Raw genomic sequence first — 57,026 nt, forward strand, 5'->3', positions numbered from 1 at the left:
CGGTAGCCGGCGACGCGCCGCCCGATCAGCTCGGACGGCCGCCCCTGGAACGGTCCGGGCTCACTCATCGGGGGTCACCGGCGGTATCCGCCGCGTGGGTTCGTGGTCGGCGGGGCCGTACTCGTGCGGGGGCCGCGACACGGCGAAGGTGCTCAGGCCGGCCCCGTCGCAGTAGACCCACCGCTCATGGGCGGCGTCGAACAGCCACAGCGACTCGCCGTCCACGACGACCCCGACGCGCAGCCCCTTCGTACGGTCCCGGAAGGACTCCCCGTCGAGGCGTCCGGCGGCGAGGGCCTCGGTCTCGGTGCGGTAGCGGGTGAGGGTCTCCTCGGCACGGGCCAGGAGCGGGCGCGGGTCGGCGGTGCGGGCGGGGGCGGCGCCGGCGGCGGGCGGGTCCTGGGGTACGGCGACGAGGAGGCGGCCGTCGACCCACGCGGACCAGCCGTTGGAGCACAGGATCTGGCCCCAGTCGCCGCGCCGGTCGAGGAGCCGGACGGGCAGCAGGGCGTCGAGGGGAACGGTGGGGCGGGACGGGTCCGGGGTCTCCCAGGCGGGCATCCCACCGGGCGGGACCACATGGGTGGGGACGAAGCCGGATGTCGTCATGGTGGCTACTTCCGCATCACCGCGGGTTCGTGGCGGCGCAGCAGCCGGGCGACGAGCAGGCCGCAGAGCAGCGCCAGGACGATCAGCATCCCCATGCCCAGCAGCCAGACGCCCGCCGAGTGCGCGAACAGGGGGTCCGACTTGTCGGGGACGATCCGCTCCAGGTCGATGGTCCCTGCCATCGCCGCGAACGCCCAGCGCGACGGCACCAGCCACGCCAGTTGTTCGAGGACGGCCGTGCCCGTCACATCCAGCAGCGCCCCGCAGAACACGACCTGGACGATCGCGAGGAGGACCAGCAGCGGCATGGTCACCTCCTCCTTGCGGACGAGCGCGGAGACGACCAGGCCGAGCATCATCGCGGTGAAGGCGAGCAGCGCCACGGCGAGCGTGATCTCGACGAGTGGCGGCAGCAACACGCCTTGGCCGCCGGGGGCGTTGAGGTCGACGCCGAGGAGGGCGACCAGGGTGAGGACGACGGCCTGGAGGACGGTGATCGTGCCGAGGACGACGACCTTGGACATCAGATACGCGGATCTGGACAGTCCGACGGCGCGTTCGCGCCGGTGGATGACGCGTTCCTTGACGAGTTCGCGCACGGCGTTGGCGGCGCCGGTCAGGACGCCGCCGACGCACAGGATGAGCAGGGCGTTCATGGCGGTCTCACGGTCCAGTTCACCGCCCGCGAGGGCCCTCGTCATCGCTCCCATCACGAACGGCAGGGCGATCATGATGGCGAGGAAGGTCCGGTCGGCGCCGAGGGCGGCCGTGTAACGGCGGACGAGGGTGCCGAGTTGGGCGCCCCAGCTCTGCGGCTTGGGCGGCGGCGCCACGGCGACCGGTTCCGGTCCGGGCAGATACGGCCGGCTCATGGCGGCGGCGACGTAATGCCGGTGGAACGGCGAGTCGCGGTACTCCCCCGCCCAGTCCCGCTCCCGGTCCCGTTCGAAGGCCTCGAAGGCCTCGGGCCAGTGCTCGAAGCCGAAGAAGGCGAGGGTGTCGTCGGGCTGCCCGTAGTAGGCGACCTTGCCGCCGGGCGCCAGGACGAGGAGGCGGTCGCAGACGTCGAGGCTGAGGACGCTGTGGGTGACGACGATGACGGTGCGGCCGTCGTCGGCGAGGCCGCGCAGCATGTGCATCACCGAACGGTCCATACCGGGGTCGAGGCCGGAGGTCGGTTCGTCGAGGAAGAGCAGGGAGGGCTTGGTCAGCAGCTCCAGGGCCACGCTGACGCGTTTGCGCTGGCCGCCGGAGAGGCTGTGGATGGGCTGGTCGGCCCGTTGTTCCAGGCCCAGTTCGCGGATCACCTCGTCGACCCTGGCCTGTCGCTCGGCTTTCGCGGTGTCCTGGGGAAAGCGCAGTTCGGCGGCGTAGACCAGGGCTCTGCGGACGGTGAGCTGGGTGTGCAGGATGTCGTCCTGCGGGACCAGGCCGATGCGCTGACGCAGCTCGGCGTAGTCGTGGTAGAGGTCGCGGCCGTCGTAGAGGACGGTGCCGCTGTCGGCGGGGCGCTGGCCGGTGAGGGCGTTCAGGAGGGTCGACTTTCCCGAGCCGCTCGGGCCGACGACGGCGAGGAGGCATTTCTCGCCGACCGGAAAGGCCACCTTGTCGAGCAGAATCTTTCGCCCATGGTCGACGGCGACGGTCAGGTCCTGCACATCGAGCGAGATCTCGCCGGTGTCGACGTACTCCTGGAGCTCGTCGCCGACCAGACAGAACGCGGAGTGACCGATGCCGACGATGTCACCGGGAGCCACCGGGGCGCGGTCGACGGGGGCGCCGTTGAGGAAGGTGCCGTTGTGGCTGCCGAGGTCGACGATCTCGTAGGTGCCGTCCGGGCGGGCCCTCAGCTCGGCGTGCCGGCGGGAGACGACGAGGTCGTCGATGACCAGGTCGTTGTCGGCGGCGCGGCCGATGCGCACGGTCCGCTCGGGCAGCGGGCGGACGCTGGTCGGCTGCCGGTAGGTGCCGGTGGAGGCGGGGTGGAGGACGCCGGAGGGGCGCTCGGCGGCCAGACCGGTGAGGACGGCGCGGGGGCCGTCGGAGAGGCTGCCGAAGCGAATCTCGGTGCCGGGGCCCACGTCCCATTCCTTGACGCGGTGGCCGTCGGCGAAGGTGCCGTTGGTGCTGTTCTCGTCCTCGATCGTCCAGCGGTCGGCACCGGCCCTGAGGACCGCGTGGTGCCAGGAGACCCGGTCGTCGTCGAGGACGACGTCGCTGAGCGGATCGCGTCCCACGTGGTAGGCGTGGCCGGGGCTCATCACGGTGGAGCCCGACTCGGTTTCCAGCACGAGTTCGGGCGCAGTCGACGCGATCGACCGCTCCGCCATGCCGAGAATTCTACCGATGTGCCCCGTTGTGCGCCCCAGGGGCCGGCGTACGGTCTCCGCGGCCAGGCAGCGGGGGCCCGGTCAGGCGGCGGGGGCCGCGATCCGCTGGGCGATGCGCTGCATACGTACGGCGTCGACGGACTCGGCGAGCAGTTCGTACTCGGTGGTGTCGTCGTTGGTGGCGATCCGGACCAGGTTGCCGGCGGCCAACTCCTCGGCGACCAGCTCCTGTTGGCCGCTGTCGGCGGACCAGGCGCGCAGCAGGGCGGGCACGTCGGGCACGGTGTCGGCGACCGGAACGACCGCGTTCGGCGGATAGTTGGGGTTCTCCGGCCGTGGGTCGAGGCGCTCGGCGATCCATAACGCGCGGTCGCGCATCCACCACAGCGCCAGCGCGAGGGTGGGGGCTCTGTAGGTACCCAGCGGCACGCCGACGCGCCGGCCACCGCACACGCCGTACGCGGTGACATGGCACAGGAATTCGTCGTGCACGCTTCACTCCCCCGTTCGCAGCGTCGAACGCCGTCCGGACCGCCCGCCGAACGGACTCACTCTCGTCTCGCGGATGTGCTGGTCGTACACACGAGCCGATGGAATGTCACACAAAGTGACGACGTGAACGCAGGTAGGGACGCCCTTGGTTCACGACTCAATCGCCCTGTCAGTCGAGTATCGACACTCCTGACACTCTGTCACCACGTGAATTCGGCCAGTCTCCTGGCATATGCGTGACGGCGATTGGCTGAAACGCTACGCACACCCCTCCGACCGGGGGCTTCGCCGGGGGCCGCCTACCCCCGGCTCGCCGTCTCATACGGATGCCGTCGCCGGAATGTTCAGCGACGGCACCCACGATCATGAGGAGCCTCGCCGCTCCCGGCGGTCGTACCCGAAAGACGTGTCAGCCCTTGCCCTCGATGATCGCGTCGATGCGGGCCAGTTCGTCCGCCTCGAAGTCGAGGTTGTCCATGGCTCCGGCGCAGTCCTCGACCTGGCGGGCGCTGCTGGCGCCGATGAGGGCGGAGGTGACCCGGCCGCCGCGCAGCACCCAGGCCAGGGCCAGCTGGGCGAGGGTCTGGCCACGGGACCCCGCGACCTCGTCCAGGGCGCGGAGCCGGCCGACCAGGTCCTCGGTGACGGCGTCGGAGTTCAGGAAGGGGCTGTCGCTCGCGGCGCGGGAGCCCTCCGGGATGCCGTCGAGGTAACGGCCGGTCAGCAGGCCCTGCTCCAGCGGGGAGAAGACGATGGAGCCGACCTGGAGTTCGTCGAGGGCGTCGAGCAGGCCCTCGGTCTCGGGACGCCGGTCGAGCATGGAGTAGCGGGGCTGGTGGATGAGGAGCGGGGTGCCCAGCTCGCCCAGGATGCGGGCGGCCTCACGGGTCTGCTCCGCCGAGTAGTTGGAGACTCCGACGTAGAGCGCCTTGCCCTGCTGCACCGCCGAGTGCAGGGCGCCCATCGTCTCCTCCAGCGGAGTGTCCGGGTCGGGGCGGTGCGAGTAGAAGATGTCGACGTAGTCGAGGCCCATCCGGGCGAGGCTCTGGTCGAGAGAGGAGAGCAGATACTTGCGGGAGCCCCACTCGCCGTACGGGCCGGGCCACATCAGATAGCCCGCCTTGGTGGAGATGACCAGTTCGTCGCGGTACGCGGCGAAGTCGGCCTTGAGGGCCTCGCCGAGCGCGGACTCGGCGGAGCCGGGCGGCGGGCCGTAGTTGTTGGCGAGGTCGAAGTGGTTGACGCCGAGATCGAAGGCGCGGCGCAGGATCGCGCGCTGGGTCTCGACGGGCCGGTCGGGGCCGAAGTTGTGCCACAGGCCGAGGGACAGCGCCGGCAGCTTCAGCCCGCTGCGTCCGGTGCGCCGATAGGGCAGGTCCGCGTAACGGTCGGGGTGTGCGGTGTACAACGCGACTCCAGTCGGGGTTGGCACAGTGGGAAGCGGTTCCCACTCTTTCGCGACCTGGGGGCATTGGTCCAACAGAAGAATCCGATGGGATTCAGCGTCTACGCTTCTCAGTCATGGAACTGCGCCATCTCCAGCACTTCGTCGCGGTCGCCGAGGACCAGCACTTCACCCGGGCGGCGGAGCGACTGCTGGTCTCGCAGTCGGGTCTGTCGGCCTCGATCCGGTCGCTGGAGCGGGAGTTGCAGACGCCGTTGTTCGTGCGGACGACCCGGCGGGTGACGCTCACCCCGGCCGGGCGGGCGCTGCTGGCCGAGGCGGAGCGGATTCTGGCGCAGGTGCGGTCGGCCCATGAGGCGGTGGCGGCGGTCCAGGGCGTGCTGCGGGGCATGCTCGCGGTCGGTTCCGAGCAGTGCGTCAAGGGGGTGCATGTGGCGGGGCTGCTCGCCGGTTTCCGGCGGACGCACCCCGATGTGGAGATCTGCCTGCGCCAGGCGGGCTCGGCCGCGCTCGCGGAGGAGGTCGCGTCCGGGCGCCTGGACCTGGCGTTCGCCGTGCGCAGCAGCCAGGAGGACACCGACCAGCTGCGCGTCGTACCGCTGACCGCCGAGCCGATGACGGTGCTCTGTCACCCCAGCCACCGGCTCACCGTCTCCGAGACCGTCGCCGTGACGCCGGACGACCTGGGCGGGGAGGTCTTCGTGGACTTCCACCCCGACTGGGGCACGCGCCGCACCACGGACGCCGTCTTCGCCGCCGCGGGAGTCCGCCGGACCGTCGCCATGGAGGTCAACGACGTCCACAACCTCCTCGAACTCGTCGACGAGAACCTCGGCATCGCCGTCGTCCCCCGCCACTTCCGCCACAAGCGGGCCTCGCTGAAGGCCCTGCCAGTCGAGGGCACGGGCGAGACCGTGTACGAGACGGTCGCCCTGCTACCGCCGCCCGAGGCCACCAGCCCGGCGGCCCGAGCCCTGATGACCCAACTCGACTCACGGGCCGACTGACCCTTCGGCATCCGCGCGGCCGGGCGGTGCGGCCATCGGCCGGTGACGCGAAACAGCTGACGCGTACGGTGCGGGCGCGGCCCCCGTGCTCGATGGTGAACGTATGGATGTGAAGGACGTTCTCATCGACGCGTACGGACGGGTCAGGGACGAGGTCCACGCGGCCGTGGGCGGGCTGTCCTCCGAGGAGCTCGCCGCCCGGCCCTCCCCCGACTCCAACTCCGTCGCCTGGCTGGTCTGGCATCTCACCCGAATCCAGGACGACCATGTCGCCGATGTCGCGGGGCGCGAGCAGGTCTGGCTGGCCGACGGCTGGGAGAAGCGTTTCGGCCTGGGACTGGGCGAGCGGGACACCGGCTACGGGCACAGCGCACGCCAGGTCGCCCGGGTCCGGGTGGACTCGGGCGACCTGCTGCTCGGCTACTACGACGCCGTGCACGAGCGGACCCTCGACCATCTGGGCGGGCTCACGCCCGAGGACCTCGACCGTGTCGTGGACGAGCGCTGGGACCCGCCCGTCACCCTGGGTGTCCGTCTGATCAGCGTCGTGGCCGACGACCTCCAGCACGTCGGCCAGGCGGCGTACGTCCGGGGACTGGTTCAGCGCGACGCGGACGACGGTGACGAGGACGACGAGGCCGCGGACCCGTAGCCCGGCAGGACGACGTCCCGGATGAGGGCGCCCCGCTCGTCGTACGGCAGGAAGGCGCTCTTGAGGGCGTTGACAGTGACCGTGCGCAGATCGCCGAGGGTCCAGCCGGCCTCCTCGACCAGCAGGGACATCTCGCGGGTCATCGTCGTGCCGGACACCAGCCGGTTGTCGGTGTTGAGGGTGACGCGGAAGCCGAGGTCCTTCAGGGCCGTGATGGGGTGCTCGGCGATCGAGCCGGCCGCGCCGGTCTGGAGGTTGGAGGTGGGGCACATCTCCAGGGCGATTCGGCGGTCGCGCACCCAGGAGGCGAGGCGGCCGAGCTTGCCGTCCACGATGTCCTCGGTGATCCGGACCCCGTGGCCGATGCGCTGGGCGCCGCAGACCTGGAGCGCCTGGTGGATGCTGGGCAGTCCGTGGGCCTCACCGGCGTGGATGGTGAAGGGCACGTTCTCGCGGCGCAGATGCTCGAAGGCGGCCAGGTGGTCGGCGGGCGGGAAGCCGTCCTCGGCGCCCGCGATGTCGAAGCCGACGACACCCGCGTCCCGGAACGCCACGGCCAGATCGGCGGCCTCGCGGACCCGGTCGAACATCCGCATCCCGCACAGCAGCGTGCCGACCCGCACCGGAGTCCCCTGGGCCGCCGCCTTGGCCATACCGGCGGCCAGCCCCTCCTGCACGGTCTCGACGACCTCCGGCAGGGTCAGCCCGCCGTTGGTGTTCAGCTCGGGGGCGTAGCGGACCTCGCCGTAGACGACGCCGTCGGCGGCCAGGTCGAGGACGTACTCCTCGGCGGTGCGCAGCAGGCCCTCACGGGTCTGCATCACGGCGAGGGTGTGCTCGAAGGTGGCTATGTACCGCACCAGGTCACCGGAGTTCGCGGCCTCGTAGAACCAGGCGGCCAGACCCTGCGGGTCGGTCTCGGGCAGGGTGTGGCCGACCTCCGCGGCGAGTTCGACGAGGGTCGCGGGGCGCAGACCGCCGTCGAGGTGGTCGTGCAGCACGACCTTGGGGAGGCGGCGGAGGGTGTCGGTGTCGAGTGCGGCGGTCTCTACGCGCGTAGCAGTCATGGCGGGTCTTTCTTGGGCGGGGCGATCGGGCAGGAGAGGGGGCAGCGGGGAGCGAGAGGCAGGCGTCAGTCGGCGGGCTGGAGGAGGTCCCAGCGGTTTCCGTACAGGTCCTCGAAGACGGCGACCGAGCCGTACGGCTCATGGCGCGGCTCTTCCAGGAAGGTCACGCCCGCCGCCAGCATCCGGGCGTGGTCGCGGGCGAAGTCGTCGGTGTGCAGGAAGAAGCCCACGCGTCCGCCGGTCTGGTCGCCGACCCGGTCACGCTGTGTCTCTCCCTTGGCCCTGGCGAGCAGCAGCCCGACACCCTGTCCGTCGCCGCCCGGCTCGACGACGACCCAGCGGCTGCCGTCGGGCCGGGCCGTGTCCTCGACGAGCCGGAAGCCGAGCGCCTCGGTGTAGAAGCGGATCGCCTCGTCGTAGTCGGCGACCACGAGGGTGACCAGGGCTATGCGTCTCATCGGGACCTTTCGGGGTGACGCGGGGTTCCCGGGAGGTTATACGTAACACCGATCGCTCGGCAACTGGGATCTCCTGGACCTTGCCGGCGTGCGATGCGGACCGGGACGCGAGAGGCCCCCTGCCGGGCAGGGGGCCTCAGAGCCTGTGTCATATCCCCGGTCGGATCAGCGCGGGGCGTCATGGGGGTCCCCCGCGCGAGGTTGTTCGAGCGTGAGGGAGGAGCTACTAGGCGTTTCGGCAACGCCGCTGGGGGTCCCCCCACGCCCTTGAGGCAGTGGGGGAGTGCGTGCCAGGCGTCGCGCGCCCGGCCGGGGATATGACACAGGCTCTCAAGAAGTCATGCCGTCGTGGTGCCCCGGATCAGGCGCCCGGCGATGCCTTGCGCAGGGCGGTGATGCAGGTGTTGATGGCTTCCTGGAGTTCCTGCAGACGCTGGAGCATGTCGTCCTCGTAGATGGCGTCGAGGTCGACGGCGTCGTCGAGGGTCAGCTCCTCGAAGACCTTGGTGGCCTTCTGGAGGCTGTTGTAGAACTTCGTGCGGCGTTCCTGGACGCGCAGTTCGGGGTTGGACTCGACGGTCTGGACGACGAGTTCCTTGACGGTGTCGTACGCCTCCGTCGCCCACTCGCCGGTGTCCTCGTTCTCGTCGAGTTCGTCGATGAGGGAGAGGTGGCGCTCGGCCTCGGCGCGCAGCTCGGCGGGGGCGTCGATCACCTGGCCCGCGGGGGTCTTGACCTGGCCGTTCTCCACGATCTGGCGGACGTAGCCGATCCGGCTGGCGGCCTGGGTCTCGCTCGCGACGGCCTTCTTCAGCTCCTCGGTGCGGGCGATGTCGCGGGCCAGTTCCGTCTGGAGGGAGGTGTCCTCCTTCAGCCGGTCGAGGAGGGCGGTGCGGGCGGCCTGGGCGGTGGAGGGGTCGGCGAGGATCGCGGCGCGCAGCGCGGTGGGGTTCTCGGCGACCTCCAGGGCCTTGGTCGGGCGGATGCCCTCGGCCTCGGCGGCGGCGGTGATCGCGGTGCCCCGGTCGGAGGTCGCGCTGTTGCGGGAGCTGTAGTAGGTCAGCCAGACGTCGGAGTCCGGCAGGTCGACCTCCTGGCCGGGGGCGAGCGCCTCGAAGTGCGGGACCATGCCGTCGTCGGCCGCCTTGTCCCACGCCTTGTAGTAGCGCATCACCCGCTCCGGGGAGCACCCGGCGAGTTCCGCGAACCGCTTCGCGGACACCTTCACCGTCTCCCCGGGCAGCTCCCCGCCGGGCCGCACGCTCCGCGCGACCTTGAGCGCGAACGCCCAGCCGCCGGTGCGCGCGTAGACCCCGAACTCCTGGGCGTCACGAACGACCTGCTCGTCCACGGGCTCGCCCTCTTCGGTGGGGGCACCGGACGGCTCGCCCGACGCCTGGGCGGGGACCTCAGGCCCGGCCTGGACGGTCGTTCCGTCCCCGGAGGCGTTCGACGGGGCCTCGGTGTCGGCGGCGCCCGGCTCGACCCAGAAGCCCTCGTCCCGCGCCGGCACTCCCCCGGTGGCCTCCGGTGCGGCGGGCGTCTCGTCGGCGGGGGGTACGGCCGATGCGGAGTGGGCGGTGGCTACGCTCACGGGGGCTCTCCCGGGGTGGTGACGAACAGCAGGAACAGAACAGGCAGCCTATATGAACCCGTTGGTGCCGCTTTGCCCTTACGGCTCTGCCGGGCCTCCCGAGGGTCGCCCTCGCCTCGTCGCGTCCAGCCGGGCCACCTCGTCCGGGGTGAGCCGGAGGGCGCCCGCGGCGATGTTCTCTTCGAGGTGGTCGGGGTTGCCGGTGCCGGGGATGGCGAGGACATGGGGGCCCTGGTGGAGGGTCCAGGCGAGTCTGATCTGGGCCGGGGTGGCGTCGTGGGCGCGGGCCACCGTGAGCGGTTCGTCGTCGTGCGCCGTGCTCGCCCCCTCCGGCCCGGCGTCGCCGGCGATGGCGTAGAACGGCACGAAGGCGATGCCCTGTTCGGCACAGAGGCGCAGCATGGCGTCGGCGTCGGGGTCCGGTCGGTCCAGGGCGTACCGGTTCTGGACGCAGACGACGGGGGCGATGGCCTGGGCCTCGGCGAGGTGACGGGGTTCGACGGCGGAGATGCCGAGGTGGCGGACGAGCCCGGCCTGTCTCAGTTCGGCGAGGGCGCCGAAGTGTTCGGCGATGGAGTCCTGTCGCATGCGGCGCAGGTTGACGACGTCGAGGTGGTCGCGGCCCAGCTGGCGGAGGTTCTCCTCGACCTGGCCGCGCAGTTGGTCGGGGCGGGCGGCGGTGCCCCACTCCCCCGAGTACTCGCGGTGCGGCCCGACCTTGGTGACGATGACGAGGTCGTCCGGGTACGGGCCGCCCAGCGCGGTGTTGATCAGTTCGTTGGCGGAGCGCAGCGAGGAGAAGTAGAAGGCGGCGGTGTCGATGTGGTTCACGCCCAGCTCGACCGCGCGTCTGAGCACGGCGATCGACCGCTCCCGGATGCTCGGGGTGCCGAGATGGAAGGCGGCGCTGCCGGTCAGCCGCATCGCCCCGAAGCCGAGTCGACGCACGGACAGCTCGCCGAGTCTCCAACTCCCGGCGGCGGACGCGGTGATCGTCTTCGAGGTCACCGGAGCAGTCTCGCACGCCCCGCGCCCGCCGCCTCACGTCTAGGTCATGCCCATGACATACAGATCTGCCGGGGCCGACCTGGTTCAGCAGTACAGATTGCCGCCCGTCGGCACCCCGAGGATCTGGGTGAACCGCTGGTAGTTGTCGACCCGGCTCCGCACCTGCGCCGGGTTCTTGCCGTCGCACTCCAGTGAGCCGTTGATGCTGCGGACGGTGTGGCCGAAGCCGGCGCTGTTGACCATCGCGTTGTGGCCGGTCATGGTGCCGGGGCCGGTCTGGGTGTTCCAGTACCACAGGGCGGTCTTCCAGGCCACGGCCGCGTCGTTCTGCACCAGCCAGGGGTTGCCGAGGAGGTCGAGGCCGAGGGCGTCGCCGGCCGCCTTGTAGTTGAAGTTCCAGCTGAGCTGGATGGGGCCGCGGCCGTAGTAGGCGGCCTGTCCGGCCGGGCAGCCGTAGGGGCGGCTCCAGTCGCAGTAGGTCGGGTAGTTGGCGGTGTTCTGCTCGACGATGTGGACCAGCCCGCCGGTCTCGTGGCTGACATTGGCGAGGAAGGCCGCCGCCTCCTGCCTGCGGACGGTGTCACTGCCGGTGGTGGCGAAGGCGGGGTAGGCGCTCATGGCCGCGCGGAGCCCGCCGTAGGTGTAGAACGAGTTCCGGCCCGGGAACATCTGGTTGAACTGCGCCTCGCTCACCACGAACCCGGACGGCGTGTCCGGCCCGCTCTCGCAGGCGTACGGCTCCCAGTACCAGGTGCTGATGGTGGGGTCGTACCCCGGGTTGTCGTGCTCGGCGATGTACGCCCTGCCGTCGGTGTAGCGGACGATGTCGCCGGTGACGTAGGCACGGCCGGCCACCCAGCCGGGATAGCTCGAACAGGGCGCGGCGGACGCGCTCTGGGCGGGCAGCAGCACGGGGGCGGCGGTTCCGATGAGGAGTGCGGTCAGTAAGGCGGGCACACGGCGTCTCGACACGGGATCAACTCCTTCGTGGAACACGGCCGCACCCGGCGAGGCCCGTGGGACATGGCACCCGGGCAAGGCCCGTGAGGACATGACTGCGGCGGAGCCTCGCGCGCACGGGCCGGCGGGGCCGGCCACGGCGTGGGGGCGGCCGTGGTGGGGGGTGTGGTGCCACACTCAACCGCGTTGGTCTGTACCAGTCAAGGGTGTAGACCAGTCAATGGGCCGATCATGGGCGCGAGTCGCCCCGTTCACCCTGCTCAGGCCGGACATGGGGGCAGCCGAACCGGTAGCCGAAGCCTCGGCGGGTGTGGATCAGGGCGGGGTCCTCCTGGTCGACCTTGCGCCGGAGCCGGGCGACTAGTTTCTCGATCGCGCCAGGAGGGCGAGCGGCGCCCCAGACATGCCGGCCGATCTGTTCCTTCGACAGCACACGGCCCGCGTTGGCCACCAGATGGCGCAGCAGCCGGTATTCGGCGGGCGTGAGGTGCAGCGGTCTGGTGCCGCGCCGCGCCCGGCAGGCGATGTCGTCCAGGACCAGGTCGCCGCAGCACGGCATGGCGTGGCGCCGTTCGGGTCCCCCTCGTTCGCTCAGCAACCGCAGGGCGCGGTCGAGGAGTTCGGCGATCCTGATCGGCTTGAGGATGTAGTCCGTCTGTCCGAGCCGGAGTTCGGGGACGAGGCGGTGGAGGGTGTCGTCGGCGGCCAGAAAGAGCACCGGGGGACGGTCCGCGGGTGCGCCGCGCCGCCCCTGGAGGAAACGCTCCTGGTCGGGCAGCGTGTTGTCCCAGACGACGAGGTCGTAGCGGTGGTGGGCGAGCCACGCCATCCCCTCGGCGCCGCTGACCGCCACCGAGGTGCGGCAGCCCGCCGATTCCATGGTGGTGGTGAGGAGTTCGGCGATGGCGGGGTCGTCGACGACGAGCAGGACATGGTGGCCGTCGCCGCGCGGGGGCGACGGCGTGTCCGTGAGCGGACTGCGCATGACGGGCCGTTCGACTGGGGCTGAGAGCCTGCGTCATATCCCCGGCCGGGCGTGCGACGCCTGGCACGCACTCCCCCACGCTCGGCTTCGCTCGCGCGGGGGGACCCCCATGCCGCGTTGCCGAAACGCCCTAGTAGCTCCTCCTCCACGCTCGAACGAACTTGCGCGGGGGCACCCCCATCGAGGGCGCTCCGGCGCCTTGCGATCGCACGCTCCCCCACGCTCGAACAACCTCGCGGGGGGGGACCCCATGACGCCGCGCGCTGATCCGACCGGAGATATGACACAGGCTCTTACGGGCGGGGCGACGCACGGCCGGGGACGGGCCGGGCCCGGGGTGGTCGTCAGCCGGTGGGGCGTGACGCGGTCGGCGGTTCCTCACGGGGGTCCACGGAGTCCTCGGCGTGTTCGATGAAGTCGTCGGCCAACCGGCCGAAGAGATCGGCGAGTTGCCGCAGATCGTCGTGCGACCAGCCGGACAGCACCGTCCCGATGCCACGCCGGCTCGCCTCCCTGATGCGCTCGGAGGCCGCCAGCCCGGCCTCGGTGACCTGGACGAGCTGCGCCCTGCGGTCGTCCGGGTCCGGCACGCGGATCACATGGCCGGCGTTCTCCAACTGCCGCAGTTGACGGGTGACATGGGAGGCCTCGACGGAGAGCCGCACCGCCAGCATCCCCGGGCGCGTCGGCTCACCCTCGGCGAGGTTCCGCAGAATCCACATGGAGGCGCGGTCCAGCGACAGTCCGGCCTCGGCCATCCTTCGCTCGTGCTGACGGGCGCCACCGGCGAGGTAGGCGATACGGGTCAGGAGCCGCTCGATCTCGGTCACGTCCGTCGAGACGGCCGCTGCGGTGGGACGCGGTAGGGACATACGACCCACCGTAACAGATGTTTGCCTAAGTCAATCAACATCAGAGAGTGACGCTGATCCGGTCCGTCCCATGGCCGATGTGGGAGACGAGCAGACCTTCGCCCGAGACCTCCGCGTACTCGGCGGTGTGGTACCGCAGGACGCGACCGGCGTCGGCCCCCTTGCGGACCTCGACGGTCCAGCGCAGCTCATGGAAGAAGAACCAGTCGTCGAAGTGCTGCTTGACGACCTCGATGGCACGCACGGCGCAGTGGGCGTAGAACTCCCTCAGGTGGGCCTTCAGTTCGTCCGCGGTGTGCAGTTGGGTGAGGGTGCCGGCGCCCGCGACATAGTCCCGTACGCCGGTCTGGATCTCGGGGTGCGCCCTGGCGACGATCGCGTCGATGTCGGCCTTGCGGTAGGCGTCGAGCAGTTCGTCGTGCACCCCGGCCACCGCGAACCGGCCGGCCAGCGCCCCGTCGGCGGGGTTGCCCGGCAGGGGGTCGTGCTGGGTCCGGCCCCAGAAGAGCTCGCCGGTGATGCCTTCGGAGCCCATCGTCGGGAACAGCACGATGATGGGCCGCTCGCTCTCGGCGCCGGTGTTCTTGTCGCGCCCCCGGCCCGAGCCGCTCACGAACGTGTACCAGGAGGTGTTGATCTCCGCCACGGGCCGGATGCCCACCACGGCGGCGTACCGGTGCATGGCGCGGTAGCTGCCCTCGATGTCCTCGTAGGTGGCGACGATGCGCTGCGTCGGGATCTGCTTGCCCTCTTCGAGGACGGGGACGACGGTGTAGGCGTACGGTCCGCTGGGCGCGAGGGTGGCGAGGATGTCCTCGACGACGTCGACGTACTCGGCGTGGACGTGCTTCCACGCGACCGTCGAGGACCTCGTCTCCAGGTCCGAGGTGACGAGGAGTTCCTCGGCCGTGGCCCGGTCTTTCATGGTCTGTCTCCTTAGCCGGGCCGAGTGGCCCTGGAGGGGTGGGGGGAACCGTCGCTCGGAGAGCGTCCGGGGCCGCGCGGCCCCGGTGATCACATGGAAGCGCAGCCGGCTGACCGCTCCCGGCCGACAACCTGACAGAAGGCCGACGTGACACAGGTCACACACACAGGAGGTCCAAGCACGCGGGAACGGTGGGGCGGCGCGGGGCGGGTGTTGCGTGAGGGGGAGCGGGTGGCGCGCAAGAGGGGGCGGGTGTGATCTTCCGGTCGAAGAATGGGTGATCTTTGCGTGCGGGGGCGGGGAGAATCAGTACATGACCACGTCACCGCACCCCCTCGTCGTCCAGGCGCGCAGACTCGCCGCCGAGGTGCTGGCCCCGCAGGCAGAGCGTGTCGATCAGGACGGGGTGCCCGCGAGCCATATCGAGGCGATCAAGAGGTCGGGGCTGCTCGGGGTGAACGCCCCGGTGGCGTACGGCGGGTCCGGCGCCCCGACCTCCGTGGCACGGGAGACCGCGGAGATCCTGGCCGGCGCCTGCTGCTCGACCTGGTTCGTGCAGACCCAGCACTACACCCCCGTACTGACTTTGATGAAGAGCGAACTGCCCGCCCGTGAACGCCTGTTGGGGAAGCTGGCCACGGGTGAGCTGCTGTCCGGGGTCGCGTACGCGCATCTGCGGAGGTATCCGCAGGTCCCGGTGCGGGCGGTGCCGAAGCGGGGCGGGTGGCGGTTCCACGGGACGGTGCCCTGGTACACCGGGTGGGGGCTGAACGATGTGATGCTGCTGGCCGGGGTGACGGACGCGGACGAGGTGGTGTTCGCGTTCACGGACGCCGAGCCGCAGTCCGGTCTGAAGGCGTCGGCGCCGCTGCGGCTGGCGGCGGTCACGGCGTCCCGTACGGTCTCGCTGCAACTCGACGGGCTGTGGGTGCCCGAGGAGAACGTGGCCCTGCACGCCCCGTACGAGACCTGGGCCGCGGGCGACCGGCCCAAGCCGACCAACGCCTCCCCCGCCGTGTTCGGGGTGGCCGAGTCGGCGCTCGCGCTGCTCGACCAGAACGACCCGACGACCAAGGCGCTGCGTCTGCGCGTCGACCGGGTGCGACGGCAGGCGTACGCGCTGGCCGATCATCCGGCGCCGCACGAGCACATGGAGGAGCGGCTGGATCTGAAGATGAAGGCGTTCGACCTGATGCGCACGGCGACGACCGCCGCGGTCGTGTCGGGCGGCGGCCGTTCCCTGACCCTCGACAACCAGGCCCAACGACTCGCCCGCGAGGCCATGTTCCTGCTGATCCAGGGCCAGACGCCCGAGGTGCGCCAGGCACACCTCGGGTCGCTGTCGGGGGCGTACTGATCCCTGCGGGCGCTCCGGCCGACGGTCCTCGCGTGCGCGGGGCGGCCGGTGTCGGAGGCGTTCGCGGCGTTCGGTGCTCGGCTAGCTCCCGAACGGCACCTGGGCGGACGAGGGCGTTGTGGGCGCCACGAAGGGGTGCTGCCAGAGGCCCCGGGCGGCGAGGCGCGGCAGGACGCCCTCGCCGAACCAGTACGCCTCCTCCAGGTGCGGATAGCCGGAGAGGATGAACTCCTCGATGCCCAGGGCGTGATACTCCTCGATGCGCTCGGCGACCTCGTCATGGCTGCCCACCAGGGCGGTGCCCGCGCCGCCGCGCACCAGGCCGATGCCCGCCCACAGGTTGGGGTGGATCTCCAGGGCGTCGCGGTTGCCGCCGCCGTGCAGGGCGAGCATGCGCCGCTGGCCCTCGGACTCGCTGCGGGCGAGCCCGGCCTGAATGCTCCGTACGGTCTCGGGGTCGAACCCGGCGAGCAGCCGGTCGGCCTCCGCCCAGGCCTCCGCCGAGGTGTCACGGGTGATCACATGCAGTCGGATGCCGAAGCGCGGGCTACGGCCTTGCCGCGCCGCGAGGGACCTGACCCGGGCGATCTTCTCGGCGACCTGCGCGGGCGGCTCGCCCCAGGTGAGATAGACATCGGAGTGCCGGGCGGCGATCTCACCGGCGATGGGCGAGGAACCGCCGAAGTAGACGCGGGGCACGGGGTCGGGCAGTCGGGCGAGCCTCGCGTCCTCGACCCGGAGGTGCTCACCGTGCAGATCGACGGTCTTGCCGTCCCACAACCCCCGGACGATCTCCAGGAATTCACCGGTACGGCGATAGCGGTCGTCCTTGTCGAGGAAGTCGCCGTAGGCCCGCTGTTCCTGGCTCTCGCCGCCGGTGACCACATTGAGCAGGAGCCGTCCGCCGGTCTGCCGCTGGAAGGTGGACGCCATTTGGGCGGCGAGGGTGGGCGAGACGGCGCCGGGCCGGAAGGCGACCAGGAATTTCAGGCGTTCGGTGTTCTGGCTGACCATCGCGGTGGTCAGCCAGGCGTCCTCGCACCAGGCGCCGGTGGGGGTGAGCGCGCCGACGAAGCCCAGGCCCTCGGCGGCCCGCGCGATCTGGCTCAGATACGCCACCGTCGGCGGCCGGTCCCGCCCCGACTCGGTGGCCGGGGTGCCGTGGCCACCGCCGACGACATGACGGCTGTCGCCGTTGGTGGGCAGGAACCAGTGGAAGGTGAGGGACACGGGGGATCTCCGATCGGGGTGGGGCCGGGCCAGGGGAAGGAGTGGTGATCGCGGGGGTGCGTGACGGGAGCGGGCGTGGGTGGCAGGAGCAGGCGCAGGTAACGGGAGTAGGTGCAGGTGACAGGAGTAGGTGCAGGTGACGGAAGCAGGCGCAGGTGACGGGCGGGGCTCAACTCGCGGCGGCCAGTAGGGGTGTTCGGCCGAGGGCGGTCAGGAACTGGTCGACGACCTGGTCCAGTGCCTCGGCCGTGGTCGGGGCGACCGTGACCTTGCCGTCCTCTCCGACCGTGATGTCCTTGTCGAGCGTGAACCAGCCGGGAACGATGTGCCGGGCGCCCATGGAGCTGAGGACCGGGCGCAGCGCGTAGTCGATGGCGAGGACATGGGCGGTGGTGCCGCCGGTGGCCAGCGGCAGCACGGTCTTGCCGGTGAGGGCGTACTGCGGGAGCAGATCGAGCAGGGCCTTGAGGACGCCGGAGTAGGCGGCCTTGTAGACGGGGGTGCCGATGACGATGCCGTCGGCGCGTTCGAAGAGCTCGGTGGCCTCGACGATGGCCGGGTGCCGGAAGTCCGCGCCCAGCAGCGCTTCGGCGGGGATGGTGCGGACGTCGAGCGGGACGACCTCGTGGCCCTGCGCGACGAGGCGGGTGTCCAGGTGCCGCAGGAGCTTCGCCGTGCGGGAGGAGACGGAGGGGCTGCCGGAGACGGACAGGACGGTGGCCATGAGTCCTCTTTCTGGAAAATCTCTGGAATCCGCAGCGACCTCCTGGCGCGGAGGGCGCGCGGAGGGCGGCGAATTACGGCATGCCGAATTCCACGGCCGCCCGGCGGCACGGGAATGCGGGCGATGAAGGAAGTAGCGAGGGAAGAGAAGGAAGAGCCCGACTCACGACCGCGACGCTCGGCGGCGGGTGAGGGGCGGGAAGGGGGCGGCGGCTACGGGGAGATCAGGCCGCGACGCAACAGGAGGCGCTGGAGACACGCGCGAGGTCGACATGGCATCGCCGCGTGAGGTCCAGTCGCATCTTCATGGGGTCGATCGTGACAGCGCCCCGGCGACATGGTCAAGGAAAAGCGGATCGATCTCGAATCCCGGACCGCGGGATTCCAGCCGCCGCGCTGCACCTCACCAGCGACACCGCTTCACCCCTCACCCTCCCCGCCCTCCCCACCCTCCGACCCCACGACCTCTACACATAAAGGCGAAATAAGCGCAGAATGAACGTACGCGGCGCTTACCGCATACCCCACCAGACGCGGTCAGGCCTGCAGAGTTCGAAGGAGTCGAGTCATGGCGAACCTCTCACACGGGCGTGACATCACCACCCACCCCGATGTAACCGAAATGCAGGCTCGGTACGCCCGCATGCTCGGAGGCCGCGACGTGGCACTCGTGGACGGACCGGTGTTCCTGCTCGGTCTGTACTGTGCCGTGTCCCCGTGGATACTCCACTACACGACCAGCCAGCCCCCGCTGGTGGTCCACAACCTGATCGTGGGCATCGCGATCGGCCTGCTGGCCCTGGGCTTCACCGCGGCACCGCAGAGGATGTACGGCCTGAGCTGGGCCATGTGCGCGGCAGGGGTCTGGATGATCATCGCGCCATGGGTCGTCGGCGACAGCCCGGACGCCGGAGTCGTGGTCAACAACATCATCATCGGCGCTCTGGCCCTGATCCTGGGGATGATGTGCGCCGGCGTCGCGGCGAGGAACACATCGCGCACGCCATAGACACGACGAGACGCCCGCGAGGGTAACGACGGCCGACCCGCCCAGCCGGGTCGGCCGTCACCGTTGTGCCGATCCACCAGGCCTGGACCTCCTGAAGGGAGACGGGCCCCGCCGTACACGTTTCACGTGAAACACACCGTGACCACCCATGCACGATCAGCGATCAACTGGTCCCGGGCCAGGGGATATTGATTCGCCGCCACCCCGTCTCCCCCTGCACACTGACGCCCGTTGACTCGAAACGTTGGCTCGGGGGGTGCGGGTTTGGAGCAACTGCGCACGGCCGAACCTCCACTTCATGGGAGTGACAGGCTGGATGGACCACACGGAAGTGCTGTTGATCGGCGGCAGGGCAGGGGTCGGGAAGACGACCGTCGGCTGGGAGGTCTCCGACCTGCTGCGAGTGGGGCAGGTCGCGCACGCGCTCATCGAGGGCGACTTCATGGCACAGGTCCACCCGGCGCCGCAGGGCGACCCACGCCGGGCCGACCTCGCCGAACGCAACCTCACGGCGGTCTGGGGGAACTATGCTGCGCTGGGGTACCGGCGGCTCATCTACACCAACACCCTCAGCGTGATGCCCGACACCGAGGGCGCCTTCCGGCGGGCCATGGGCGCGGACGTACGGATCGTCCGGGTCCTGCTGACCGCCACCGACGACACCACCGAGCGGCGGCTGCGAGGGCGGGAGATCGGCTCCGAGCTGGAACGGGAGCTGCAGGGCAGCCTCCGCAAGGCCCGCCTGCTGGACGAGCGGGCCCCCACGGACACCCTGCGGGTCTCGACCGACGGGCGCTCGGTCGTCGACATCGCCACGGAGGTGTTGGCGGCCACGGGCTGGCTGGAGGGGCCGGGCACCCCGCCGCCGTCGCCGCCAGGGGCGTCGTGACGTCGAGGAAGGTGAAAGTGGAACGGACTGCACCCGTCTGCGAGGGGCACTCGTATGAGCGCGGGGACCCGGAGGAGAAGGGGCGTAGTCCAGATGGAGATAGACGGAATCATCAGCGCCATCGTCATTGGCATCGTCATCGGCGTACTGGGACGGCTCGTCGTACCCGGCCGTCAGCGCATCGGCATTCTGCTGACGATCCTTGTCGGGATCGTCGCCGCGTTGATCGGCTCCGCGATCGCCGCGGGGATCGGCGTGGCCGACACCGACGGTGTCGACTGGGTCGAGTGGCTGATCCAGATCGGCCTCGCGGCACTGGGCGTCGCGGCCCTGGACCGTACGAAAGCACGCCGCTGAGAGTGAGGGGGTGAGGGTGAGGGCCGCTGATACGAAGGGGCTCATCACTTCGCAGCCCGCCCCCCAATCAGTGGCCCTCACCCCACCGACCCCGACCCCACCGAAGACACCTCGTCCGTGCGCGTCACACCGCCCACCCGGTACGCCGCCCCTACGCGGCCGCCTGTGACCCCGCCTCGTACACGTACGGTGTCGTGGTGGTCAGCGGCTCGAAGCCCAGGCGGGCGAGGATGTCGCGGCTGCGGGCGAGGGCGTCGACCTGGACATAGCGGTAGCCCCGGTCGGCGGCGACGCGGGCGCGGTGGGCGACCAGGGCGCGGTAGACGCCGCGCCCTCGCCAGCTCTCGACGGTGCCGCCGCCCCAGAGGCCGGCGAAGCGGGTGCCGGGGACCAGTTCCATACGGGCGGCGCTCACCGGCTCGTCGCCCGCGAGGGCCACGACGGCGACCACGGTGTCGGGGTCCTCGGTGAGATGGGCGAGGAGCTGATGGCGCATACGGGAGCTGTCCGTGCCGAAGGCCTTCTCATGGACGTCGGCCACGAGGTCCACGCCCTCACGGTCGGTGACCGGCAGGATGCGCACGCCCTCCGGCGGCTCGACGTCGAGGCTGAGGTCGGCGACCTCGGCGACCATCAGGGTCTCCTCGGGCGCGGGCGTGAACCCGGCCGCGCGCAGTCGCCGGCCCAGGTCGACGGGGAGGTCGTGGCCGTACAGCTTCCATTCGAAGTCACGGCCGAGTCCGGAGAAGTACCGGATCTGCTCGGCGAGGGCCGCGTCGGCGTCGGCCTCGGTCAGGTCGGACCAGACGATGCCGCTCCAGCCCTTCTCGGAGCCGACCTGACGCACCACCGATCCGACGCGCTCGATCCGGGCGCCCGGACCGTCGGGGCGGGCGCCCTCCCGCATGTCCCGGTCGAACAGTGCCAGCACAGCAGCGTGATCCATACGTTCACTTCATCATCACTCGTTCGCCCTGGCAACGGAATTCACTCGCTTTCTCACGCGCGGAACCGGACAATGCGGCCCGCTCCATGAGAGGACTGTCGAACGGACCCGAACCGGCGACCGACGCCACCGAGGACGAGCCATGACGCGCGATGGCGAGTATGAGCGAGTAATGGCCAGTAATGGTGCGTGACATCGGTGGGACGGGGCAGGCGGTCCGGGTTCGCCGTTGTCGTCGACCGGAGAAGTTCTTTCGATGTCTCAAGACGTGGCACAGCACTCCCGTCCGGCCACCCAGGCCCCTCCGGACCGGGGGTCGCCTCCGGCGAGAGCGACGTCCCGGGACCCGTTCTTCGACAACGCGAAGTATCTGACCATCGTCCTGGTGGCCTGCGGGCACGCGTGGGAGCCGCTGACGTACGGCAGCCGGGCCACGCACGCCGCGTATCTGACGGTGTACGCCTTCCACATGCCGGCCTTCGCGCTGATCTCCGGGTACTTCTCGCGGAGCTTCGACATGGCGCCGGGCCGGCTGAAACGGCTGCTGACGGGGGTGGTCCTGCCGTATGTCGTGTTCGAGACGGCGTACACGCTGTTCTACCGCTGGGCACAGGACGACTGGGGTTATCCGCTGAGTCTGCTGGACCCCTGGTATCTGATGTGGTTCCTGATGGCGCTGTTCATCTGGCGGCTGACCACTCCACTGTGGCTGAGGCTGCGTCATCCGCTGGCGGTGGCCATGGGGTTGGCGATGCTGGCGGCGGTCTCACCGGACCTCGGCGGCGATGTGTCGATCCAGCGGGTGCTGCAGTTCCTTCCGTTCTTCGTGCTGGGGCTGACGCTGCGCGCCGAGCACTTCGAGCGCCTGGGTACCCGCCGGGTACGGCTGGTCGCGCTGCCTATCGGGGTCGGCGCGTTCGCGGTGGCGTACTGGGTGGCGCCGTGGTTCGACGCGGGCTGGTTCTATCACCGGGGCAGCGTCACCGGGCAGGGCGTGCCGCGCTGGGCGGGGCTGCTCAGCACGCCCGCGCTGTTCGCTCTGGCGCTGCTGCTGACGGCCTGCTTCCTGGCCTGGGTGCCGCGTCGGCGGCTGTGGTTCACGGCGCTGGGCACGGGCACGATGTACGGCTATCTGCTGCACGGCTTCGTGATCAAGTGGGCCCGTTTCCGGGACTGGTACGCGGCCGACTGGCTGCACACCCCCCTCGGGCAACTGGCGGTCACGGCGATCGCGGCCGGCGGCATCACCCTGCTGTGCACCCCGCCCGTACGCTCCGTCCTGCGCGGTGTCGTGGAACCACGGATGGAGTGGGCGTTCCGACAGAGCGACGCCGCCCCGGTCGAGCAGGCCGGGGCCGCCCCCGCCGAGCGAGGCGACAGCACCCCGTCGGCTAGCCGAGTTCCAGGGTCGTGATCCCGAAGACCCGCTCCCGGGCGTACGGCCGGATCGGCCCGGTGTACATGCGGGCCGTCTCGAAGGAGGGCGTCAAGCCGTACTCCTCGGCCAGGGCGACGGCCGCCGTGTTCGTCTCGGGCACATCGATGGCGAACGTCCGCCCCGCCGCCTCGGCGGCCAGCCCGGCGAGCAGGGCCCTGGCGTCCGTATCGGTGTCGGCGAACAGCGGTCCGATGCGCAGGGCGTCCCGGCCGGGGCGGATGACGCCGTAGCCGGTGAGCCGTCCGTCGACGACACGGGCCAGGGCCCGGTGACCGTCGGTGGTCAGCCAGCGCTCCAGGAAGCGGGGGCGGTCGGCGGGGCAGCAGGCGCGGTCGTACTCCTCGACGGCGCGTACGTCGTCGACGGGCAGGACCCCGTCGGGCAGGGCCGCCTCGGGGGCCGTGCCCGAGTACGCAGGTGCCGTGCCCGAGTAGCGGAAGGTGCGGTGGGCGTACGCGAAGCCGGACTTGCGGTAGTTGTCCTGCTGGGCGACCACTCCGTCGAGGCCGACCGTGCGGGCGCCGGCGTGGGCGAGGGCGGTCTTCCATGTGGTGAGGCCATGGCCCTGGCCGCGCAGATCGGGGCGGACGAGGTAGAAGCCGAGGAAGGCGTAGTCGTCGCCGTAGGTGACGACGGAGATCGCCGAGACGGGCTCGCCGTCGATCCTGCCGATGAAGAAGCCCTCGGGGTCCTGGGCGAAGAAACAGACCGGGTCGGAGAGCCCCGGGTTCCAGCCCTCCTCCCCCGCCCAGGCGGCGACCACCGCCCAGTCGTCAAGCGTGGCCCGGGTGACGACGAGGTCCTGGGTTCCCGGAGAGGTCATGGTGTGCGCTCCGATCGATGGGCTCGCGACGGTGACGATGACGGACGCGATGCGCGGCGGTCCGCGTCCCGTATACGGCCGCGCGTCCGCATCATCCTCGTCCACACCCTTCCCGCTCGCGACGCCGCGCCGGGCCGACATCGCGGGACAACGGGCTTTCCCGGCCGCCGAGTTCACGCGTACGAGTGAGGCCCGTCGGCGGTCATACGGTGTCGGACCAGCGGTCGTACGGTGCCGGAGGGGGCGCAGGATACGGCGGCTCCGGCGGTCCCGCTCGCCGGGAGGCGTGGGCGCGGGGCCCCGCCTATGGTGATCCGGGGGTTGTCTCCGGCCGCCCTTGGCCGGGTGTCCCCTGGAGGCACGCATGCGGTCCACGCACAGACGGCGGCGCCCGCTCGCCGGAGCCGCGGTCGCGGCGCTGACGCTGCTGGGCACCGGACTCCCGGCCCTGGCGTCCGGCGCCGACGACGAGCCAGGCGACCTGCGGGCCGACCTGTCCCGTTTCTACGACCAGAAGATCAAGTGGTCCAAGTGCGAGGGCATGGAGGTGCCCAAGGACCTCAGGTGCGGCAAGGTCACCGTGCCGCTCGACTACACCCGGCCCGACGGCGGAACGCTCGACCTGGCCATGGCCCGCTATCGCGCCACCGGCGACTCGCGCGGCTCCGTGCTGCTGAACTTCGGCGGCCCGGGCGGCCCCGGTGTGCCCGAACTGGCCTACGGCGGCCAGGAGTTCATGGACCTCACGGACGGCTACGACGTGGTCACCTTCGATCCTCGCGGGGTCGGCCGGTCCTCCCCGGTCAGCTGTGGCGAGGACAGCTCAGTGGCCCTCGACGCCGCGGAGGACGGGGAGAACGCCGCCGATCCGCAGGCCGCGCTGAAGCAGCTGAAGAAGGCCGCCGAGTCCTGCGCGAAGCACTCCGGGCCGGTGCTGCCGCACATAGGCACGGTCAACGCCTCCCGCGATCTGGACGTGATGCGTGCCGCGCTCGGCGACAAGAAGCTCAACTATCTGGGGTTCTCGTACGGGACCCGGCTGGGCGCGGTGTACGCGGCGCAGTTCCCCGACAAGGTGGGCCGGATGGTCCTCGACGGGGTGGACAGCCTCACCGAGCCGCTGACCGAGCAGGGCCTGGTGGGCGCGGAGGGTCAGCAGAAGGCGCTGGAGGACTATCTCGACTCCTGCACCGAGCAGCTGACCTGCCCGTTCGGCCAGGACTCCCGCTCGGCCCGGGAGCAGGTGGTCCAGCTGGTCGACTCGCTGGACGAGTACCCGGTGCCGACGGACTTCGGGCAAGACTTCTCGGGACAGGACCTCGTCGGCGCCATCAGCCAGGCCCTCTACAGCGAGCAGATGTGGCCGATGCTCACCCAGGCGCTGAACATGCTGCTGTACGACGGCGACGCCCGGGGCGTCATGGCCCTGGTGGGCGGCGGTATAGCCGTACCGCCCGTCCCGCACCCGTATCCGCGTCCGCGCCCGCTCAGCCCCTCCGCGCCGGGTCCGTCCGAGACCCCCGGCCCGGACGGCGGTCTCGTCGATCCCGAGGACGTGCCGCTGGACAACCTCCCCGCGGCGCTGATGGCGATCAACTGCGCCGACGATCCCGACCGGCCCACCGCGAAGCGGATCACGGAGGAGTTCGAGGAGCTGCGCGCGCAGTACGAGGAGGCCTCCCCGGTGTTCGGCCGGTACCGGCTCACCCAGGTGCTGACGTGCTACGGCCGCCCCAAGGGCACCGACTTCATCCGGGAGGAGGTGCGCGACGTCGACACCCCGAGGATGCTGCTCGTGGGCACGCGGGGCGACCCGGCGACGCCGTACCGCTGGACCGTGGAGACGGCGAAGCGGCTCGGCCCCTCGGCGGTCGTCCTCGACAACAAGGGCACCGGGCACACCGGGTACGGGTCGTCGAAGTGCGTGCACCAGAAGGTCGACGATTTCCTGCTGTACGGATCACTGCCGGACGACGGGAGTTCCTGCGGGCCGGACGACTGAGCGACCGTGGGCCCGCTGAGCAACGGACTTGTAACACGGACACCTCGGGTACAACCACGTCCGTGCTTCACGCGTCACACAGGGTGTGCGTCGCTTTTCGCGCGTGCCGTACCCGTACGTGACCAAAACTGGGGGATTCCACCGATGCGTATCCGTTCCGTCCTCGCCTATTCGACCGCGGTGACCGCGGGCACCGCGCTGCTGATCACGGCCGCTCCGCAGAGTCTGGCCGCCCAGTCGGCCGCCAAGACCCCCGTCTGCAAGGCGAAGGCCCTCAAGCTCGGGGCCAAGCAGGCGAAGGACACGAGGATCATCCACGTCACCGTCAAGAACACGTCCAAGCACACCTGCGCCATCGACCGCCTCCCGGTCGTCACGTTCGGCGACCTCGACGGCGCGGCCCTGCCGGTGCCCTCCGGCGAGAGCGGCCCGTACAAGGTCGGCCCGGGGAAGACGGTGTGGGCGGCGGTCCGTACGATCGCCGACCTCAAGGACCCCGAGGCGCGTCGCGTCAGCACGGTCCAGGTGTCGGCCAATCCGAACCTCAACGGCCGTTCCTTCACCCTGAAGCAGTTGGGCGCGAGCAAGAAGGTCAAGGTGTGGGAGCCCGTGACGACCTGGTGGAAGCCGTCCAAGGCCGCCGCCGACAAGTCGCTGAAGAAGGAAGTCGGCTGATCCTTCCCGCCCTTGCCGTCCTTCCCGGGTGAGGGCGTACGCACGACGGTATGCGTCGGGCGTGCGCCCTCTCCGGTGTGTGCGTGGTGCCCGGTGACCCCAGATGGCGGTGCCCGATGACCCCAAATGCCCGATGGGCGAATCGGTCCTATCGTGAAGTCATGGAGCACGCCCTGAGTTCCGCGACCCTGACCGAACTGCGCCGTCCGCGCCCCTATCCGGCCGTGTCGGTGCTGACGCCCACGCATCGCCGGGAGCCGGAGAACGCACAGGACCCGGTCCGGCTGCGCAATGTGCTCGCCGAGGCGAAACGGCAGTTGGAGCAGGACCCGGCGGTCACCCGCGAGCGACGCAACGAGGTCGTCGAGCAGTTGGACGAGGCGCTGACCGAGGTGGATCTGGCCCATGCCGAGGACGGGTTGGTGATCTTCGCGGCGCCGGGTGAGCACCAGGTCTGGTCGCTCGCGCGTCCGGTGCCGGAGCGCGTGGTGCTCTCGGACACCTTCCTGACCCGCAATCTGGTGGCCGCGCACGCCGCCGAGCGGCCGTTCTGGGTGCTGTCGGTCTCCCCCGACCGGGTCGCGCTGTGGAGCGGCGGCGGCGACCGTGTCGAGGAGACCCGCGCGGGTGGTTTCCCGATGGCCCGGGAGCAGGTCAATTTCGACGCCGAGCGCGTGGAGCAGATCGGCGACACCCCGAGCGCGTTCCGCGACGAGGGGACCCGGCACTTCCTGCGGGACGCCGACACCGCGATGGGCCGCGTACTGCGCACCAACCCTCGGCCCCTGTACGTGACCGGGGAGACGGCGGCACTGTCCGCGCTGGAGGAGATCGGCACGGTCACCCGGAACGCCGTCCATGTCCCGCACGGCGGCCTGGCGAACGGCACCCCGCAGACCGTGTGGCAGGCGGTCGGGCCGGTCATCGCGGCGGAGAACCGCAGGAACGTCGACGCGGTGGCCCGGCGGCTCGAAGCGGCCCGCGGTCACAAGGCGTTCGCGGCCGGTGTCGACGAGGTCCGGCAGAACGCCGAGCAGGGGCGCATCGAGTTGCTGGCCGTGGAGGAGAACTACCGGACGATCGTCCGCTCGAACGGCGGTGGACACCTGGTGCCGGCCGAGAGCGGGGATCTCGACGCCCGCGAGGACATCGTGGACGAGATCGTCGAGCGGTGCCTGGACACCGGCGCCGAGGTGCGCTTCGTGCCCGACGGCACGCTGGGGGACGCCCGGGGCATCGCGGGCGTCCTGCGCTACTGAGGTCGGACGCCTCCGGTCAGACGCCGCCGAGGAGGGTGGTGAGGCCGCGGTCGAGCGCCTCGCCCAGTTCCTCTCTTCCCGCGGCGACCACCGCGTAGGTGCCCAGCAGGAAGCGCTGGAGGGCCACCGTGTCGAACTGGAGCATCGCCAGCCCGTACGGGGAGTGCAGTTCGACCACCGTGCGGGCGCGGCCGCAGGGCCAGATGTGCACGTCGCCGGTGCCGGAGGGCGCCTGCAGCCCCTCCTCCAGCAGATCGCGCGAGAATGTCCAGGTCACCATGGAGCCGCTGAGCGAGATGTCGGCCGGGAAGTCCAGGTGGACGGCGAGCGGGTCGTCGGAGGAGTAGCGCAGGGACGCGGGCACCGGAACCTCCCGGTCCTCGGCGGTGACGAGGAGCGCGCGAGCGGGCTGTTCCAGCTTGACGGTCATGAACGATCTCCGTTTCTGAAGGTCTGCCTACCGGTGCGGGCCGGCCGATGCGCCGACGTGCCTCTTCGACCTCGCGGAGAGCATTCGCACGAAGCGCCCACCCGGATTCATCTTTGTGACCCATGTCACCCATGGATCTCGATGGGCCTCGATGAAATCGGACATGAATGCGGACATGGATACTCCGAACACCAGAGTGAGATGACCGCACGCCCGAGCCGTCGCTCCGTCAAGTCACGTACCATCTCTACGACTTGACGCCTGCGGACGCCCATCGGCGTGGGGCGGCGAACCCGTTCCACCAGGACAGCGGCATATGCCAGAAGCACCGCCGTATCGTGTCTTGCCAAATCCCTTACAGCGCGTCGCGGGCTGTGCGACAGTCGTAACCGGCCCTTCCGTCCGCGTTGGTCGCAGCGACCCCCATCGGAGTACGTGATGCCGTCCCATCTGTCTGCGGATCGCCCCGCCGCCCAGCCGCCCCGGCGCGGCACGGTCGACGCGCTCATCTCGCAGACCCGGCGGCTGCGCGGAGCCATCGTCGACCACGCCGTACGCCGTGACGCCCCCGCCGACGGGACGGACGCCGAGGGCCGGTGGCAGCGGGCGCTCTACGATCTGGCGGTGCATCAACTCAACGATCTGGACGGCCACTTGGCCCAGCTGCGGGACGGCCCCGCCGTACCCGCCGAGCCGGAGACGGCATCCGGCCCCCGGCCCGTGCCGGTCGTGCCGCCCCGGCGGGAGTCGCTGCTCAGCCGGGTCGGCAGCGCCGAGTGGAATCTGCTGACCGACGAGGCCAGCTGGTCCGGCGAGCTGTACCAGATCCTCGGCCGTGACCCCGCCGCCCCGCCGCTCACCCTCGACGAACTGCCGTCGCTGGTGCTGGACGAGGACCGGCCCCGGCTGACGGCGATGGTGACGGACTGTCTGATCGACGCCAAGCGCATCGACGGGGAGTTCAGGATCGCGCTGCCCGACGGCGGGGTGCGCACGGTCCACATGATGGGCGAGCCCGTACTCGACGACGACGGCAACACGGCCTCCATGTGGGCCGTGCTGCGGGACGTCAGCGAACTGCGGCGCAGCCAGCTGGCGGTGAGCGAGACCCGTGACTCGCTGCGGCGTCAGCGGCACATCGCGCAGACCGAGCACCGGCTCGCGGTCGAGTTGCAGGAAGCCGTGCTGCCACCCTGGCGCGGCTCCCTGCGGCTCCCGCCGCACGGCCCCGAGGCACTCGACCTGGCGGCCCGCTATCTGCCGTCGTCGACGAGCGCGCTGATCGGCGGCGACTGGTACGACGCCCTCGAACTGCCGGGCGGGGAGAGCCTGTTGAGCGTCGGCGACCTCACCGGGCACGGTGTCGCCGTCACCTCGGGCATGGCGACACTGATCGGCGCGGTGCGCGGCATGGCGATGGCGGGCACCGAACCGGGCCGGCTGATGGCATGCCTCAACCAGTTACTGGACGCCACCGCGCAACCCGCCCTCGGCAGCGCCGTCTGCTGCCGCTACCGGCCGGCCACCCGCACGCTGGTCTGGGCGCAGGCCGGGCACCCCGCCCCGCTGCTGTTCCGCGACGGGACGGGGCGCGTGCTGAAGTCACCGGACGGCGTCCTGCTCGGAGCCACCTCGGGTGCCGTCTACGGGCAGGCCGAAGTGACCCTCGAACCGGGCGATCTGCTGCTGCTGCACACCGACGGCCTGGCGCGCAGGGGAACGACAGCCGTCCAGCGGTTGCTGGACCTCGCCCCACGTCTCACGGAGGCGAATGCGGCCCAGGACTGTGTACGGATGGTGTTGGAGGAACTCGGCGGGAGAGAGCGCGAGGACGACGCCTGCGTGCTCGTCGCCAGGGTCAGCTCCTGACGGCAGGATCAGCCCCTGAACCTGAACCGCAGGGTCAGCCCCTGATGGTGTGAGATTCGCTCCCGGCGTTCACAGGGTCATGCCGGTGCGATGTCGCCCTTGGCCCGGCCCGTTCCCTTGGGCAGGGCGAGCCTGATCTCCTCTCGCAACTGACGGATGCTCGGGTGGTCGGCGTAACGGCCCGTCAGCTCATACATCTGGCCGAGCCGGTCCCAGGTGCGGTGGGAGGAGTTGGACCCCATCGTCCTGAGGGCCTCACGGGCGTAGTACGCCCCCTGTTCCGGTTCGCCGTCGATGAAGGACGCCGAGGCCATCGACAGATAGTCGAAGATCTTCGAGCGCTCCCGGCCGTCGTTCCGCAGGGCGAGGGCCTTCTCCGCGTAGTGCCGGCTGTGCCTGGCGGCTCCGGGATCGTGCTCCGCGAGCATGCGGTAGGACAGGGCCTGCATGCCGTACAGGTCCTCTTCCTTGAACATCGACATCCAGCTGGGCAGTGGTTCGTCGCCCCGGTCGGCGACGAAGAGGTCCTCCGCCTGGCCGAGGGTGCGCCGCATGGCCTGGCCCTTGCCCATGGAGGCGTGGGCCCAGGCCTCGACGGTGTAGAGCATGGCCTTGGTGCGCGGCAGCACCTGCTCGCCGGAGCCGGACTGGGCGAGCTTCATGAGGTCGAGTGCCTCGTCGGGCTTGCCCAGATGGACCAGTTGTCGGGCCGCGCGGGAGAGGGCTTCGCCGGCCCGGGGCCGGTCGCCGCCCTCCCTGGCGGCATGGGTGGCGATGATGAAGTACTTCTGGGCGGTGGCTTCCAGACCGACGTCGTGCGACATCCAGCCCGCGAGGACCGCGAGGTCCGCGGCGACGCCCCACAGGCGCCGCTGGAGATGTTCGGGGTGACGGTAGGAGAGCATGCCTCCCACCTCGTTCAACTGGCCGACGACCGCCTTGCGTTGCAGCCCGCCGCCGCGTGCGGCGTCCCAGGCCCGGAACACTTCGACCGAGCGCTCCAGCTCCTCGACCTCCTGGTGGCCGATGGGGGCGGCTTCATAGCGCTCGAATCCGGCCGGGTCGGCGTGCAGGGGGTTGTCGAGATCAGGGGCGTCGGCCGTCAGCACCGGATCGGTGTGCAGCCAGTCGTGCATGGCGCTGCTGAGTACAGATCCCGCGGCGAGCGCGGCACCCGCGCCCACCAAACCGCGTCGGTTGAGCATGAGGTCCATTCCCGTGAATTCGGTGAGGACCGCGGCTGTTCGTTCGGGCGTCCACGGCACTCCGTCGGGGTGTTCCACACGCCCGCCGCCCTGCCGCTTCCCCGTACGCCCGTGCCGCACCAGACCGAGGTCCTCGATGGTCACGACACGACCGAGACGCTCGGTGAACAGCGTCGCCAGCACCCGTGGCACGGGGTCGCGCGGGATCTCTCCCGTGTCGATCCAGCGCCGTACCCGTGAGGTGTCCGTCGCCAGCTGGGGGTGGCCCATGGCCGCCGCCTGCCGGTTGACGAGCCTCGCGAGCTCTCCCTTGGACCAGCCGGCCAGGCCGAACAGGTCCCCGAGTCGGGTGTTGGGTTGTCCGCTCACGTCAAGCCCCCAGGTTCTCGGCTGAGTTGAATGTAGCCCGCTGTCAGTTGCTCGGGGACTATTCGCCAGGCTTCGCCAGGGTGCGCTACATGGTGTGCCAGGGGTCATCCGGTGTCAGGTAGGAAAGCGCCACCCCGACCCGGTCGCCCTCCTGCTCCCAGCAGGAGCAGGGGCATTCCCCAGGGTGCACCGAAGGCGGCCGGGCCGGGCAGGGCGCTGACCTCGCAGGCACACGAAGGGATCTGTATTCCCCCATGTACGCAGCATCGTCCTCCGTGTCCGCCCCGCCCCGGCCGCTCGCTCCCCGCCAGCCGGGCGGCGGCGGCCCCTACCTCGACCCCACGCGTTCGACGGGCACCGTACTCGGCGGCCGGCGGCGCGTCCCGGGCGTCGGCACCCAACCGCTCAGCGGGAGACTCGACCTGTCCGGCCCTCAGGGCGCGCAGCTGCGTACGGCGATCGCCTCGGTGCATCGCATCTGCCCGGAGTTCGCTCCGGTCCAGGTGCTGCGCCGCAGCGGACGGTCGGTGCTGCTCGTCGGCACCACGGGGCGCAGCACGGCCGTCGCCAAGTGTTTACTGGACCACTCCTCGATCTGGGAGGAGCGGATCAGGCATGAAATAGCCGCGTACCGCGCGTTCGTCCGGCACCGCCCGCCGGTGCGGGTGCCGAGGCTGATCGCGGCGGACCCGGACAACTGCACCTTGGTCATCGAGCGGATGCCGGGCCGGGTGGCGGCCCTGCAGCGGCATCCGGTGGAGGCGCCGCCGCGCGCCGACATCCGGGCGGCGCTCGGCGCGATCTGCCGGCTCAACGCGTGGCGGCCACCGGCGGGGACGTTCGACGCCCCGCTGGACTACGCGGAGCGGATCTCCCGGTTCCATGAGCTGGGTCTGCTCACCGACCGGGACATGGGCGATCTGCAGAAGCTGCTGCACGGCATCGCCCATGCCTCGGGACGGCAGGGCATGGGCCAGTTCTGTCACGGCGACGCCCTGCTGTCGAACCTCCTGCTCTCACCGGCCGGTCCCGTGCTGGTGGACTGGGAGCACGCGGGGTGGTACCTGCCGGGGTACGACCTCGCGACGCTGTGGGCGGTGCTCGGGGACGCCCCGGTGGCGCGGCGGCAGATCAGTCAGCTGGCACAGTCGGCGGGCCCGGCCTCGCGCGACGCGTTCCTGGTGAATCTGATGCTGGTGCTGACCCGTGAGATCCGTACCTATGAGACGGCCGTGCAGCGTTCGATGCACGACTCGACCCCGGCGGTACCGGGCCCGGCCCACCCGGCTGCCGCGCCGTCCGGCGAGGAACAGCGGCTGCTGCTGAGGCGGCTGCACGACGACTGCCAGCTGGCCCGCAAGGCCGTACGGGCGGCGGTCGGCACTCGCTGAGGGGAAGAGGAAGACCCACGGCACGCCTTGGACAGGGGCGAGCCGTGGGTCTTCGTCATGTCCGGCCACTCCCCCGGCCCTCGTGGCTCCCGCCCCGCTCCCCCGCTCGTGCGGCACTCGGAGGCCGGGCTTCCCCGGGAATTCGCCTTCTGCTGGGCATGATTGACGGATCGTCGGTCGGCCGATAGCACTGGTGCACAATCGGTCCCGCACGCCCCACGCACCCCCCACAGTTCCAGGAGACCGCCTTGCGAGGATTCCCCACCGACCGCAGGCCCACCCCCCACCTCGAACGCGCCCGCAGAGCGGCGGTCGTCACGGCCCCGGCCGTGTTGCTGCTGCCCCTGCTGGGCGCGGCCCCGACCGAGGCGCAGTCCGCGTCGGCCCGGCTGCAGGGCGCGTTCGCGACGGCGGCGGCCGAGTACGGCGTACCGCGCAGTGTGCTGCTCGGGGTCTCCTATCTGCAGTCCCGCTGGGACGCCCACGGCGGTGCGCCGAGCGTGACCGGCGGCTACGGCCCGATGCACCTCACCGACGCCCGTACGGCTCTGGCCGAGGCCCCGCACCACAGCGAGGGCACGGAGGACGCCCGCGGCGACGACTCCCGGGCACCCCTCCTACCCGAGGCGGAGCCACCGCGGAACTCCGAACTCCCTTCCCGGCTGCGGACGTTGACTAGGGCTGCCGAGCTGACGGGCCTGCCGGAGGAAGCGCTGCGCACGGACGCCGAGGCCAATGTGGCGGGCGGTGCCGCGCTACTGGCCGCCGAGCAGCGGAAGTCGGGCAGGGCGCCGAGTGCCGATCCGGCGGACTGGTACGGGGCGGTGGCCCGCTTCTCCGGCGCCGACGACCGGGCGACGGCCACGGCGTACGCCGACGAGGTGTTCGAGGTGATCCGGGACGGCGCCCAGCGGGTCACGGACGCCGCTCAGCGCGTCGTACTCGCCCCGGAGCCGGGGCTGCGGCCCGACCACGCCCAGTTGTCCGGCGCCGGGCTGCGGGTGGCGGACACGGACGGCACGGAGTGCCCGGCGACGGTGTCCTGCGAGTGGCTCCCGGCGCCGTACGAGGAGTTCGGCGACAACGACTACGGCAACCACGATCTCGCCGACCGCCCGCATTCCCAGACCGTCCGGTACATCGTCGTCCATGACACCGAGGCCACCTGGGACACCACGCTGCGACTGGTCCAGGACCCGACCTATGTGTCCTGGCACTACTCGCTACGCTCCACGGACGGGCACATCGCCCAGCATGTGAAGACCAAGGACGTCGGCTGGCACGCCGGCAACTGGTACGTCAACGCGGCGTCCATCGGGCTGGAGCACGAGGGTTTCCTCGCCTCGCCGGACGCCTGGTACACGGAGGCGATGTACCGGACGTCGGCGCGGCTGGTGAAGTACCTGGCGGCGAAGTACCGCATCCCGCTGGACCGTCAGCACATCCTGGGCCACGACACCGTGCCCGGCCCGACGACGGCGACCATCCCGGGCATGCACACCGACCCCGGCCCGTACTGGGACTGGCGGCACTACTTCGCACTGCTGGGCAAGCCCTTCAAGGCGACCTCCGGCACCGACAGCGCCCTGGTCACCGTCCTGCCCGACTACGCCGGTAACCGGCCCGAGTTCACCGGCTGCGCGGCGGGCGGGCAGACCTGCGAGGTGCACGGCTCCAGCGCCGTACGCCTGTACAGCGCTCCCGACACCACCTCGCCGCTGATCAAGGACATCGGGCTGCGCCCCGACGGCAGCGCCTCCACGATCGACGTCAACGACCTCGGTTCCCGGGTCTCCACCGGTCAGCAGTACGCGGTCGCCGAGCGCCGGGGCGACTGGACGGCGATCTGGTACCTGGGGCAGAAGGCCTGGTTCCGGAACCCGGAGGACCGGCCGACGGCGGTCGGGACGGCCGGGCTGGTGGTGACCCCGAAGGACGGGCTGACCGAGATCCCGGTGTACGGCAGGGCCTACCCCGAGGCCGGGGCGTACCCGCAGGGGGTGCCCGCCCAGGCCGTGTCCCCGCTGCCGTACAAGCTGCTCGCCGGCCAGAAGTACGTGGCCGGTGATCTGATGCCGGGCGAGTACTACTACGCGGTCTCCTTCGACACCACCGGGCACCGGGTCGTGGTCGGCGAAGAGCTGTACTACGAGATCCAGTTCGGCCACCGGGTGGCGTTCGTGAAGGCGGCGGACGTCCAGGTGCTGGCGGGGGCGTGAGCGGACGGGGCCCCGTGGCGGGCGGGGCCCCGGTGGATGTCAGCCCTGCTGGAACAGCTCCGCCGGGAGCGGCTTGAGGAGGGCGTAGAGGTCGTCGGTGATGGGGCGGTCCCAGGCGGCGATGGTGACCAGGACGTTGTCGCTGCGGTCGAACTGGACGCAGGAGATCCGGGACTCGGAGAGCTTCAGACGGCGGACGATCAGGAGGTTGTCGCCCTGCATCACCGGGATGTCCTCGGACCCGACGACGGTGATCTCCTCCTCGTTCTCCAGCGCGATCAGCAGCTGGGCCACCTCGAAGGGGATCTCGCCGTCGGTGACCTCACGTGCCGGGGAGCCCTCGGGGAGGTTGCCGATGATCATCGCGGGGCCGCGGCCGCCGTACAGGTCGTACCGCAGGAAGACGCCCTGGCAGGTGCCGTCGGGGGCGGGCAGCAGACCGGCGCCGAGATTGCCCGGCCAGTCGCCCGGGTCCATGGCCAGTACGTCGAAATCGGGCCCGGCGGGGGTGGCGCTGCGGCGGCGGAGGAAGGACATGCTTGCCATGGTACGTCGTGCCGTCCGGCGGTTGGGCCGGGAACGACGGGGGGCTGGGTGTTGTCGTTCGGGTGCGGGTGAGTGGGGGCTGGTCGCGCCCACGCGGCGGTAGCCGCAAATCAGCACAGCCCCGCGCCCCTTAGGTGGGCTCACCGACCCTTGGCTGTGAAGCTGAGGACTGCTTGTGGCGGCTGTGGTGGCGGGCCACTCGGGCTCGGTTGCCGCAGGCGGGTTTGCACCATTCCTGGCGGGGGTGGTCCTTGAGGAAGTAGCGGACGCAGCGGGGGGCGTGGCAGGCGCGGAGGCGGTTGCGGTCGGGGCCGGAGAGGAAGGCGACGGTGGCGCGGGCGAGGGCCGCGGTGAGGTGGTCGTCGCCGGTCGCGGGTTGCTGGTGGACTACGGGGTCGGCGCTCGGGGACCAGGACAGTACGGGGACGGTGGGGGCGAGGGCGGCGGCGCGGTTGAGGCGCTCCAGGGCCTCGGGGACGGGCAGCAGCCGGGTGGCGTCGGCCGGGCTGGGCTCGTCGGGGCTGACGGCACGGGCGAACAGGGCCCGGACGGCGGCGCGGAGATCGCGTACGGCGGTGAGGGCGGACTCGTCGGCGACGAAATCGGCGGCCTCGGGCAGGACGTCCGCGTGGCCGTGGACCCAGGTCGTCAGTCCGTGCGGCTCGGCGAGGTCGTCGGTGATTCCGCCGTTCCCGTCGTGGCGGATGGTGAGGGCGAGATCGAGGGCGAGCCGCGCGTCCGGGCCGGTCGAGTACTCCATGGCGCTAATGATAGGCGGGCGGTCATCCATTAGGGGCCGGTCGTGGTGGGTCCGTTCCCGGGGACCCCGAATGATCTCCGGCGGGACCGGCAACGATACTGGTGTACGCACGTGCCCCTGCTTCCCGATGGACCCATGCCGACCTCCCCCTCAGCCCGTCCCGCGACTCCTCCTACCGTGTGGCCGGCTCGCGGCCGTCACGTCGGCCCCGACGCCGAGGACGTCCTGCGTCGCACTCTGCGGCAGCTCAAGGACAGCCAGGTCATCGACGACTTCCTGGAAGTGCCGGACGAAGGGGGCGACTCCCCCGAGCGGGTCTTCGAGGCCCGTTGGCGCGTCCCCGACGAGGTGACCGTACGTGCCCGGCTGGGCCTCGCCCCCGACGCGGGCGGCGGGCGGGAGTGGACGCTTCTCGCCGAGGCGGAACAGGCGTGGGACGCGGCGTGGCCGTCCCCCGTCACCCGGTTCTGGCCGGAGTACGGCGACTGGGACCATGACGCCGCCACCGGCCTGTCGCTGAGCAGGATCAACGCCCTGCCCGAGGACGACAAGGACATACGGCGGCTGTTCAGGGACTCCGGGCGGGGCGGATGGTGCGTCCATGTCGTCATTCACGAGGCGATGACCACGGACGAGCGCGGCCGGCTGCCCCTCGCGCGATGGCTGGCGCCGAGCCTGCGCCATCGCGTCGTGGAACACCGGGCCGCGCCGCATCAGCTGCGGGTCATGAACTGGGCGCTGCGGGAGTTCCGGGTGGAGGTGCCGCGCGGGGGTGCGGTGGTGCTGCCAGGCGTCCCGGCCCCCGAGGGCTATGACGCCGAGGAGTTCGCCGTACGCACGGTGTTCCTGGACGGTTCGGAGCCGGGCGATCTCGTCGCGGCGGTGACGCGGTTCGCCGCGCTGCCCCGGCCGCTGCCGGACGGTGCCGGCGACGCGCTCACCGCGCTGCGGGAGGAGTGGCAGCTGCTCACGGTCGAGGAGGAACTCGTCCGGGAGCGCAGGCGGGTGGCGAGGTACGCCGAGGCGCTGGAGGCGATGACCGAGTCGCGGGATCTGTACAAGGAGGCGATGGAGCGGGCCCATGAGGCGCTCGCCGCCTACCGCGCGTCCGCCGAGGCGGCTCCCGCCCCACAGCAGCCGTCGGGGACCCGGACGCCGTCCGCGTTCCAGCAGCTGACCCGCACCCTGGAGCGTCTGAAGGACAGCACCAAGGCCCTGCGTCCGGCCGCCGCGTCCGAGGGCGAGGGCGAGGGCGAGGAGGGCACGGAGGCCCGGCCGGGCGGCTCGGAGCGTTAGGGCGTCGGCGCCGGCTCGACCCGTGTTGCGGGCTGGTGCCACCGCGCCAGGGTGCGCAGGACGCAGGGTCAGAGGTCTCGGTCGGTTTCGGCGTTCCGGCCCAGCAGCCGGGGGAGTTCGGTGCGGGAGGTGATGCCGAGCTTGGGGAAGGCCCGGTAGAGGTGGTGGCCGACCGTGCGGGGGCTCAGGAAGAGCTGGGTGGCGATCTCGCGGTTGGTGGCGCCGGTGGCGGCCAGCCGGACGACCTCGCGTTCCTGGGGGCTGAGCCTGGCCAGCGGGGCGTCCGCCCGGTCGTCCGGGCCGAACTGCTCGCCGGTGGCCTGGAGTTCGGTGCGGGCGCGGGTGGCCCAGGGCCGGGCGTCCAGGCTCTCGAAGGCTTCGAGGGCGACGCGGAGGTGGTGTCGGGCGTCGGTGCGACGACGCTCGCGGCGCAGCCACTCGCCGTACAGCAGCTCGGTACGGGCTCGCTCGAAGGGATGGCCCGCGTCGTTTCGGCCCGGGCCGTTTCGGCCTGCCCCGTTTCGGCCCGCGCTGCTTCGGCCCGCATCGTGGCAGGTCTCGTCGTGCCGGCGCAGGGCTTCGTCGAAGTGCCGCTCGGCATCGTCGGGTTGCTCGAAGGGGCCGGTCAGCGCGCGGCAGCGGTGGAGCAGTGCGAGCGCCGCGGGGCGGTTCGAGGCCGTCGCCCAGTCGGTGAGGCGGGCGATCGGCTCGGCGGCCCGGTCCGGGTGGCCGGCGCGTACCGCCGCCTCGACGAGATCGGGCAACAGCCAGGCGGAGAGCGCCGGATGGCCGATCCGGGCGCGCGCCGCCTCCAGGTGGGCGAGCGCGCGCTCGGCGGCGCCGAGCCCGAGGTCGAGCAGACCGAGGGCCCGGTGGGCGTGGGCGGCGGCCAGCGCGATGCCGTGGGCGTCGGCATGCCTCAGGGCCGCCTCGGCGAGGTCGGTGCACCGGTCCTGGTCGCCGCGCAGGGCGGCCAGAGTCGCCAGGGTGGCCCGCAGGTAGGTGCCCCGGTGATCGCGGCCGTACTCCTCGGCGATGGCGAGGCCCTCTTCTGCGGCGATGTGTGCCTCGGCGTAGCGTCCCAGGGCCAGTTGGGCCTCGGCGAGCAGGTGCAGCGCGGTGTGGAGCCAGCCGACCACGTCCTGGGCGCGGCAGTCCCGTACGCATGCGGAGGCAATCTCGTACGCGGTGCCGTGGTCGGCGAGCAGCTGGGCGTGCACACCGGCGGTGATCCGCTCGGCGAAGTCGGCGGTGGGCGTCGGGACGGCCGTGGCCGCCGTGGCCGTCATGGCCACCGGGCCGCCCGGCGCGGTCGGCGCGTCTGCTGCGGCCGAAGAGTCCGCCATGCACCGAGCCTCGACTGCGCCCCGAGCAACGGCCGCCGGGCCACCCGCCACGACCGGCACGTCTGCTGCGGCCAGCACACCTGCTGAGGCCGGCGCGTCTGCCGTACGCCGAGCGTCGGCCATGCCCCGAGCCTCGGCCATGCTCAGGACGTCGGCCGTACCCAGGGCGCCAGCCGTACCCAGGACGTCGGCCGTACCCAGAGCGCCGGCCGTACCCAGGGGACCGGCCGTGCCCAGGACGTCGGCCCCGTCCGGGGCGTCCTCCGCCGCCCGGAGCGCGGCGCGCGTGCCGGGCGCCGCCCGGAGTGCGGCGGCCGGCGCTGCACCCGCCGTCGCCTGGGGCTTCGGCGCCTCGGCGGTGGACAGGGCCGTCATCGCACGCGTCACCGCGTACTCCGGTGTGTCGGGGATGCGGGCGGCCACCTCGGCGAGGAGGTGGCGGTCGCCGGAGGAGTGTGCTGCCTGGACGGCCTCGGCGAGGAGGGCGGGGAGGTCGCCGCCGGTGCCGATCCGGTCCGCGCAGGCGAGGAGGATGCGGGTGGCCTCGCCCGGTGTTCCTCGGTCCAGTTCGACGATGGCCCGAACCCGGGCGAAGTCGGCCAGCGTCTCCGGGTCGAGGGCGAGCGCGTTGATCCGGTCGGTCAGGGCCGCCGTACGGGCGAACCGCCCGGCCTCCGCCGCCGTGAAGGCCCCCGCGGCCAGCAGCCGGGCGCGTCTGGCCGGGTCCCCCGTGAGCTGCGCCGCGCGTTCGTACGCGGCCGACGCGGCGGCGGTGCCCTGTCGGCCGCCGGCCCGCTGCGCGGCGGCCACCATCTCGTCCGCGACCGTCTCGTCCGTCCCGGTGGTGGCGGCGGCCAGGTGCCAGGCCCGGCGGTCGGCCTGCCGGTCACCGCCCAAAGCGCCCTCCAGCGCGTCGGCCAGCGCCTGGTGGGCGGCGAGCCGGCGTGCCAGGGCGGCGTCCTGGTAGGTGGCCGATCTGATGAGGGGGTGGCGGAAGGACAGGGTGTGCTCGGTGAGCTGAACGAGCGTGGCGCGTTCGGCCGGCTCCAGGTCCGCCGGCGTCGCGCCGAAGCGGGCCGAGGCCCGCAGGACGAGGTCGAGGTCGCCCGTGTCGTCGGCGGCGGCCACCAGCAGCATCGCCCGGGTGGCGTCGGGCAGTCGGCGGATGTGCTCCTGGAAGGATTCCTGGATGCGGCCGGCGGGCGAGGCCAGCCCGGCGGGCAGGGTGACCGGGTTCAGCCGGCCCGCGCGCTGTTCCTCGGTGAGCGCCGCGGGCAGTTCGAGCAGCGCCAGCGGATTGCCCTGCGCCTGCTCGACGATCCGGTCGCGCACGTAGGGCGACAGATCGGCGGCCCGGTCGGCGAGGAGCGCGTCGACCGCCCCGGCATCGAGTCCGCTCAGCCGCAGCGTCGGCAGGCCCGCGATCCGACCGCCCGGAACACCGTCGCGGACGGCGAACAGCATCACCACACCCTCGGAGCGCAGCCGACGCGCCGCGAACGTCAGGGCGTCCAGCGATGCCTGGTCCAGCCATTGCGCGTCGTCGATCAGACACAGGAGCGGGCCGCCGCCGACCTCCTCCGTGAGGGCCGCCAGCACCGCCGTGCCCACGGTGAAGCGGTCGCTCACCGACCCGCCCGCGACTCCCAGGGCCGCCTTCAGAGCGGCGGCCTGTGGGTCCGGGAGCCGGTCGAGTCGGTCGGTCATGGGCCGCAGCAGCTGGTGCAGGCCGCCGTACGGCAGTTCCATCTCCGACTCGATACCCACGGTCCGCAGTACGCGGGCGGGGCCGGCGGCCTCGGGGTCGTACGCGTTCGCGTGCGCGTAGGCGTAGGCCAGCAGGGCCGTCTTGCCTATTCCGGCTTCGCCGTGGATCACCAGCGCGCCGCTCTCGCCCTCTCGGGCACGCAGGAGCAACTGATCGATCCGGTCCTGTTCCGTCCCCCGCCCGTACAACATGCGGTCAACCTACCTAACGTTCATGATCTTCCAGCGTCGGATTACGTCACGACGACCGATGTGGGGGCCCGTCAACCGGATCTACCTTCGCTGGAGTTGAGCATCCCGACCGTCTCGATCACCCTGACCGTCTCGATCACCTCGATCACCTCGATCCCGCCCGACACAGGAGTCGCCGACTTGGCCGCACACGTGCACATCACCCCGCTCCACCGCATCACCGTCGCCGAGACCACCGCCTGGCATCAGGTCGTCGCCGCCTCGACGGCCCACGATCTGCCGGGAGTTCCGCAGCCCGGACCCGGGCAGATCCACGCCCGGCTCACCAAGCCGGCGCTGGGCAGCCAGCGGCTGACCTGGCTGGCGACGGACGAGGACGGCACCGCGGTCGCCGTCGCCGGTCTGCGGCTGTTCACCCAGCCGGGCCAGGAGCACCTGGCCGAGCTGGAACTGCATGTCGCCCCCGGACACCGCCGCCGAGGCACCGGCTCCCGTCTGCTGTCGGCCGTCGTCGCCGCCTGCCGTACGGAGAACCGGCGCAGCCTGGTCGTCGCGACCGGCGCCGACGGCCCGGGTGAGGCCTTCGCCGAGCGGTGGCGCTTCAAGCCGGTCCTGACCCTCGACCACCTGATCCTGGAGCTCGACCGGCTGGACGAGGACGCGATCCGGCTCGTTGCCGACGCCGAACACCCCGGCTACCGGCTCACCGGCTGGACCGGCACGGTCCCCGACGACCTCGCCACGGCCTTCGCCTCGGCCAAGAACGCGATGAACGACATGCCCATGGGCGATGTGGACTACGGGCACGTCGAGTGGGACGCCGACCGCGTCCGCGAGATGGCCCGCGTGGTCGCGGGCCGCGGGGACACGCTCCTGACCGTCGCCGCCCTCCACTGCGACGGAGCCATGGCCGGCTACACCGAAGTCGTCCTCCCTGGGGACGGATCGCCTCGGGCCCAGCAGTACGACACCGCCGTCGTGCCCGCGCACCGCGGGCACGGTCTGGGGCTGTGGCTGAAGGCGGCGATGGTGCGCCGGCTGCGCGCCGAACACCCCGCTGTCACCGAGGTCGAGACCGACAACGCCGAGGACAACGTCCATATGCTGGCGGTCAACCGGGAGCTGGGCTTCCGCGCCTACCGGCGCACGCGCGAGTTCCAGCTCGACCTGGCCGCGAACTGATGTCCGCGTCTCGCGCCTCTCCACGTACAGCGCGTGAGGGGCCTTGCGGCAAGGCCCTGGCGAGGGCGCAGAATCAGCGACCGTTGATTGATCGGACGAAGGGGAACCGTCACATGCGAGTGGTGTTGTCGTCGTACGGATCGCGCGGGGATGTCGAGCCGATGGCGGCGCTGGCGATCGCGCTGCGGCGTCTCGGGGCCGGGGTGCGGGTGTGCGCTCCCGAGGACGCGGAGTTCGCCGAGCGGCTGGCCGGCGTCGGGGTGGAGATGGTGCCGGTCCGGCTGTCGATCCGCGCGCTGGCGGCCGGGGCGGGGTCCACGGCCGCGCCCTCCATGACCGAGCGGGTGGCGATGGTGGCCGCCGCGCAGTACGAGGCGGTGACCCAGGCCGCCGGGGAAGCGGACACGGTGGTCGCGACCGGTCTGTTCCCGGCGGTGGCCGGGTCCAGGACGGCGGCCGAGAAGCTGGGGACGCGGTTCGCGTACGTGTCCTACTTCCCCGGCATGCTGCCGTCGCCGCACCACCCGCCGTACCCGCTGCCCGGCCGTCCCCTCCCCGAGGGCGTCACCGACAACCGGACGCTGTGGGACCTGGACGTCGAGCGCCAGAACGCGGTCTACGGGCCCGGACTCACCGCCTTCAGGAAGGAGGTGGGGCTGCCGCCCCTGGACAGCGTGCGCGACTACGCGATCACCGGTCGGCCCTTGCTGGCCGCGGACCCGGTGCTCGGACCGTGGCGGGAGCCGGCGGACCTCGATGTCGTACAGACCGGCGTCTGGGTCCAGCCGGACGAACGCCCCCTGCCCACTGACGTCGAGGCCTTCCTCCAGGCCGGGGAGGCACCGGTGTACGTGGGGTTCGGCAGCATGGCCCTGCAGGGTTCGTCCGACGCCGCCCGGGTGGCCATCGAGGCGGTACGCGCCCAGGGCCGCCGTGTGCTCGTCTCCCGGGGCTGGGCCGACCTGGCGTTGATCGACGACCAGGTCGACTGCCTGGCCGTGGGGGAGGCGAACCATCAGGCGCTGTTCCCGCGCGTGGCCGCCGTCGTCCACCACGGAGGGGCGGGCACGACCACGACGGCGGCGAGGGCGGGTGTGCCCCAGGTGGTGGTTCCCCAGCTCGTGGACCAGCCGTACTGGGCGGGCCGGGTGGCCGCCCTGGGCATCGGCGCGGCCCACGACGGCCCGGTCCCGACCGTGGAGTCTCTGTCGGCCGCCCTGGCCACGGCCCTGACGCCCCGGACCGCCTCCGCGGCAAAGGAGTTGGCGACGGCCATCCGCACCGACGGCGCGGAGAAGACCGCGGGTCTCCTCCTCGACGGCTTCGGCGAACAGGCCTGACAGCCCATCGGGGTGCCCCTCCGCGACCGTTCGTTCCCCAAGTTCCGCTCCGGCAGCGCGAATTGTGGACAATTGGCGGTGAATTTTGGCACGGTGAGGCGAACCGGCCCGCAATTCGAACGCGTGGCCGATTCACTCTGGGGGTTCTGCCATGCCATCCGTGCGCCTCGCACCGGACGTCGCCGCCTTCTACTCCGCACAGAGCGCCTTCACCAACCCGGGGGACCTCGCCCCGCTCTACGACGGACTGCCGGCCGATCCGGCCCAACTCGCCCGCATCGCAAGGGATCTGATGATCCATCGGGGCGAGGGCGGCACCTTCGGCTACACCACTCCGCGGGACCGGCTGCACAACGACGCCGAGACGCGCTACCTCGACGACATCCTGCGGATCGTGGTCGACCGGAACGGCTCACCGCTGTCGCGGCGCCGTGAACCCGGGGACCGTTTCGTCGGAGTATGCCGGGACTTCTCCCTGCTGCACTGCTCGCTGCTGCGGCACGCGGGGGTGCCGGCACGGCTGCGGTCGGGCTTCGCCGACTACTTCGGCGATGACGGATTCCACTGCGATCACGTGGTCACCCAGTACTGGGACCCGCGGCGGGGGTGGCTGTTCGCCGACGCCCAGCTGATGGAGCCGTTGATCGCGGACACCCATGGCATCGACTTCGACCCGCTGGCCGTGCCCCGCGATCGGTTCCTCGTCGCCGGCAAGGCGTGGCGGGCCATTCGGGCGGGTGAGGTGGACCCGCTGACCTTCGGTCTCCACCCGCCCCAGGAGGGCCCGCTGAACGGGGAGTGGTTCGTGGCGGGCAATGTCCGACTCGATCTCGCGGCGCTCAACAAGGTCGAGACGCTGCTGTGGGACATCTGGGGTACGGAGGGTACACAGGCCGCGGAGATCGAGGCGGGTCGCCAACTCACCGATCCGGTACGTGAGTTGTACGACGAGGTCGCCGCGGTGGTGGGCGATGAGGTGCCGTTCGACGCGACCCGCGAGCTGTTCGAGGGCCGCGACGAGCTGCGGACCCCCGGGACCGTGCTGTCCCTCGCCCCCTACAACGGCCCCCGCGAGGTCACCCTCCGCTGAGGCCCGGACCGCCGACTCCGGGTCGGCCGGGGGTCTCCGTCGGCGGGCGGCTCCGGTCCTCCGCCGACGGAACCCCCGTACGACCGCTCAGGTCGGCATGGCCGCCAAGGTCGGTACGGCCGCTCAGGTCAGGTCGAACTCGCCCTCCCGGGCCCCCGATACGAAGGCGCCCCACTCGGCGGGGGTGAAGATCAGCGAGGGTGACTCGGGGCGGCCGCTGTTGCGCATGGCGATGAAGCCCTCGACGAAGGCGATCTGGACGTCTCCCCGTCCTTGGCTGCCCGACCTCCACTCCGCGTTGCTGAGGTCCAGGTCCGCCGGCTTGTGCCAGCCGTCGAGCGATCGCTGTTGTTCCATGGTGCTCTCGGCCACGTCCGTGCTCCTCCCGGTTCGTCGTCCGCCCGCCAGACTAGCGATCGCTCACCGCCGCCGACAGGCCACGTGAGGAGGAGGTTCAGGAGGTGGGCGGTTCGGCGCCGACCAGCCACATGGCGAAGAACTGCGATCCCCCGCCGTAGGCGTGTCCGAGGACCCGCCGAGCCCCTTCCACCTGGTGTTCTCCGGCCAGCCCGCGCACCTGGAGCGCGGCCTCCGCGAACCGGATCATCCCGGACGCGCCGATGGGGTTGGTGGACAGCACCCCGCCGGACATGTCGACGGGAAGGTCCCCGTCGAGTTCGGTGACCCCGGACTCGGTGAGCTTCCAGCCCTCCCCCTCGGCGGCGAAACCGAGGTTTTCCAGCCACATCGGTTCGTACCAGGAGAAGGGGACGTACATCTCCACCGCGTCGATCTCGCGGCGTGGATCGGCGATGCCCGCCTGCCGGTACACATCGGCCGCGCAGTCCCGTCCGGCGCGCGGCGACACGGAGTCCTTGCCGGCGAACAGGGTCGGTTCACTGCGCATCGCGCCCCCGTGCATCCACGCGGGGGGCCGGGGCGCGCGGGCCGCGCCCGTGCGGTCGGTGAGGACCATGGCGACCGCCCCGTCCGAGGACGGGCAGGTCTCCGAGTAGCGGATCGGGTCCCACAGCATGGGCGAGTTCTGGACCTTCTCCAGGGTGATGTCGTGCTCATGGAGGTGCGCGTAGGGGTTCTTGAGGGCGTTGCGGCGGTTCTTGTACGCGACGAGGGAGCCGACGGTGTCGGGGGCGCCGCTGCGTCGCATGTACGCCCGGACGTGCGGGGCGAAGAAGCCGCCGGCCCCGGCGAGCAGCGGCTGCTGGAAGGGGATCGGCAGGGACAGGCCCCACATGGCGTTCGACTCGGACTGCTTCTCGAAGGCCAACGTCAGCACGGTGCCGTGGATGCGGGCCGCGACCAGGCTCGCGGCGACCAGCGCGGTCGAGCCGCCGACGGAGCCCGCCGTGTGCACCCGCATCATCGGCTTGCCCACCGCGCCGAGCGCGTCGGCGAGATACAGCTCGGGCATCATCAGGCCCTCGAAGAAGTCGGGCGCCTTGCCGATGACGACGGCCTCGATGTCGGCCCACGTCAACTCGGCGTCCGCCAGGGCCCGTTGGGCCGCCTCGCGCACCAGCCCGGCGATCGAGACGTCCCGCCGGGCCGCGACATGCTTGGTCTGGCCGATGCCTACGACGGCCACGGGCTCCTTGCTCATCGCGGACTCCCTTCGAGTACGGCGACCAGGTTCTGCTGCAGACAGGGCCCGGAGGTGGCGTGGGCGAGGGCCCGGTCGGACTCGCCTCGATGGATACGCGCCGCGGCCTCTCCGATCCGGATGAGCCCGGCGGCCATGACCGGGTTCGCGGCCAGGGCCCCGCCCGACGGGTTCACCGCCACGTGGTCGTCGAGCCGCAGCGCCTCGCGCAGAATCATCTCCTGCGCGCTGAACGGCGCATGCAACTCGGCGGTGTCCACGGGCCGTTCGAAGACCCCGGCCCGCTCGGCGGCCAGCCGGGTGGACGGCGAGTCGGTGAGATCCCGTACGCCGATGCCATGGGCCTCGATGCGATGGTCGATGCCGCGAATCCAGGCGGGCCGCTCGCACAGTTCCCGGGCCCGCTCCCCCGCCGCGAGCACCACGGCGGCGGCCCCGTCCCCGATGGGCGGGCAGTCCCCGGTCCGCAACGGCCGTACGAGGTACTCCCCCTGCTGCACCGGACCCCTCAGCTGCGCATGGGAGTTGGCGGCGGCTGCCGTACGGCTCCGCGCCCCCACCGCCGCCAGCGCGGGCTCGTCGACCTCCCCCTTGTCGATGAGGGCCTGGGCCTGGAGGGCGGCGAGGGCGACCGAGTCGGGCCACAGGGGCGCGATGTAGTACGGGTCGAGTTGCCGGGTCAGGACGTCCCGCACCGAGCCTGGCGAGGACTTGCCGTAGGCGTAGACGAGGGCGGTGTCGGCGTCCCCCGTCTGGAGCTTCACCCATGCCTCGTAGAGCGCCCAGGCCCCGTCCATCTCCACATGCGACTCGGAGATCGGCGGCCAGGCGCCGACACCGTCGAGGGCGAGGGTGAAGGAGAAGGCGCGCCCGGCGAGGTAGTCGCTGGACCCGGAGCAGGTGAAGCCGATGTCGGAGGTCTTCAGCCCGGTCCGCTCCAGCACTTCGTGCAGCACCGGCAGGAGCATCTCCACCTCGGAGACCTCTTCGCTGGTGCGCCGGTGGTCGGTCTGGGCGAAGGCGACGACGGCGATGTCCCGGTTCACAGCGACTCCCTGTACGTGTCGTACTCGGCGTCGGGTTCGCCGGTGGGCCGGTAGTGGTCGGGGTAGCGGGCGCCTTCCGTCCACACGGGCTCGACCCGCAGTCCCATGCGCACCTGGTCGTACGGGATGCCGGCGATCCGGCCGTGCAGGGCGAGGTCGGCGCCGTCGAGGGCGATATGGGCGTAGACGTAGGGCACTTCGATGTCGAGATTCGCCGTATGAGCAGCCTTGATGTTGACGATGCAGTAGGTGGTGACGGTCCCGCGCGGCCCGACCTCCACCTCCTCGGCCGTGGCGACCCCGCAGGTCGGGCAGGCGCCACGCGGCGGCACGTACACCTTCCGACAGGACGGGCAACGCTCACCGACGATCCGCCGCTCGGCCAGGGAGTGGATGTACCCGGTCTGGGCGCGGCCGGGCGAGTAGGTGTAGTCGAGGCGGGCGAGGGCGACGATGCCGGTGACCGGGTCCTCGAACTCACCGCTGTGGCCGGCCGGTTCGGCCGGTTCTCCGTCGTACGGCTCGAAGCAGGCGATGTCGGTGATGGCACCGGACCGTTCCTCGGCCCAGCGAACCCGGACGCGCATGCCGGTGCGTACGGCATCGGGGCCGGGGGCGTCGAGGGCGTGGAGGAGGGCGGTGTCGGCGCCATCGAGCCGTACGAGAACCCAGGCGAAGGGGGTGCCGAGGGGCTGCCCCCGGCGCGGGGCGTGGTTCCAGGCCCAGGTGGTGACGTTACCGGTGGGCGCGACTTCGACGAGGTCGCGTATCTCGTCGGCGGTGACGGGGTCGTACTCGACGGGGGGTACGAGGACACGGCCGTCGCGGGTACGGACGCCGAGGATCACGCGCTCGCGTAGGCCGGTGAGAAACGCGCTCTGCACGGGCCCGAGGGACCGGGTGAAGGGAAACTCAATGGTGAGGGGCGCTTTGAGGATGGCGGGCATAGGGGGTTTCCTCCTTGGATTCGGGCCACTGCAGCGCCCCCATTTGGGGGCGCGGGGCTGTGTCAATGTGCGGCTCCGCCGCGTGGGCGCGACCAGCCACGGACAACCCGCAGCCGAAACACACCCCCCTGCGGAGCACCTACACTCGCTTGAAAACAGGCACCCGCTTCTCAGCAAAGGCCCGAGCCCCTTCCCGGGCATCATCCGTATCGAAAACCGGCCACCCCCGCTTCAACTCAGCAGCCAACCCCTCCGCCTCGCTCATCTCGGCGGTCTCATACACGGAAGCCTTCACCGCCTCCACGGCCAACGGCCCACACGCGTTGATCTGCTCGGCGATCTCCAGCGCCTTGGCAAGGGCGGCGCCATCAGGCACGACATGCCCGATCAGCCCGATCCCCGCGGCCTCCCGCGCGCTGTACGCCCGCCCGGTGAGCAACATCTCCAACGCATGGGTACGAGGAATCTGCCGCTGCAGGCGAACCGTCGAACCGCCGATCGGGAACAATCCCCGCCGCACCTCGAAGAGCCCGAACGTCGCGGACTCGCCCGCGACACGGATGTCCGTGCCCTGCAGCATCTCGGTGCCGCCGGCCACGCAGTACCCCTCGACCGCGGCGATCACCGGCTTGCGCGGCCGGTGGTGGCGGAGCATCGCCTTCCAGTGCAGATCGGGGTCGGCCTTCAGCCGGTCGCGGTACTCCTGGCCCACCATCCCCGTGTCGCCGGCCAGGGCCTTGAGGTCCATGCCGGCGCAGAAGGAACCGCCGGCGCCGGTGAAGACGACCGAGCGGATCGAGTCGTCCTCGTCGGCGGCGATCCAGCCGTCGTAGAGGCCGACGAGCATGGGCAGTGAGAGCGCGTTCTTGGCCTCGGGCCGGTTGAGCGTGAGCACCAGCGTGGCGCCTTCTCGGCGCTGGGTGAGGTGTTCGGTGCCACCCATCGGGTGTCCTCCCTCCGCAGGAAACGAGAACAGGTTGCAGTAGGCGGGGCGGCACTTCAAGGGTTTTCTGACAGACAGTCAGATTTCTGGTGCGCGGACCCTTCACAGTTGTGGCGCCCTTTGCTCTGATGACCGGCACAACCGAGAGGCACTGACGGGCGCCGAAGGGCAGCGAGGTCAGGAGGAGCACGGTGGAGTACAACCTTGCCGACCTGTTCGAGTCGGTCGTCGACGTGGTCCCGGACCGGGCGGCCCTCGCGTATCTCGACATCCCGGGGACGGGTGCCGAACGCCGCCTCACCTATGCCGAGTTGGACGCGGCGGCGAACCGCATCGGCCATCATCTGCTCGACAGCGGGATACGGCCCGGCGAGCATGTCGGGCTGCACCTCTACAACGGGGTGGAGTATCTGCAGACCGCGCTGGGCTGCCTCAAGGCGCGGCTCGTACCGGTGAACGTCAACTACCGGTATGTCGAGGAGGAGTTGGTCTACCTCTACCGCGACGCCGATCTGGTGGGGCTGGTCTTCGACGCCGAGTTCACCGAGCGGGTGGCGAAGGCGTTGCCGAGGACGGAGAAGCTACGGCATCTGGTGCGGGTGGGGGCCACTGCGGCGGAAGGACCGCCGAACGTCGTGGAGTTCGGCGAGGCCGAGGCGTCCGGCTCCCCCGAGCGGGGGTTCGCGGCGCGCTCCGGGGACGATCAGTTCATCATCTACACCGGTGGGACGACGGGGATGCCCAAAGGTGTGATGTGGCGTCAGGAGGACCTGTTCTTCTCGGGGTTGGGCGGTGGTGCGCCGACCGGGGAGCCGGTGAAGGCACCGGAGGAGCTGGCCGGGCGGGTCGCGGCCAGGGGCGACGGGATCACCTTCTTCCCCACGGCCCCGCTGATGCACGGCACGTCCACACTCACGGCGTTCATCGGGTTCAACTTCGGCCAACGGGTGGTGATCCACCGCAAGTTCGTGCCGGACGAGGTGCTGCGGACGATCGAGCGGGAGCAGGTCACCAGTGTGTCGCTGGTGGGCGACGCGATGCTGCGCCCGCTGATCGACGCGCTGGGCGGCCCGATGAAGGGCACGGACTGCTCGTCGCTGTTCAGTGTGTCGTCGTCCGGGGCGATCATGTCGGAGACCGTGCGGCGGCAGTTCCAGGCGCTGGTGCCGAACGCGATGCTGCTGAACAACTTCGGTTCGTCGGAGTCAGGCTTCAACGGTACGGCGACGGAGGACTCCGGGGCGGGCGACGGTTTCCGTATCCGCGTCAACTCCCGTACGCAGGTGGTGGACCCGGCGACGTACGAGCCGGTCCCGGTGGGTGTGCCGGGCCGGGTCGCCCAGCGCGGTCATGTACCGCTCGGCTACTACAACGACCCCGCGAAAACCGCCGAGACCTTCTTCGAGAAGGACGGCGCGCGGTGGGTGCTGCTCGGTGACATGGCGACCGTGGACGAGGAGGGCGTCGTCACGGTGCTCGGCCGGGGGTCGCAGTGCATCAACACCGGGGGCGAGAAGGTGTATCCGGAGGAGGTGGAGCAGGCGCTCAAGGCGCACCCGGATGTGTACGACGCGCTGGTCGCCGGGGTGCCGGACGCCCGCTGGGGCAACCATGTCGCGGCCGTCGTCCAGCTGCGCGAGGGCGCGTCCCGTCCGACCCTGGAGGACATCCAGACCCACTGCCGCACCCGCCTCGCCGGCTACAAGATCCCCCGCCAGCTGGTCCTCACCGACACCGTCCAGCGCTCCCCCAGCGGCAAGGCGGACTACCGCTGGGCCCGGTCGGTGGCGGTGGCGGCGGACGGCTGATCCCCGGGCTCGGCGAAACGGTCCCTCAGCTCCCGCTTGAGGATCTTGCCGCTGGCGTTGCGCGGGAGTTCGTCGACGAACAGGACCTTCTTCGGGGCCTTGAAGTGCGGCAGCTGCTCGCGGGCGTGGGCGATCAGCTCGGCCTCGGTGACCTCGCCCCGGGGGACGACGACCGCGGTGACGGCCTCGATCCAGTGGTCGTCGGGGAGCGCGATGACGGCGACCTCGGCGACCCGGTCGTGGGTGTAGAGGGCGTCCTCGACCTGGCGGGAGGCGATGAGGACACCGCCGGAGTTGATGACGTCCTTGACACGGTCGACGATCGTGAAGAAGCCCTCGGCGTCGCGCACGGCCAGGTCCCCGGAGTGGAACCAGCCGTCGCGGAAGGCCTCGGCGGTCTCCTCGGGCTTGTCCCAGTAGCCCTCGCAGAGCTGCGGCGACTGGTAGACGATCTCGCCGGGCGTGCCGTCGGGCACGTCGTCGCCCTTCTCGTCCACGAGCTTGGCCTCGACGAACATCACGGGACGCCCGCAGGAGTCCATCCGGCCCTTGTGCTCGTAGGGTCCGAGGACCATCGACAGCGGGCCGATCTCGCTCTGTCCGAAGCAGTTGTGGAAGGCGAGCTTCGGCAGGCGTTCCTTGAGGCGTTCCAGGACGGGTACCGGCATGATCGACGCCCCGTAGTACGCCTTGCGCAGGCCGCTGAGGTCGCGGGTGGCGAAGTCGGGGCGGCCCGCGAGGGCGATCCAGACCGTGGGCGGGGCGAAGAGGCTGTCCGCCTCACCCGCCTCGATGAGGTCGAAGATCCGGTCGCCGTCGGGTGCGGCGAGGATGGTGTTCGTGGCGCCCGCCGCGAGATACGGCACCAGGAAGACATGCATCTGCGCGGAGTGGTACAGCGGGAGGGAGTGCACCGGGCGGTCGCCGGCCGAGAGGTCGAGGGCGGTGATCGCGCTGAGGTACTCGTGCACCAGCGCCCGGTGCGTCATCATCGCGCCCTTGGGGAGCGCGGTCGTGCCGGAGGTGTAGAGGAGTTGGGCCAGGTCCTCGGCCTTGGGTTCCTCGCCGTCGTACGGGTCCGTGTCGGCGAGCCGGGCGAGCAGTGAGTCGTCGGCGTCGCGCAGCGGGAGGGTGCGCGGGCCCTCGGGGAGGTTGTCGGCGAGGTCGGGGTCGGTGAGGACGAGGGTGCTGCCGGACTGGTCGAGGATGTACGTCAGGTCGTCGCCGGTGAGGTTCTGGTTGACCGGGACATGGACCAGGCCCGCGCGGGCGGCGGCCAGGAAGGCGATCAGATAGGCGTCGGAGTTGTGGCCGTAGGCGGCGACCCGGTCGCCGGGCCGGAGTCCGGTGTCGCGCAGCACGCGGGCGGCGCGGGAGACGGCGTCCTCCAACTCTGCGTACGTCCAGGCCCGTTCGTCGTAGCGGACGGCCACGCGGGCGGGGGTCCGCCGGGCGCTGCGCCGCAGTACCCCGTCGACCGTCACACTGCGTCCAGCCGTCATCTTCCGCCGCCCTTTCGTCCGCCGCGCATTCGTCCGCCGCCCTTTCGTCCGCCGCCCTTTCGTCCGCTGAGCCAAGCATGCCGTGCGCGTGCCCGGAATCCGGTGCTCATGGCGCGAAAGTGTTCAACTTCGAGCCCCGGTGCACGAGTCAATCAGAGCGAAGATCGACGCACAGTTTGGGAGGCACCATGCGCACCCGTCTGAGACAGCTCGTCGTCTCGGCCGTCGCCCTGCTCACCGCCTCGACGGCACTGCCCGCGGCCACGGCCGCCGACAGCGACCGGGACAGCGGGCAACGCCCGTCCCACGGCGGTCTGTCCGCCACGATCCGCTATACCGAGTACGGCATTCCGCACATCGTCGCGAAGGACTACGCGAACCTCGGCTTCGGCACCGGTTGGGCGCAGGCCGCCTACCAGGTGTGTGTGCTCGCCGACGGCTTCGCGACCGTACGGGGTGAGCGTTCCCGCTTCTTCGGGCCGGACGCCGGGACCGACTTCTCGCTCTCCTCGGCGCGGACGAACCTCACGAGCGACCTGTACTTCCAGGGCGTCCGGGACACCGGAACCGTGGAGCGGCTGCTGGACCAGCCCGCGCCGCTCGGGCCGAGTCGTGAGGTCAAGGAGCTGATGCGGGGCTGGACGGCCGGTTACAACGCCTGGCTGAAGCAGAACCGGATCACCGACCCGGCGTGCGCGGGGGCCGCCTGGGTACGACCGGTCACGGCACTCGACGCGTTCTCCCGCATGTACGCCCTGGCCGTGCTCGGCGGCGAGGGGCGCCTGGTGGACGCGATCACCACGGCTCAGCCGCCGGCCACCGCCCAGTCGCCGTCCGCCTCCGGGGCCGCCGCCTCCGGGGCCGCCGCCTCCGAGGGGACCGCGGCCTCGGACGGGACCGCGGCCTCGGACGGGGTCGCCGCCGAGGACGTCTCGCCCCCGGACGCGAAGGCCGCCGCGCGTGCCGCGAGCGAACTCTTCGGCGCCGCGAACGCGGACATGGGCTCCAACGCGGTCGCCTTCCGGGGTGACACCACGGCGAGCGGCAGCGGACTGCTGCTGGGCAACCCGCACTACCCGTGGGCCGGGGGCCGCCGCTTCTGGCAGTCCCAGCAGACGATCCCCGGTGAGCTGAACGTCTCGGGTGGCGCGCTGCTCGGCTCGCCGATCACCCAGATCGGGTTCAACTCCAAGGTGGCGTGGAGCCATACGGTCTCGACCGGTGTCCCCATGAACGTCCATCAGCTGACGCTGGACCCGGCCGACCCGACGACGTATCTCGTGGACGGCGAGCCGGAGCGGATGACGAAGCGGACCGTCACCGTCGCCGTGAAGGACGGCAGCCCGGTCACCCGCACCCAGTGGTGGACCCGTTACGGCCCGGTCGTCACCTCGCTCGGCGGTGATCTGCCGCTGCCCTGGACGACCGGCACGGCGTACGCGCTGGCCGACCCGAACGCGTCGAACCTGCGCTTCGCGGACACCTCCCTCGGCTTCGCCGAGTCGCGCGGCACGGCGGACGTCGTCAGGACCCTGGAGCGGCATCAGGGCCTGCCCTGGGTGAACACGGTCGCCGCCGACTCCGCCGGGCACACCCTGTTCACCCAGTCGCAGGTGGTGCCCCGGATCACCGACGAGCTGGCGGCCCGTTGCTCGACCCCGCTGGGGAAGGCCACCTATCCGGCCTCGGGTCTCGCCGTGCTGGACGGCTCGCGCGGCGACTGCGCGCTCGGCAGCGACCCCGACGCCGTACAGCCGGGGATCTTCGGCCCGGCGAGGATGCCGACGCTCAAGGACGCGCCGTACGCGGAGAACTCCAACGAAAGCGCGTGGCTGACCAGCGCGGACCAGCCGCTCACCGGGTACGAGCGCGTCTTCGGCAACCTCGGGACGCAACGGGGGATGCGGACGCGCGGTGCGATCGAGGACGTGACGGCGATGGCCGACAAGGGCCATCTGACCGTAAGGGATCTGCAGCGGCAGCAGTTCGCGAACCGGGTGCCCGCGGCCGATCTCGCCGTGGAGGACGTGGCCGAGGCGTGTGCCGCGCTGCCGGGCGGTACGGCGACGGGGAGCGACGGCAAGGCCGTCGATGTGTCCGAGGCGTGCGGGGTCCTCAAGGTGTGGGACCGGGCCATGGACACGGACAGCCGGGGCGCGCTGCTCTACGACCGGTTCTGGCGGGCGCTGATCCGTGCCGTGCCGAACGCGCAGCTGTGGAAGGTGCCGTTCTCGGCGGCCGACCCGGTCAACACGCCGAACACGCTGAACACGGCCGCCCCCGGCTTCGCCAAGGCGCTCGCCGACGCGGTGACGGAGCTGCGTACGGCGGGCATCGCTCTGGACGCGAGGCTCGGCGACCACCAGTTCGTCGTGCGGGGCGACGAGCGCATTGCGATCCATTGCGGCACCGAGTCGCTCGGTGTCTGGAACAAGATCGAGGCGCCGTGGAACCCGGCCGGCGGCGGCTATGTCGGGGTGCCGTCGGGTTCCAGCCATATCCAGGCCGTGGGCTGGGACGGCAGCGGCTGCCCGGTGGCCCGGACCCTGCTGACGTACTCCCAGTCCTCCAACCCGAACTCGCCGCACCATCTCGACCAGACGCGGCTGTACGCGCGGGAGGGGTGGGTGACGTCCCGCTTCTGTGAGAAGGACATTCTGACCTCGCCGACGCTGAAGGTGGTGCGAGTGAGCCAATGAGCGGGGTCGTCCTCGGCCGATAAGTCCTCGTGGGCCGATGAGTCATCCTCGGCCAATGAGCGAAGGAGTGTGGTGCCGTCCCGTCGGGGGCGACACCATGCCGTTGGCGTATGACAATCCCTCAGGAGGAGGTCGCGCGGTGGCGCAGGACTCGGCTGTCCCGGAGACGGAAGCGATCACCAAGATCGACACGAGCGTGCCGCACTCGGCCCGGATCTGGAACTACTGGCTGGGTGGCAAGGACAACTACCCGGTCGACCACGAGGCGGGCGACGCGTTCCGCGCGGTGTTCCCCGGCATCACCGATCTGGCCCGTGACTCGCGGGCGTTCCTCGGCCGGGCGGTGCGATTCCTGGCCGGTGAGGCGGGGATACGGCAGTTCCTCGACATCGGCACCAGGCTTCCGACCGCCGACAACACCCATCAGATCGCCCAGCGGGTGGCCCCCGACGCACGGGTCGTCTACGTGGACAACGACCCGTTGGTCCTGACCCATGCCCGCGCCCTGCTCACCAGCACTCCCGAGGGCGCCACCGACTACATCGACTCCGACCTCCACGACCCGGCGACGGTGCTGCGGGAGGCGGCCCGGACCCTGGATCTCAGCCGGCCGGTCGCGTTGACGCTGATGCAGGTCAGCGGGCATATCGCGGACTACGACCGGGCGCGGGCGATCGTCGGCGCGCTGGTGGACGCGCTCCCTTCCGGCAGTTGGTTCGCCTTCAACGACAGCGTGGACACCCACAAGGCCAACGCCGAGGCCACCCGCCAGTACAACGAGAGCGGCGCGGTCCCCTACCACCTGCGCAGCCCCGAGCAACTCGCCGGGTTCTTCGAGGGGTTGGAGCTGCTGGCCCCGGGCGTCGTCCCGCTGAACGACTGGCGGCCCGATCCGTCGGAGGGCCCGCGATCGAGCGAGGTCATCGCGGTGGGCGGGGTCGCGCGCAAGCCCTGACGCTCACGCGCGTCCGGTACCCAGCTGGTCGGCGGCTCCGGTCACACGGGCCGCTCCCGGCCCTCCCAGTACGGCTCGCGCAGCCTCCGCTTGTACAGCTTGCCGTTGGGGTCGCGGGGCATGGCCCCGATGAAGTCGACGCTCCTCGGGCGTTTGTATCCGGCGAGTTCGCGGGCGCAGTGCGCGAGGATCTCCTCGGCCAGTACGGGCCCCGGGGCGAAGCCGGGGGCGGGTTCGACGACGGCCTTGACCTGCTCGCCCCAGTCGTCGTGCGGGATGCCGAAGGCGGCGGCGTCGGCCACGGCGGGGTGGGTGAGCAGGGCGGACTCGATCTCGGCGGGGTAGATGTTGACCCCGCCGGAGATGATCAGATCGATCTTGCGGTCCCGGAGGAAGAGATAGCCGTCCTCGTCGAGGTAGCCCAGGTCGCCGACGGTGAAGAAGTCGCCGATGCGGTTCTTCCTCGTCTTCGTCTCATCCTTGTGGTAGGCGAAGCCGCCGGTGCTCATCTTCATATAGACGGTGCCGAGTTCACCGGGCGGCAGCCGGTTGCCGTCGTCGTCGAAGACGGCGAGTTCGCTGATGGGCCAGGCCTTGCCGACCGTGCCGGGCTTCTTCATCCAGTCCTCGGCGGTGGCGAACGCGCCGCCGCCCTCGCTGGCCGCGTAGTACTCCTCGACACTCTCGCCCCACCACTCGATCATGGCCCGCTTCACGTGGTCCGGGCAGGGGGCGGCGCCGTGGATGGCGTGCCGCATCGACGACACGTCGTAGCGGGCGCGTATGTCCTCGGGCAGCGCCAGCAGCCGGTGGAACTGGGTGGGAACCATATGGGTGTGCGTACAGCGGTGGGTGTCGATGAGGCGGAGCATCTCCTCGGGCGTCCACTTGTCCATGAGGACGAGGCGGTGCCCGATGTGCAGCGACGCGCTCGCGAACTGCAGTACGGCCGTGTGGTACAGCGGTGAACACACCAGATGGACGTTGTCGTCGTACGGCCTGATGCCGAAGATGCCGAGGAAGCCGCCGAGGTACGACTCCTCGGGGAGCTTGCCGGGCAGCGGGCGGCGGATACCGCGCGGGCGGCCCGTCGTACCCGAGGTGTAGTTCATGACCCAGCCGAGCGTGCGGTCCTCGGGCGCCGACTCGGGCTGTCCGTCGAGGAGTTCGGCGTACGGGCGGAAGCCGTCGATGCCGCCGACCGCGTAACGGTGGTCGGCGGGCAGCCCGGCCTCGTCGGCGGCCTGCCGCGCGGGCTCGGCGAACCTCTCGTGCGCGATGAGCACCTTGGCGCCGGAGTCGGCGACGATCCAGGCGATCTCGGGGGCCACGAAGTGGTGGTTGACGGGGACGAGGTAGAGGCCGGCCTGGGTGGCGGCGAGGTGGGCGGTGAAGAACTCGACGCCGTTGGGGAGGACGACCGCGAAAGCG

Annotated in this window: 49 protein-coding genes (2 of these 49 running past the window's edge); 20 read left to right on the forward strand and 29 right to left on the reverse strand. The window is 71.2% G+C overall.

Annotation, left to right across the window (positions count from 1 at the left end; all coding sequences use genetic code 11):
• From ACWD4G_RS21350 to mgrA, 5 genes are all read right to left on the reverse strand, one after another.
• Positions 1-68, reverse strand: partial view of a serine/threonine-protein kinase gene (locus tag ACWD4G_RS21350; RefSeq protein WP_451295637.1) — the 5' portion only. It extends 961 nt beyond the left edge of the window; 68 of the gene's 1,029 nt are visible here — the first part of the coding sequence; the start codon lies at positions 66-68; its stop codon lies off the left edge, out of view.
• The gene (locus tag ACWD4G_RS21355) at positions 61-609 is read right to left on the reverse strand and encodes a hypothetical protein (RefSeq protein WP_451295639.1); all 549 of its coding nucleotides are present in this window, start codon (positions 607-609) and stop codon (positions 61-63) included. The genes ACWD4G_RS21350 and ACWD4G_RS21355 overlap by 8 nt, the downstream gene beginning before the upstream one ends.
• Positions 610-614: 5 nt before the next feature.
• The gene (locus tag ACWD4G_RS21360) at positions 615-2,939 is read right to left on the reverse strand and encodes an FHA domain-containing protein (protein ID WP_451295641.1); all 2,325 of its coding nucleotides are present in this window, start codon (positions 2,937-2,939) and stop codon (positions 615-617) included.
• 81 nt (positions 2,940-3,020) lie between these two features.
• Positions 3,021-3,431: a hypothetical protein gene (locus ACWD4G_RS21365; RefSeq protein WP_451295643.1), complete on the reverse strand. Its 411-nt coding sequence runs from the start codon at positions 3,429-3,431 to the stop codon at positions 3,021-3,023.
• Between the two features lie 409 nt (positions 3,432-3,840).
• The gene (mgrA, locus tag ACWD4G_RS21370; protein ID WP_451295645.1) at positions 3,841-4,839 is read right to left on the reverse strand and encodes an L-glyceraldehyde 3-phosphate reductase; all 999 of its coding nucleotides are present in this window, start codon (positions 4,837-4,839) and stop codon (positions 3,841-3,843) included.
• Between the two features lie 113 nt (positions 4,840-4,952).
• On the opposite strand from mgrA, the gene ACWD4G_RS21375 reads away from it, so the two are divergent.
• Both ACWD4G_RS21375 and ACWD4G_RS21380 read left to right on the forward strand, forming a co-directional pair.
• Positions 4,953-5,843, forward strand: coding sequence for a LysR family transcriptional regulator (locus ACWD4G_RS21375; protein ID WP_451295647.1), 891 nt, complete (start codon positions 4,953-4,955; stop codon positions 5,841-5,843).
• Between the two features lie 103 nt (positions 5,844-5,946).
• Complete coding sequence (locus tag ACWD4G_RS21380; protein WP_451295649.1) at positions 5,947-6,495, forward strand: mycothiol transferase; 549 nt, start codon at positions 5,947-5,949, stop codon at positions 6,493-6,495.
• Here ACWD4G_RS21380 and ACWD4G_RS21385 read toward each other — a convergent pair.
• The 8 genes from ACWD4G_RS21385 to ACWD4G_RS21420 form a co-directional block, all read right to left on the reverse strand.
• Positions 6,444-7,562: an adenosine deaminase gene (locus tag ACWD4G_RS21385; protein ID WP_451295651.1), complete on the reverse strand. Its 1,119-nt coding sequence runs from the start codon at positions 7,560-7,562 to the stop codon at positions 6,444-6,446. The genes ACWD4G_RS21380 and ACWD4G_RS21385 overlap by 52 nt on opposite strands.
• A 65-nt stretch (positions 7,563-7,627) precedes the next feature.
• Positions 7,628-8,020, reverse strand: a complete 393-nt coding sequence (locus tag ACWD4G_RS21390) for a VOC family protein (protein WP_451295653.1) — start codon at positions 8,018-8,020, stop codon at positions 7,628-7,630.
• 361 nt (positions 8,021-8,381) lie between these two features.
• A complete protein-coding gene (locus tag ACWD4G_RS21395) occupies positions 8,382-9,614 on the reverse strand; it encodes a hypothetical protein (protein ID WP_451295655.1) in 1,233 nt (410 codons plus the stop codon).
• Between the two features lie 78 nt (positions 9,615-9,692).
• Entirely contained in the window at positions 9,693-10,622 is a 930-nt protein-coding gene (locus ACWD4G_RS21400) for an aldo/keto reductase (RefSeq protein ID WP_451295657.1), read from the reverse strand.
• A gap of 84 nt (positions 10,623-10,706) precedes the next feature.
• On the reverse strand, positions 10,707-11,594 hold the full coding sequence (locus ACWD4G_RS21405; RefSeq protein ID WP_451295659.1) for a glycoside hydrolase family 19 protein: 888 nt from the start codon (positions 11,592-11,594) through the stop codon (positions 10,707-10,709).
• Positions 11,595-11,811: 217 nt separating this feature from the next.
• Positions 11,812-12,567, reverse strand: a complete 756-nt coding sequence (locus tag ACWD4G_RS21410) for a response regulator transcription factor (RefSeq protein ID WP_451295661.1) — start codon at positions 12,565-12,567, stop codon at positions 11,812-11,814.
• A 344-nt stretch (positions 12,568-12,911) separates the two neighbouring features.
• Complete coding sequence (locus ACWD4G_RS21415) at positions 12,912-13,439, reverse strand: MarR family winged helix-turn-helix transcriptional regulator (RefSeq protein WP_451295663.1); 528 nt, start codon at positions 13,437-13,439, stop codon at positions 12,912-12,914.
• Between the two features lie 40 nt (positions 13,440-13,479).
• Entirely contained in the window at positions 13,480-14,364 is an 885-nt protein-coding gene (locus tag ACWD4G_RS21420; RefSeq protein ID WP_451295665.1) for a hypothetical protein, read from the reverse strand.
• Between the two features lie 313 nt (positions 14,365-14,677).
• Between ACWD4G_RS21420 and ACWD4G_RS21425 the strand changes: the two genes are divergently transcribed.
• Positions 14,678-15,721: an acyl-CoA dehydrogenase family protein gene (locus ACWD4G_RS21425; protein WP_451295667.1), complete on the forward strand. Its 1,044-nt coding sequence runs from the start codon at positions 14,678-14,680 to the stop codon at positions 15,719-15,721.
• An 81-nt stretch (positions 15,722-15,802) separates the two neighbouring features.
• On the opposite strand, the gene ACWD4G_RS21430 is transcribed toward ACWD4G_RS21425, so the two are convergent.
• Together ACWD4G_RS21430 and ssuE are read right to left on the reverse strand one after the other, a co-directional pair.
• Positions 15,803-16,951 (reverse strand): LLM class flavin-dependent oxidoreductase, encoded by a 1,149-nt coding sequence (locus ACWD4G_RS21430; RefSeq protein WP_451295669.1) that lies wholly within the window; start codon positions 16,949-16,951, stop codon positions 15,803-15,805.
• A gap of 169 nt (positions 16,952-17,120) precedes the next feature.
• Positions 17,121-17,675, reverse strand: a complete 555-nt coding sequence (gene ssuE / locus ACWD4G_RS21435; RefSeq protein ID WP_451295671.1) for an NADPH-dependent FMN reductase — start codon at positions 17,673-17,675, stop codon at positions 17,121-17,123.
• A gap of 567 nt (positions 17,676-18,242) precedes the next feature.
• Between ssuE and ACWD4G_RS21440 the strand changes: the two genes are divergently transcribed.
• From ACWD4G_RS21440 to ACWD4G_RS21450, 3 genes are all read left to right on the forward strand, one after another.
• Positions 18,243-18,683 carry an SPW repeat protein gene (locus ACWD4G_RS21440; RefSeq protein ID WP_451295673.1) on the forward strand — a complete coding sequence of 147 codons (441 nt, stop codon included), beginning with the start codon at positions 18,243-18,245 and terminating at the stop codon, positions 18,681-18,683.
• Positions 18,684-18,999: 316 nt separating this feature from the next.
• A complete protein-coding gene (locus ACWD4G_RS21445) occupies positions 19,000-19,572 on the forward strand; it encodes a hypothetical protein (RefSeq protein ID WP_451295675.1) in 573 nt (190 codons plus the stop codon).
• Positions 19,573-19,665: 93 nt separating this feature from the next.
• Complete coding sequence (locus ACWD4G_RS21450; protein WP_451295677.1) at positions 19,666-19,929, forward strand: GlsB/YeaQ/YmgE family stress response membrane protein; 264 nt, start codon at positions 19,666-19,668, stop codon at positions 19,927-19,929.
• Positions 19,930-20,080: 151 nt separating this feature from the next.
• On the opposite strand, the gene ACWD4G_RS21455 is transcribed toward ACWD4G_RS21450, so the two are convergent.
• Positions 20,081-20,875: a GNAT family N-acetyltransferase gene (locus tag ACWD4G_RS21455; protein ID WP_451295679.1), complete on the reverse strand. Its 795-nt coding sequence runs from the start codon at positions 20,873-20,875 to the stop codon at positions 20,081-20,083.
• A 256-nt stretch (positions 20,876-21,131) separates the two neighbouring features.
• Between ACWD4G_RS21455 and ACWD4G_RS21460 the strand changes: the two genes are divergently transcribed.
• Positions 21,132-22,289, forward strand: a complete 1,158-nt coding sequence (locus ACWD4G_RS21460) for an acyltransferase family protein (RefSeq protein ID WP_451295681.1) — start codon at positions 21,132-21,134, stop codon at positions 22,287-22,289.
• On the opposite strand, the gene ACWD4G_RS21465 is transcribed toward ACWD4G_RS21460, so the two are convergent.
• Positions 22,267-23,136, reverse strand: coding sequence for a GNAT family N-acetyltransferase (locus ACWD4G_RS21465; RefSeq protein WP_451295683.1), 870 nt, complete (start codon positions 23,134-23,136; stop codon positions 22,267-22,269). The genes ACWD4G_RS21460 and ACWD4G_RS21465 overlap by 23 nt on opposite strands.
• Positions 23,137-23,500: 364 nt before the next feature.
• Here ACWD4G_RS21465 and ACWD4G_RS21470 point away from each other — a divergent pair, with 364 nt between their 5' ends.
• The 3 genes from ACWD4G_RS21470 to ACWD4G_RS21480 all read left to right on the forward strand — a co-directional run bounded on the left by ACWD4G_RS21470 (position 23,501) and on the right by ACWD4G_RS21480 (position 27,072).
• Positions 23,501-25,138: an alpha/beta hydrolase gene (locus ACWD4G_RS21470; RefSeq protein WP_451295685.1), complete on the forward strand. Its 1,638-nt coding sequence runs from the start codon at positions 23,501-23,503 to the stop codon at positions 25,136-25,138.
• A gap of 144 nt (positions 25,139-25,282) precedes the next feature.
• Positions 25,283-25,813 (forward strand): DUF4232 domain-containing protein, encoded by a 531-nt coding sequence (locus ACWD4G_RS21475; protein WP_451295687.1) that lies wholly within the window; start codon positions 25,283-25,285, stop codon positions 25,811-25,813.
• A gap of 161 nt (positions 25,814-25,974) precedes the next feature.
• A complete protein-coding gene (locus tag ACWD4G_RS21480; RefSeq protein ID WP_451295689.1) occupies positions 25,975-27,072 on the forward strand; it encodes a baeRF3 domain-containing protein in 1,098 nt (365 codons plus the stop codon).
• Between the two features lie 16 nt (positions 27,073-27,088).
• On the opposite strand, the gene ACWD4G_RS21485 is transcribed toward ACWD4G_RS21480, so the two are convergent.
• Positions 27,089-27,502: an SsgA family sporulation/cell division regulator gene (locus ACWD4G_RS21485; protein WP_451295691.1), complete on the reverse strand. Its 414-nt coding sequence runs from the start codon at positions 27,500-27,502 to the stop codon at positions 27,089-27,091.
• A gap of 438 nt (positions 27,503-27,940) precedes the next feature.
• Between ACWD4G_RS21485 and ACWD4G_RS21490 the strand changes: the two genes are divergently transcribed.
• Positions 27,941-29,371 (forward strand): PP2C family protein-serine/threonine phosphatase, encoded by a 1,431-nt coding sequence (locus tag ACWD4G_RS21490; RefSeq protein ID WP_451295693.1) that lies wholly within the window; start codon positions 27,941-27,943, stop codon positions 29,369-29,371.
• A gap of 77 nt (positions 29,372-29,448) precedes the next feature.
• On the opposite strand, the gene ACWD4G_RS21495 is transcribed toward ACWD4G_RS21490, so the two are convergent.
• A complete protein-coding gene (locus tag ACWD4G_RS21495) occupies positions 29,449-30,945 on the reverse strand; it encodes a DNA-binding protein NsdB (protein WP_451295695.1) in 1,497 nt (498 codons plus the stop codon).
• Between the two features lie 254 nt (positions 30,946-31,199).
• Between ACWD4G_RS21495 and ACWD4G_RS21500 the strand changes: the two genes are divergently transcribed.
• A complete protein-coding gene (locus tag ACWD4G_RS21500) occupies positions 31,200-32,336 on the forward strand; it encodes an aminoglycoside phosphotransferase family protein (protein ID WP_451295697.1) in 1,137 nt (378 codons plus the stop codon).
• Positions 32,337-32,584: 248 nt separating this feature from the next.
• Entirely contained in the window at positions 32,585-34,555 is a 1,971-nt protein-coding gene (locus ACWD4G_RS21505; RefSeq protein WP_451295699.1) for an N-acetylmuramoyl-L-alanine amidase, read from the forward strand.
• Positions 34,556-34,594: 39 nt separating this feature from the next.
• Here ACWD4G_RS21505 and ACWD4G_RS21510 read toward each other — a convergent pair whose 3' ends face one another.
• Positions 34,595-35,092, reverse strand: a complete 498-nt coding sequence (locus ACWD4G_RS21510) for a hypothetical protein (RefSeq protein ID WP_451295701.1) — start codon at positions 35,090-35,092, stop codon at positions 34,595-34,597.
• A gap of 139 nt (positions 35,093-35,231) precedes the next feature.
• Positions 35,232-35,861 (reverse strand): CGNR zinc finger domain-containing protein, encoded by a 630-nt coding sequence (locus tag ACWD4G_RS21515; protein WP_451295703.1) that lies wholly within the window; start codon positions 35,859-35,861, stop codon positions 35,232-35,234.
• A gap of 177 nt (positions 35,862-36,038) precedes the next feature.
• Between ACWD4G_RS21515 and ACWD4G_RS21520 the strand changes: the two genes are divergently transcribed.
• Positions 36,039-37,157 carry a hypothetical protein gene (locus tag ACWD4G_RS21520; RefSeq protein WP_451295705.1) on the forward strand — a complete coding sequence of 373 codons (1,119 nt, stop codon included), beginning with the start codon at positions 36,039-36,041 and terminating at the stop codon, positions 37,155-37,157.
• Positions 37,158-37,225: 68 nt separating this feature from the next.
• Here the strand turns inward: ACWD4G_RS21520 and ACWD4G_RS21525 are convergent, their stop codons facing one another.
• Positions 37,226-40,462: an AAA family ATPase gene (locus ACWD4G_RS21525; protein WP_451295707.1), complete on the reverse strand. Its 3,237-nt coding sequence runs from the start codon at positions 40,460-40,462 to the stop codon at positions 37,226-37,228.
• A gap of 96 nt (positions 40,463-40,558) precedes the next feature.
• Here ACWD4G_RS21525 and ACWD4G_RS21530 point away from each other — a divergent pair, with 96 nt between their 5' ends.
• The 3 genes from ACWD4G_RS21530 to ACWD4G_RS21540 all read left to right on the forward strand — a co-directional run bounded on the left by ACWD4G_RS21530 (position 40,559) and on the right by ACWD4G_RS21540 (position 44,074).
• On the forward strand, positions 40,559-41,644 hold the full coding sequence (locus tag ACWD4G_RS21530) for a GNAT family N-acetyltransferase (RefSeq protein WP_451295709.1): 1,086 nt from the start codon (positions 40,559-40,561) through the stop codon (positions 41,642-41,644).
• Positions 41,645-41,757: 113 nt separating this feature from the next.
• Positions 41,758-42,984, forward strand: a complete 1,227-nt coding sequence (locus ACWD4G_RS21535) for a glycosyltransferase (RefSeq protein ID WP_451295711.1) — start codon at positions 41,758-41,760, stop codon at positions 42,982-42,984.
• A gap of 151 nt (positions 42,985-43,135) precedes the next feature.
• A complete protein-coding gene (locus ACWD4G_RS21540) occupies positions 43,136-44,074 on the forward strand; it encodes a transglutaminase-like domain-containing protein (RefSeq protein WP_451295713.1) in 939 nt (312 codons plus the stop codon).
• 123 nt (positions 44,075-44,197) lie between these two features.
• Here the strand turns inward: ACWD4G_RS21540 and ACWD4G_RS21545 are convergent, their stop codons facing one another.
• The 5 genes from ACWD4G_RS21545 to ACWD4G_RS21565 all read right to left on the reverse strand — a co-directional run bounded on the left by ACWD4G_RS21545 (position 44,198) and on the right by ACWD4G_RS21565 (position 48,631).
• A complete protein-coding gene (locus ACWD4G_RS21545) occupies positions 44,198-44,446 on the reverse strand; it encodes a DUF397 domain-containing protein (protein WP_451295715.1) in 249 nt (82 codons plus the stop codon).
• A gap of 82 nt (positions 44,447-44,528) precedes the next feature.
• Positions 44,529-45,695, reverse strand: a complete 1,167-nt coding sequence (locus ACWD4G_RS21550) for a thiolase domain-containing protein (protein ID WP_451295717.1) — start codon at positions 45,693-45,695, stop codon at positions 44,529-44,531.
• A complete protein-coding gene (locus ACWD4G_RS21555; protein WP_451295719.1) occupies positions 45,692-46,741 on the reverse strand; it encodes a thiolase domain-containing protein in 1,050 nt (349 codons plus the stop codon). Before ACWD4G_RS21555 ends, ACWD4G_RS21550 begins: the two co-directional genes overlap by 4 nt.
• Positions 46,738-47,688 carry a Zn-ribbon domain-containing OB-fold protein gene (locus ACWD4G_RS21560; RefSeq protein ID WP_451295721.1) on the reverse strand — a complete coding sequence of 317 codons (951 nt, stop codon included), beginning with the start codon at positions 47,686-47,688 and terminating at the stop codon, positions 46,738-46,740. The genes ACWD4G_RS21555 and ACWD4G_RS21560 overlap by 4 nt, the downstream gene beginning before the upstream one ends.
• Positions 47,689-47,827: 139 nt before the next feature.
• Positions 47,828-48,631 (reverse strand): crotonase/enoyl-CoA hydratase family protein, encoded by an 804-nt coding sequence (locus ACWD4G_RS21565; RefSeq protein WP_451295723.1) that lies wholly within the window; start codon positions 48,629-48,631, stop codon positions 47,828-47,830.
• A gap of 191 nt (positions 48,632-48,822) precedes the next feature.
• On the opposite strand from ACWD4G_RS21565, the gene ACWD4G_RS21570 reads away from it, so the two are divergent.
• On the forward strand, positions 48,823-50,439 hold the full coding sequence (locus ACWD4G_RS21570; RefSeq protein ID WP_451295725.1) for an acyl-CoA synthetase: 1,617 nt from the start codon (positions 48,823-48,825) through the stop codon (positions 50,437-50,439).
• Here ACWD4G_RS21570 and ACWD4G_RS21575 read toward each other — a convergent pair.
• Positions 50,397-51,941, reverse strand: a complete 1,545-nt coding sequence (locus ACWD4G_RS21575; protein WP_451295727.1) for an acyl-CoA synthetase — start codon at positions 51,939-51,941, stop codon at positions 50,397-50,399. The two genes, ACWD4G_RS21570 and ACWD4G_RS21575, sit on opposite strands and share 43 nt — an antisense overlap.
• Positions 51,942-52,129: 188 nt before the next feature.
• Here ACWD4G_RS21575 and ACWD4G_RS21580 point away from each other — a divergent pair, with 188 nt between their 5' ends.
• Entirely contained in the window at positions 52,130-54,640 is a 2,511-nt protein-coding gene (locus tag ACWD4G_RS21580; RefSeq protein ID WP_451295729.1) for a penicillin acylase family protein, read from the forward strand.
• Positions 54,641-54,779: 139 nt separating this feature from the next.
• Positions 54,780-55,595 carry an SAM-dependent methyltransferase gene (locus tag ACWD4G_RS21585; RefSeq protein WP_451295731.1) on the forward strand — a complete coding sequence of 272 codons (816 nt, stop codon included), beginning with the start codon at positions 54,780-54,782 and terminating at the stop codon, positions 55,593-55,595.
• Positions 55,596-55,636: 41 nt separating this feature from the next.
• Here the strand turns inward: ACWD4G_RS21585 and ACWD4G_RS21590 are convergent, their stop codons facing one another.
• Positions 55,637-57,026 carry the 3' portion of an acyl-CoA synthetase gene (locus tag ACWD4G_RS21590; RefSeq protein ID WP_451295733.1) on the reverse strand. The gene runs 161 nt beyond the window's last position, so the window shows 1,390 of its 1,551 coding nt (coding positions 162-1,551); its start codon lies beyond the right edge, outside the window — the gene reads right to left on this strand; its stop codon occupies positions 55,637-55,639.

It is taken from the genome of Streptomyces sp. NPDC002643, assembly GCF_053592555.1.

Excerpts from the sequence above, each read along its gene's own strand:
- ACWD4G_RS21355 (WP_451295639.1), bottom strand. The coding sequence starts at position 609 with ATGACGACATCCGGCTTCGTCCCCACCCATGTGGTCCCGCCCGGTGGG.
- ACWD4G_RS21360 (WP_451295641.1), bottom strand. The coding sequence starts at position 2,939 with ATGGCGGAGCGGTCGATCGCGTCGACTGCGCCCGAACTCGTGCTGGAA.
- ACWD4G_RS21375 (WP_451295647.1), top strand. The coding sequence starts at position 4,953 with ATGGAACTGCGCCATCTCCAGCACTTCGTCGCGGTCGCCGAGGACCAG.
- ACWD4G_RS21380 (WP_451295649.1), top strand. The coding sequence starts at position 5,947 with ATGGATGTGAAGGACGTTCTCATCGACGCGTACGGACGGGTCAGGGAC.
- ACWD4G_RS21385 (WP_451295651.1), bottom strand. The coding sequence starts at position 7,562 with ATGACTGCTACGCGCGTAGAGACCGCCGCACTCGACACCGACACCCTC.
- ACWD4G_RS21390 (WP_451295653.1), bottom strand. The coding sequence starts at position 8,020 with ATGAGACGCATAGCCCTGGTCACCCTCGTGGTCGCCGACTACGACGAG.
- ACWD4G_RS21410 (WP_451295661.1), bottom strand. The coding sequence starts at position 12,567 with ATGCGCAGTCCGCTCACGGACACGCCGTCGCCCCCGCGCGGCGACGGC.
- ACWD4G_RS21415 (WP_451295663.1), bottom strand. The coding sequence starts at position 13,439 with ATGTCCCTACCGCGTCCCACCGCAGCGGCCGTCTCGACGGACGTGACC.
- ACWD4G_RS21420 (WP_451295665.1), bottom strand. The coding sequence starts at position 14,364 with ATGAAAGACCGGGCCACGGCCGAGGAACTCCTCGTCACCTCGGACCTG.
- ACWD4G_RS21425 (WP_451295667.1), top strand. The coding sequence starts at position 14,678 with ATGACCACGTCACCGCACCCCCTCGTCGTCCAGGCGCGCAGACTCGCC.
- ssuE (WP_451295671.1), bottom strand. The coding sequence starts at position 17,675 with ATGGCCACCGTCCTGTCCGTCTCCGGCAGCCCCTCCGTCTCCTCCCGC.
- ACWD4G_RS21440 (WP_451295673.1), top strand. The coding sequence starts at position 18,243 with ATGGCGAACCTCTCACACGGGCGTGACATCACCACCCACCCCGATGTA.
- ACWD4G_RS21445 (WP_451295675.1), top strand. The coding sequence starts at position 19,000 with ATGGACCACACGGAAGTGCTGTTGATCGGCGGCAGGGCAGGGGTCGGG.
- ACWD4G_RS21450 (WP_451295677.1), top strand. The coding sequence starts at position 19,666 with ATGGAGATAGACGGAATCATCAGCGCCATCGTCATTGGCATCGTCATC.
- ACWD4G_RS21455 (WP_451295679.1), bottom strand. The coding sequence starts at position 20,875 with ATGGATCACGCTGCTGTGCTGGCACTGTTCGACCGGGACATGCGGGAG.
- ACWD4G_RS21460 (WP_451295681.1), top strand. The coding sequence starts at position 21,132 with ATGTCTCAAGACGTGGCACAGCACTCCCGTCCGGCCACCCAGGCCCCT.
- ACWD4G_RS21465 (WP_451295683.1), bottom strand. The coding sequence starts at position 23,136 with ATGACCTCTCCGGGAACCCAGGACCTCGTCGTCACCCGGGCCACGCTT.
- ACWD4G_RS21470 (WP_451295685.1), top strand. The coding sequence starts at position 23,501 with ATGCGGTCCACGCACAGACGGCGGCGCCCGCTCGCCGGAGCCGCGGTC.
- ACWD4G_RS21475 (WP_451295687.1), top strand. The coding sequence starts at position 25,283 with ATGCGTATCCGTTCCGTCCTCGCCTATTCGACCGCGGTGACCGCGGGC.
- ACWD4G_RS21480 (WP_451295689.1), top strand. The coding sequence starts at position 25,975 with ATGGAGCACGCCCTGAGTTCCGCGACCCTGACCGAACTGCGCCGTCCG.
- ACWD4G_RS21485 (WP_451295691.1), bottom strand. The coding sequence starts at position 27,502 with ATGACCGTCAAGCTGGAACAGCCCGCTCGCGCGCTCCTCGTCACCGCC.
- ACWD4G_RS21490 (WP_451295693.1), top strand. The coding sequence starts at position 27,941 with ATGCCGTCCCATCTGTCTGCGGATCGCCCCGCCGCCCAGCCGCCCCGG.
- ACWD4G_RS21500 (WP_451295697.1), top strand. The coding sequence starts at position 31,200 with ATGTACGCAGCATCGTCCTCCGTGTCCGCCCCGCCCCGGCCGCTCGCT.
- ACWD4G_RS21510 (WP_451295701.1), bottom strand. The coding sequence starts at position 35,092 with ATGTCCTTCCTCCGCCGCCGCAGCGCCACCCCCGCCGGGCCCGATTTC.
- ACWD4G_RS21515 (WP_451295703.1), bottom strand. The coding sequence starts at position 35,861 with ATGGAGTACTCGACCGGCCCGGACGCGCGGCTCGCCCTCGATCTCGCC.
- ACWD4G_RS21525 (WP_451295707.1), bottom strand. The coding sequence starts at position 40,462 with ATGTTGTACGGGCGGGGGACGGAACAGGACCGGATCGATCAGTTGCTC.
- ACWD4G_RS21535 (WP_451295711.1), top strand. The coding sequence starts at position 41,758 with ATGCGAGTGGTGTTGTCGTCGTACGGATCGCGCGGGGATGTCGAGCCG.
- ACWD4G_RS21540 (WP_451295713.1), top strand. The coding sequence starts at position 43,136 with ATGCCATCCGTGCGCCTCGCACCGGACGTCGCCGCCTTCTACTCCGCA.
- ACWD4G_RS21550 (WP_451295717.1), bottom strand. The coding sequence starts at position 45,695 with ATGAGCAAGGAGCCCGTGGCCGTCGTAGGCATCGGCCAGACCAAGCAT.
- ACWD4G_RS21560 (WP_451295721.1), bottom strand. The coding sequence starts at position 47,688 with ATGCCCGCCATCCTCAAAGCGCCCCTCACCATTGAGTTTCCCTTCACC.
- ACWD4G_RS21565 (WP_451295723.1), bottom strand. The coding sequence starts at position 48,631 with ATGGGTGGCACCGAACACCTCACCCAGCGCCGAGAAGGCGCCACGCTG.
- ACWD4G_RS21575 (WP_451295727.1), bottom strand. The coding sequence starts at position 51,941 with ATGACGGCTGGACGCAGTGTGACGGTCGACGGGGTACTGCGGCGCAGC.
- ACWD4G_RS21580 (WP_451295729.1), top strand. The coding sequence starts at position 52,130 with ATGCGCACCCGTCTGAGACAGCTCGTCGTCTCGGCCGTCGCCCTGCTC.